A 57,671-nucleotide genomic window follows, 5' to 3' on the forward strand; every position below is an offset into this window, starting at 1 on the left:
CATATCTGCCTCCCGATCTGCCTCGGGATACAGAATCATGTGTCGTCCCCCGTGGGAATCCCCTGACGATTCCTTTTATGATGAAACCGCTCTAGTGCCCAAGCCGGTCGGCTGGGTGTCGACTGCGGTAATTTCAAGAGCGAGGATGATCTGGGCTGTTTTGACCTGTGTTCCTACAGGACCGATTTTGGACTGCGCTTCGGGTTGGCCGATGGCGATGCGGGTGCTGATGCTGGTACCCGTTACAGGCAAGCTTAAAGTCGTTCCCAGATCGATCGTTTCTCCATTCGCCTGGCCCATCACGGCAGCGATGAGCAGGTCGTAGGCATTCACCTTGAGGTCGTTTGTCCCTGTCCTGACGATGTTGCCGATCTGACGGTCCTGCAATTCCGAGGCGTCGATAACGGCATTGACCGAAAGATCCAGTGCGTTCAGCGCGCTCTCCGGCAGCGCGTTGAGCGCCTGTTGCGCGGCCACCGGATCGCCGGAAGAGTGGCTGGTATCTCCCGACGCCAGAACATCGAGAGCGGCATTCACTATGTCGCCGACAGAAGCATTGGCGCTCAGCAGGTCGCCATATGTGCCGCTGACACCGACCCGGGTTGCCAGCGCATCGAGAAAGGCGAGGGCATCGATTTTCGTGTCGACCAGACCCTGGTAGTTGGCGGCCGAGAGGTTGACGGCCGTCCCGAGCAGCGCGGTCAGGAGATTGTTCGCAATGCCGTCATTGAGAGACGCAAGCCCCGTTCCCGCCGATATCGATGCCTGGTCCACCATGGCGGCGGTCGACTCCGCATAGACTTCCGATGTACCGGGAACGCCGAAGAACTGGGCGAAGTAGGTCGGCGAGTTGATGCTTGTCATGACCTTCACGGCATTGCTCGTGCCGGCGGCCGTGTCGAAGCGGCTGGCCGGGGCGATGCTTTCGTCGGCGTCGTAGCCGCCCGACAGGACTTGAAGGCTTTGGGGATCGTCGAAGCCATTGGCGGCAAGCGCTTCCTCGGCGCGCGCCGTCGGGTCTCCGCCGGCTTTGCCGATGTCGCGCACCGCGGACATGGCGGCGGCGTCCGCGGCGGCCTGAAGCTGGCGTTTTGCATAAAGCAGGGAGCCCGCATCGACCACGATCACCGAAACACCGATGGCAGCCACGATCGCACCGACCGCGAGAATGGAGATGGCCCCACTATCGTCGTCGGCAAACCGGTGCCATAGCGAAATGAGCGACCGCTTCATGCTGAACTCCTCCTGAAGCCAGTGTCATAAACCATGATTGACATAAGATGAATGGCCCGGGCGCAAGATTAGGCCATTCCGCCCGGCCACGGGCCGTGTGTTTTGTCTTTAAAGGTGATCCTCTGTGGCCGGAGCATGGGCGGATAGTCACTCCGCTCACACAAAGCCACAGATCGCAACACGCAATTGCGCTTTCCCGTCCTACAAGGAAGTCAGGAAACAGCAGGCAGAAGAATTTCGCCGACGGGCTTAGGGAGGGCGTGATGTCGACACCGAAATTTACCAGAACAATGGCTCTGACGCTGCTTTGCGCGGGGCTGGCAGGCTGCGGTACGGACAGCATTTCAATGTCCTCGGAGGTCGGCGGCGGCGGTGCGCGAAGCGGCTATGCAACCAACCGGAGCGGAGCGGCGGTAACGCCGGCTTCCGGCGGGTCTCTTTCCGACGGCAGCGTTCCTGTGGACGGCCTCGGCGTGACGGGCGATGGCGGCGTCCTTGACGGCCTGACGGGATCGGACCCCATTGGCGGCGTGATCGAGGACACACTTCCCCAGCTCGCGGACCTTCTGGGAACGGCCCCCGACGCGACGACGGGCGGTATCGTGCCTGAAGTGGCGGGCGCGCTGGCCGGGACGGGCGATGGCGTGATCCTGCCGGGCGGCCTCGGGCTTACCGGCGAAGGCGGTGTCATCGCCGATCTTCTCGGGAGCGATGTCGGGGGCGACCTTCTGGGCGGCCAGGGGCTGATCGCGTCGAATATCGCAGGCGGCAATGACGGTCTGCTCAGCAGCGTTCTCGGCGACAATCCAGCCAAGGGGCTGCTGGCTCCGGCGACGGATAACCTGCCGCTCGGACAGCTTACGACGGCCCTTGCCGGGCAGGCATCGCTGGGTATCACGGGGCAGTCCGGTCTGGTTGCCGATCTTCTGGGGACCGATCTGACGGCGGGCGTTCTGCCTTCGGGCGGCGCCGTCGGCGGCCTTCTGAGCGGTGGCGATGCCGGCGTTCTGGGCAATGCGGTGCCTGACGGCCAGGCCCCGCTCGGTGCCGTCGGGAACACCGTTTCGGGCGTTCTGGGCGCCGTGGCCGGGAATACCTCCAGCCCCGTCGGCGATGGCCTGGGTACCGTTTTGGCGCCGGTTTCCGATGCGTTGGGCAATGTGCCTGTGGTCGGCGACGTACTTGGCGGTATTACGGGGCAGGGTAGTGCAGGCTTGCCTGTATCGGGCGATCCGGTATCCGCGCTCAACGATGTGCTTTCGCCGGTAACCGGCGGTTCCGGCGCGGCCCCTGCAACCGGCGCGCTGGCACCGGTTACGGGAGCGCTCTCTCCGGTCACTGACGCGGTATCCTCGCTTCCGGTGGTTGGCGAACCGGTGGGCGGGCTGCTGAACGGCGTATTGGGCATTGGCGGCTAAGCCCGGTCCATAAAGCCTCGTCCGGAACCGGGCGGCAACGAAAACCGGTAAAGATAAAGAGGCCCCGTATGGCGGGGCCTCTTTTTTCATGTGTCGATAGCGATGAATGCGGCGGTTCGCGTCCCGATCAGAACCTGACTTCGGCCGACACGAAGAGGCGCGGATCCTTGTTGCCCTTGGAGGTGACATTCCGGTTGATGGGCTTGTCCATTTCAACGCCGAGAGACAGCCATTTCCGGTTGGATGCGTTCAGCCCCACGCCAGTGGAAAGCAGCTTCGCATCGCCTTGCAGGTCGATCTTCTGATTGAAGACACGGGAATGATCGATGAAGGTGTAGGGCGTTAGTGCCCATCCGCCCAGCACGTCGACATCGAAGCGGTATCCGGCCTGCGCGGAGAGGCCGTAACCGCTATCGCCGCTGACCTCGGATGTGTCGTAGCCGCGGCCGAACCGGGCACCGCCAAAACTTATTTCCTCAGAACTGTAGAGCGAGTCCGGGCTGTATTGTCCGGCCGCCTTCAGCGTAAGGAGAAGTTTCTCGGTCGCAGCATAGACAAGCGTCGCATTGCCGTAGACCTTGGTGAAGTTCGGCACGGCGCCCAGGCGCGAATGCAGGGTGTTGTCGGGGCCTGCGCCGAATATCGACAGGCCTTGCGTCATGCGGAACGAGCCTCCGACCGTGACGGTCTCTCCCATGCGTCCCGTGTACTGAGCGCCGGCATAGACGGCACGAATAGCATCCTCACTGAATGCCACGCCGTTCAGGATGTTTTTCGAGGTCGTGTAATAACCGCCGCCCTCCAGTTTGAGCGTATGATTGACCGCGCGGATCAGCGGGTAACTCAACTGGAAATCGAACTGGTTGCTTTTGCTGATGAGTTCGTTGGGCTCGGGTATGTCGGGCGAAAGGGAGCGCGCATAGGACGCACCGACCGAGGCGCGCAGCCCGTCGGACCCGATAAAGGAGGAGAAGGCTGCGCGGTAATATTGCTGCTTCTCGAACTCGGGCGAGACCAGCGTCGTCACCGACAGCTGGTCGCCATAGCCGAACGCGTTGTTGACCATGCCGGTGACATAGGTGGCGAAAGGCAGGTCCTCGAGATTGGAGCGATTGTCGAGCGCGGTGGAAGCCGAAACGAGTTCGTATTCGGTGGTCAGCGTCAGCGTCGCTGAACCGGTATAGACATTCATGGCCGTCAGGCGACCGCCGATTGTCAGGCCCGGTATTTCGCTGATGAGAAGCAGATAGCGCTGCAGCGTGTCGACCGTGAGGGGCCGTTCCGCAGTGATCCGGTTACTGAAATTCTCGATGGTGCGGCGCAGTCGGTCATTGTCGGTGTCGATTGAAACATTGCCGATATAGCCTTCGACAACGCGCACGATGAGCGTTCCGCCCCGCACGACCTGAACGGGGATATAGGCGCGGCCGAGCGCATAGCCATTATCCGAATAGAGCTTGTTGACGGCATCGAGCGAGGCCCGCAGGTCGGCGGAGGTAATCTGCTTGTCGAGCAGGCCATCGAATTTCGCGGCAATCTCCTTCGCATCGATCACTTGGTTGCCCGCAATGCGAACGGCGGAAAAGCGGAAATTGAGCACTCGCGAAGAGCCGTCGGGAAGGTTGAGTTGCTCCTGCAGCTTGGGCACTTCGCGCTTCGGAAGGTCGGGCGAAGGCTCAGGCGGAGTCAGCACGGTTCCCGGAGAGGGGGCGGTCTGGACGTTCGGCCCCGCAGCCAGAACAGGATGTGAAATCAGTGCGACCGTCGATGTCGCGATGAGTAAAGTCCGGCTGCGATTTATCATGTCCCTCCGCCCCTCGGGCCGTCTCGCGACGGCGTGCAACTTGTCCTGTCGACAAGTGCACCAAGCCTAGTCGAACCCGATCTTCGTTTAAGAAGAGTAATGTGCACGATCGATTCCTTACGCGAGCGTGTGTACGTACTTAGTAGAAATACGCCACGTGCTGTCGAAAAATGTCGATGAAGTGATACGCTTTGTCCAATGACTGGAGAACTTCTCCATGTCGGCGTAAGGGTTATGCCGGGCCGACAAAAAGTCAGAGAATCGGAGTGCTTCCGGAACTGCTCCCTGTGCAGAGCAAAACGACCTTGTTTTCGGGGAGATACAGAGAATAACCATGAAGCTGGAAGGGTCTGTGTAGTTGTACTTCTATCGCCGAAAATACCCGTAATACTTGTGTGGGGAAAAATTTGTTGATGAATGCAAGTCCGAATTAACCAATGATGTTGTTAAATTGATTCACCGTGGACTGTGTTGCCTGGATCGTCCGCGGAGTTTCGGAAAAAAGTCGGCCGTTTGAGTGGTGGGAAGTTGTTGGCCGTCTGACCAGGCGGGTTCGGAATGCGAAGGGTGGAGCATCGCGTTTTCCGGATGTTGTTACGGGAGCTGCAATCGAGGTTTGCAGAAGGGGAGTTAGATGGCGCTGGATCAGCGGGTGTTACGTAATCCGGTTGTATTGCTCGGTGTCGGTGCGGCGCTTCTTGTCGCTGCGCTGGTGCTTATCTGGATCAGCTTGACCGGCCGTGAGGCGGAACAGGCGGCTCGCACGCCCCAACCCGCGCAACAATCCGAACAGATCGAGACGGTCGAAATTCAGACGGCGGCCCGCGATATTCAGCGCGGCTACGCACTGACCGCCGAAGACGTTCGGACGACCCGCGTCGAGGCGCCCGCGCCGGAAGGGGCGATAGCGGCGGATGTCGATGTTATCGGCCATGTGGCGGAAGAAGATATTGCCGCCGGACAGATTTTGATGTCGAAAGCGCTCGGGAAGGATCTCGCCGCCGCGGGGCTGGCCGCACTGGTTCCGGATGGTTATCGCGCCTATTCGGTTAATGTGACCGAGGACGATATTCTCGGCGGTTTCCTGAAGGTGGGAGATCGGGCGGATATCTACGTAACCTTGCCCGGCAATATCTTCGCGCAGCAGCAGCTCGCGGGCGAAAAGTCGGCGGACCGGAGCCGCGCGGCTCTCCTTCTTCAGAACATCCAGGTCTTGGCCGTCGGACAAAGGCTTAGTACGCCCGGGGCGACCGCCGAACTTGGCGCGCGGACCATCGCACTGGCGGCAAGCCCGGACCAGGTGGCACGGCTGGCTCTTGCACAGCGTCTGGGCGAGCTGTCTCTGGCTATCCGCAAGCCCGGCGACGACAAGGTCGCGGACGCACGGCTCGTCGATTTGAGCGATATGCAGCCGTCCGCAGGCGAAAATATGGCGGGGAACGATTCTACGAAGCGCCAGGGCGGTCACAGGGTGGAAATCCTGTCCGGCTCGGCGAAGACCACGGTCTATACAGAGAAGTGAGGCGGGAGTGCTGGCCATTATGCGGCATGGGCTGATAGCGGAAATGAAAGGTGTCGGAGCGCTGCGCGTTCTGGCGATCCTTGTCGCCTTCGCCTTGACCGGCGCGGGGAACGTCGACGCGGCGACCCCGGTGAATGTGCCGTTGGGCGGACAGAAGATCCTCAATCTTGCGCAAAGCGTCGATCGTGTCGCTCTCGGCAACCCGACGGTGGCGCAGGTTCAGGTCATCTCCTCCAAACAGTTGCGTGTGCTCGGCAAGGCGCCGGGCAAAACCGATCTGACCGTCTGGTATTCGGGGTCCGACAAGAGCGGCGCTTACAGCATTCGCGTGGGGGCCGATACCGGCGACCTGCAGGGCGCTCTGAAAAAGGACAAGGGCCTGTCGGGCGTGCGTGTTGTGCAGACCGGCGAAGGGGTCGCGTTGAAGGGGCAGGTCTACAGCCTCGACGACCGTCAGCGCGCCGCGAGCCTCGCAAAGACGTATCTGGGCAAGGCCGCCGACAATCAGATCGAAGTGGCCGATCGCCGAATGGTCGCTGTGCAGATCCGCTTCGCCGCCGTATCCGTCAATACGCTGAAAGCGCTGGGGATCAATTTCCAGGCATTGGGCAGTGATTTCCAGTTTGCGTCCACAGCTCCCAATACCGTCAACTCATATTCCGTAGGGCCGGGGGGCGTTTCGGTAACGGCCGGTCTTCCTCTGTCGGAGGCCTTCAACCTGTTTCTGTCTGGAAACAGTGGCGACCTGTTCGGGGTCATCAGTGCGCTGGACAGCGCCAACCTTGCGCAGATGCTCGCTGAGCCGACCCTTCTTGTGCGCAGCGGCGAAGAAGCCGATTTCCTCGCCGGCGGCGAGATTCCGATACCCGTTCCCCAGTCCGGGTCCGGCGGCAACAACACCGTTACCATCGAGTACAAGCGCTTCGGCGTGCAGCTCGGCGTGAATGCCACTGTTCTCGATAATGACCGCATCGTCCTCAAAGTCGCTCCGGAAGTGAGCGAGTTGGATTATTCCAATGGCGTGGACGTTCAGGGGTTCCGGATCCCGGCGCTGCGCTCGCGCTCCACGCGGACCACGATCGAGCTGGGCGACGGGCAGAGCTTCGTGCTGGCCGGGCTGATGTACAGCTCCTCCACCAATGTGGAGGACAAGGTGCCCGGGCTAGGCGATCTGCCGATTATCGGCCAGTTCTTCCGCACGACGCAGAATTCGCGCGAACGCCAGGAACTGATCATCGTTGCCACGCCGCGACTGGTTTCGCCCATGGAGGCCGGACGTGTGCCGAAACTGCCCGGCGAGGGCGTGCCGCCTTACGATCCATCGCTTGAACAGCGGTTGCTGAATACGACGACACTTGACGACCATATTGTGAAGCACGGGCTGATGAGGTGAGTGGGTGACGTACCGTGTATTGTTGATTTCGGGCGAAGGCGAACTCGGCGAACAGTTGCGGCGGGCACTGGCGTCGATTGCAACCGTCATGCGCACCGATCCGGCCACCGACGCGGTTCAGGATGTGGCGGCTCAGTTCGCGCCCGATTGCGTAATCGCCGACAGTGATTTCCGCATGGGCGCAAGCACGGCCTTTGAGCGGCTCTCTTCCGTGCGCCAGTGGTTCCCCGAACTCCCTTATCTGGTGATCGGGAATGAGGCCGGCGCCCAGCTCATTCTTACGGCCATGCGGGCCGGAGCAAGCGACTTCATCGACCGCGATGCGCCCGACGACGAGGTGCTGAGTGTCGTCCAACGTCACATCGCAGCTAATGCGCGCGCGCGCCGGGACGCCAGTGCCCGCTTCGTGGCTGTGATGTCGGGCGGCTCCGGCGACGAGGACCGGGATCTGGCTGTCAATCTGGCCTCCCTGATTGCCGAAAGGCATCCGCAGGATGGCGTCCTGCTGGTCGACCTCTCGCTTCCGGCAAGCGACGCCGGCATCGCGCTCAACATGGATTTGCCGTTCCTCATCAAGGATGCGGTAAGGGAAATGTCGCGCCTCGACCGTACGCTTCTCGACTCTGCATTGGCGCAGTGTCCCAGGACTGGGCTCTACGTGCTGCCGCTTGCCATTCACGGCGATGCCGAAGAATGGTTTCTCGATGCGCAGGATCTCGGTGCGGTGCTGGAAGTTCTGCGGTCGCTCTATCAGGTCGTCGTGATCGCTTACGGCCCCTTTTCGCGGCGGGAGGACATCTTGCGTCTCCCCGGCGAGGATGCGGAAATGATCGTCCCCTGCAATCAGCGGTTTTCTTCGGTGAAAGCGGCGGCCGAGATCATTGCGCTGGTGAAATCCACCCGGCCGTCCGGCGTCGCGCCCATGCTCGCCGTGCATGAGTATTCGGGAACGATGGTGCCGCAATTCGAAGCGATCCGTCAGGCGGCCAATGCACAGCGCGCAATCCGGCTGCGCACGAGTTGGGAGAGCATGACGGAAGCGCTGAATAGCGGCGTCCCGCTTTCCATTTCCGGCCGCTCGAGCTACGCGGAGGAACTTGAAGACTATCTTGTATCCCTGTCCCTGATTTCGGGACAGGAAGAAGCCAGAACCGCCAACCAGCCCTTGCTGGCCTGGGCCTCGAAGTTGTTGGGGTAGAGTATGAAGTACGGAATGCAGCCATATCTGAGAGGGCCTGAAGCTTCATCGAACGATATCGGTGTTTCCGACCGCTACCAGGAAATCAAGTTCCGGGTGTTCGATCTGACGCTCGAATATCTAGAGCAACAGGGCGTGGAAGGTGATGCGCTGCCCTCCGCTGTCCTTCAGGACGAGATTGCCCGCGCCATCTCGGTGGTTCTGATGTCGCGCGGTATCGCCCTCAATACGCGCGAACGCGCCCAGCTTATCGAGGATGTACAGAACGAAATCACGGGTTTCGGTCCGCTGCAGCCTTTGCTGAACGATCCGGAAGTCGACGATGTCATCGTGAACGGGCCCAATCGCATCTATGTGGAACGCAAGGGCGAGCTGGAACCGGTGCACACGCGCTTTCGCGATACCACGCATTTGATGAACGTCATCCAGCGCATCGTGAGCCCGATCGGCCGGCGCGTGGACGAGGGATCTCCCTACGTCGATGGCCGTCTGCCGGATGGCTCGCGAGTCAATGTCATCATTCCTCCTGTCGCGCTCGATGGGCCGGTAGTATCGATCCGCAAATTCAAGCGCGTTCCGCTGACCGGCGACGATCTGGTTCGCGGGGGAAGCATGACGCGCGAAATGCTCGACTTCCTCACCAGTGCCGTCCGGGAAAAGCAGAACATCCTCATTTGCGGCGGCACCGGTTCGGGCAAGACGACGTTGCTCAATGTCCTGAGTTCCTATATCGGGTTGAAGGAACGTCTGGTGACCATCGAGGATGCCGCGGAGCTTCAGCTACAGCAGGCGCATGTGGTGCGGCTCGAAACGCGTCCCTCCACGCCCGATGGCGGGTCCGAAGTCAGCTCCCGGGATCTCCTGCGCAACGCGCTGCGTATGCGCCCCGACCGCATTATCCTCGGCGAGGTGAGATCCAGCGAAGCCATCGAAATGCTGCAGGCCATGGGCACCGGGCATGACGGATCCATGGCCACGCTCCATGCCAATGCGCCGCGCGACGCGCTGGAACGGCTTGAGATGCTGATGGGCCTTTACGGTTTTTCGGCGGATCTGCAGGCCGTTCGCCGGTTCATCTCCGGCGCTATCGATATCGTTGTCCATATTGCCCGCCGTACCGACGGCGTTCGCGAAATCGCATCGGTTTGCGAGGTCGTAGGCATGGAGGGGCCGACCTATTCGCTCAGGGAGGTGTTCACAAGCGGCACCGACCGGGGCAGGAAAAGAGTGGTCTGACGCATGGCATTTGTCGGCTTCGTCCTCGCTTTGATCTGTGTCGCGGCTGCGGCGTTGCTGGCGCTTGCGGTATACCGGCAGCGCGACGATGTGGCCGTAGAGAAGAAGCTGGACGGTCTCCTCAGGCCGGAGCGGGCAGCCGCTATGGCCGCATCGCGCGAAGAGGAGCAGGACGACAAGATAGAGCGATGGTTGCCGGTGTGGCTGAGGCGGCGTCTTTTTCAGGCCGGAATAGAAATCGAACCCGTAAATACCGGCGTACTCGCTTTCTTCGGCCTGACCATTCTGCTTGGTCTCGTGAGCTGGTTTGGCCTGGCGATAACGGTGCTGATCGCTCTCACGGCCGTACTGACTGCCCTTGCCGTCATCGACTACCTGGCCCGTAAACGAATGAATGCCGTCAGCAGTGCCATGCTCGGTTATTTCGACAGGGTCCGGCAGTTGCTCATCGTTGGCAACAGTCTGTCGGTTGCGCTTAACCGCGCGACGGCATCTTCGTCACCGGTCCTGGCTGAAGTGTTTACGCCTACGATGCGGCGCATTGCCAATGGTGCCGGCGTCGGGGAAAGCATGTCGCACCTTGCAGAAGAGTTGGAAGTTTACGAGATACGCCTCTTTGCGACGGCTATCGAAACCAATCTTCGCTTCGGCGGTTCCATCACGCAGATCATTGCCAATCTGATCGAGAATATCCGGCGCCGTTCGGCGGTGGAACGGGAAGTGCGCGTAAATACCGCCCAGATACGGTCCAGCGCATGGGTGCTGGCACTGTTGCCGATGGCGGTCGCGTCATTGGTGATGATCGACAACGAAGATTATGTCGGATGGTTCCTCAACGATCCAACCGGCCGGTTGCTTCTGATTTATTGCATATCGTCGCAGATCATCGGTGGTGTCCTGATGCGCACCGTTGTGAAAACGTCCTACTGAGGAACGCGATGCTGGACGGGCTGACATGGATCATCGCAATAGCCGCCGCCCTGACGGGAGGGCTGGCGCTTGCTTTGTCGGGCATTATTCTGCTGAGACAGCGCACGGTGTCGATGCGGTTCGGCGAGATGTTCGAGACGGAAGGCTATGCCGGATCGGGGATCGACCGTCTTCTGTCATCGCTGGAACAATTGGGGCGCCGCCTCGCGGGCGGGAGTGTAAGCCCTGAAGTGCGCGACTTAGTCGTGCAGGCAGGTTTTTTCACGGGATCGGCACCTTACATCTTTCTGGCATTGCGTCTTGCCTTCGCAGTGTTTTTCACGATTTTGATGCTTTTCTGGCTTCAGGCTACACAGGGGATTGGGCCTGTCCAGATAGCCATTGGTATTGTCTTCGGCTATCTCGTTTATCGCTACGCGCTGATCGCTGTGAAACTTCTGGCAGAACGCCGAGCCGCAAAAGTACGCCGGGAAATGCCGCCGGTACTCGACATCATGCTGATGGTTCTCGATGCGGGCGTGAGCGTCGACCAGGCATTGAGGCATCTGTCGGTTGTCGTGCCCAAAACGGCGCCGGTGTCGGGATTTGTTCTGAAACGCCTGATCGCCGATGTGGAATCGGGTGTGCCATACGATGCGGCGCTGGACCGCATGGGGTACCGGCTGGGTGTCGATGAGGGGCAGGACTTCGCCAATATCATCAAGCAGGCGCTTCTATCCGGCGGCGAACTGGGATCGACCCTGCGCCGCTTCTCCGCCGACCTTTCCGATATTCGCATGGCGCAGGCCCGCGAAAGTGTCGGCAAGAAGGCCACCCATCTCACCATGGTGATGATCCTGTTCTTCATGCCGGTCCTGCTGATCGTTTTGGCCGGTCCTGCGGCAGTGCAGTTGACTGAGGGCATCGGTTCCGTCGCGCGACAGATGCACGAAAGTGGAGCAACACAATGAGACGGGTTGGGGTTGTCGCTGCGCTTTTCCTGGTTCCCGTACTCGGCGGGTGCTCTTCCATGGGCCGCGCGTATGACGCGATGATGGAGCCGGAGCATCGAGAGCCTCCGGAAATGACGGAAGCCGCCAAACCGATCGATGCCTCGTCCACGCGGAAACTCTATCTGAATGCCGTGCAGGGGCTGATCGATCAGGGACGCTACAAAGCGGCGCTGGCCTATCTCGATCAATATGCCGTCAGCGAAAAGGGCGATGCGCAATATCTTTCCCTGCGGGGAGAGGCGCTGCTAGGCACGAGGCAATACGATGCCGCAGTCGATACCTTTACCGAGCTTGCCGGTACGGGCCGCGCGGCGGAAGGTTACGCCGGGCTGGGTCGGGTCGCGGCCGCCCGGGGCAAATGGGACGAAGCTGCGGAACATTTCGGCAATGCTGTCGGCGCACGTCCGGCCAGTGCCGAATATCTGAACAATCTGGGCTATGCGCGTCTTCATCTCGGGCCTGAAGCATTAGGCCAGGCCGAATTCAATCTGAGGCAGGCATACGAATTGAGCCCGGCTTCGACTTCGATCCGGAACAATCTGGTCCTTGTCCTGATGATGCGTGGCGAAAAAGCAGAAGCCCAGCGGCTGATCGACAGCATTGCGACGCGCAAGGAACGTCTGGCCGTTCGGGATTTTGCCCGGAGCTGGGTGAAGGATCGCGGAAAGGCCGTGAACTGACATGATGTCGGTAAAGGAGGGACGCGTGATGAGGTATATGCCAATAGCGTTGGTAGGGGCTTTGCTCCTTCTGGGGACGTGTGCCGCCACCGCACAGCAAAAACCGTCCGCTGCCGAGGATGTGATGGCTGCGCAGTATGCCGCCAAATCCCGGCCGACCGCGATGCAGGCGGATGAAGCTGAACGCATACGCGAGGAATATCTGAAGAATATCGGCAAGAAGCTGGAAAAGCCGGCTTCGACGTCGGGGAGCGGCAGCGGAAAGTAACGGAAATATTTACGCTGTCTCACACATCTCCACTTAAATTGACACACACTGTGTGTCTAGGATGGCAAGATACTCAGGTTAAGTAAACGCACTGTCAACGGATAGCGCAATAAAGTTTAGCAATCGGGGAAAGGGGTGCCTGAGTAGTTCAGGTGCTTGGTGAGGAAGGCCGCAAGGCCAAAAATGGAGGAACTTGCTATGACCATGATTGGCAAGATCAAAGCGTTCGGTGAGAGGTTCGCGGAGGACGAAAGCGGTATCTCCGCGGTCGAGTATGGATTGCTCGCTGCGGGCATTGCCATGGGACTTTGGGTTCTGATCAATCCCATTGGTACAGATCTTCAGACGATCTACACGAATGTCGGTTCCGATCTTTCGACAGCCGCAGGAGGTTAAGCCGATTGCTGGATAGTTCTCATGAACGGCAATTGGCTTAGTAAAGCCGTTAGATTCGGGGGTCGTATCCGCTTCAAGCGGGTACGCCCCCGTGAGACTTTCCGGCGGAACGAGAGCGGTTCCGTCGCGATCGAGTTTGCGTTCGTTTCTGTCGTATTTTTCGCCATTCTCTTCGGCATCATCACTTTCGGTTTCATGTTCGGTACGCGCATCGCGCTTTCCTATGCGGTGGCCGAAGGAGGCCGCGCCGCCATGGCGGGACTGAACACAAGCGAGCGCCAGACGCTTGCCACAACGGCGATAAACGATGCGCTCAATGCTTATTCGCCACTGGTGGATCCGGGCAAGGCCACGATCACCTTCGATACGAGCGGAACGAACGACTCCATCATGAAAATCGCAATCGCCTACAGCGACGACCGTTTCTCTTCCATGCCCTTCGTGCCGTCGCTTGGTGATCTTCCGCCCGTCGAAACGACATTCGTCGTCGCCGACCCATCGGGTTGAGGCGGACCATGACCGCCTCCGACCGTCCCTGGACGAATGATCGCCTTCAGGAAAACGGGGCGGACTCAAGCCATTTCAAATCCTCAGACGTTGCGCTCGAACTGGCGCCCGTACGAAATGAAGGCGAGCTTCGAGTGAAACTTGCCGAGTTGGCGGGTCTGATCTCAGACGGTCTGTCGCTGGAAGGCTTGGTATTTGCGGAGATTGCACCGGCGGCCGCCGGCGGGTGGCGGCTGAATTGGCAGACGCCCTCCGACGGGTTGTCTTTGCGTGACATGCCGCGCCTTTCCGAATGGGCCATGCGCGCGGAGCGTCGCCCGAATATGGAAATACAGGGGCCGGACGGGAAGTCACAGGCCCTTGTCACACTGGCCGCGACATCGCTCCTTGCGGTCATCGTTTACCCCGCAGAGGCGGGCGAACCGGCGCACACCGCCTTATTGGCCGATATGGCAAGACTGGTCGCGGCCACGCTTGAGCGCCTCCGGGACCAGGCTGTCGAAGAAGCCGGTCGTCGCGCCGGCGAAGTTCAGCTCAATTATGTGAACAATGCTCTTGCGCTGGACGCGGATATCCTCTGGGAAGCATCTGCGAACGGCGTCCTGCATTGCCGGCGCATTCTGAACCGGAACACGGATCTGGCCGCACTGGTGGAAGGGCTGTCTCTTTCCAGGCTCATGCCCCGCGACGGCGAGGGGAATGTGAAAGACCGCCTCGCGGCTGGCGAGACCCTCCGGCAGCTCGCTGTGCGCGTTCCGGAAGGCGATGGCGGGGCGGGCCGGGCTGTGCGGTTCAGCGGAATGCGCAATGCGCAGGGCGGGTTCTTCGGCACGCTGATGGCGGAAGATGCTTCGGATGAGCGACAGTCGCTCAGCGAGGCGGCTTCCCTGATGAATGATGTAAGCCGCGCCCGCAAGCGGGAGGAGCGTCATCGTCGGGAAGCGGAGATCATGCTGGAGGGGCTTCGGCTGCTTTTGGGCAATGCGACCTCGCGCGAACGGCTGGAAAAGCTTGTCGCGCTGCTGAAGGATGCGCTGCGCGCCGAAAAGGCCGTCCTGGTGGAAAGGGCGGTGGACGATTCGATCCGCTTGTTGGTGCCCCGCGACGGGGAGTTTCCCGCGCGGGCGGAACGTCTGGTAAGGCAGTTCGACGATTGGCTAGCCGGCAAGGGTGTGCATGTTCTCGACGAGAAGATCGACGAGGCGTCGGACATGCACTCGGCTTTCGATCTGCCGGGGCGTGACGTCGCGATCATCGCTTTGCCGCTTCGGTCGGAGACGGCTTATCTGGTCTGCGCCCCGCGCGGCCATGGCGGGTTCGACAGTGCCGATCTGGATTTTGCCGCGCGGTTCAACCTTCTCCTCCAGCAGGCATTTCAGTTGCGCGAGGAGCAGTCTCAACTGGCACAGACTGCAAAGATGGCCGCGCTGGGCCAGATGTCGGCAAGTATCGCGCATGAGCTGCGCCAGCCTCTCAACACGATTTCCATGTCGGCGCAAAACCTCGAAGCCATGCTCGAATCGCCGGACGTACCGCCGGATTCCATTCTGAAAAAAGCGCAGCGCATTCTTGCGCAGGTTGAGCGGGCCAACGAAGTCGTCACCCGCCTTCGCCGTTTCGGCCGCAAGGGGACGGGATCGGAAGAAGACGTCGCGCTCGCCACGCTGGCCGAAAATGTAAGCGCGATCATGGGGCACGTATTGATGCGGAAAGGCGTGCGCATCGAAATCGATGTTCCCGAGGGACTGGCAGTCTCCGTCGATCCGCTGCAGATCGAACAGGTACTTACAAATCTCCTCCAGAATGCGACGGATGCCATGTCGGGTGTCGGCGCGGAAGCGCGAGAGGGAGAGAAGAGAATTACGATCTTGTCGCGTCGCCAGACCGGTGAGATATGTCTCGACGTCCTCGATACCGGGCCGGGTTTTCCCGACAAAATTCTCGACCGGGCCGCGGAACCCTTCTTCACGACCAAGCCGTCGAATGAAGGAACCGGTCTGGGCCTTGCCATTTGCGACGCAATTCTGCGCGAGCATGGCGGCCGCCTCGATATCGGAAATCGAGATGAAGGGGGCGGTCGCGTAACCCTTGTCTTTCCCGCGTAAGGCTAATTCGCGAAGCTGGAAATGACCCGCTCAGCTTTCGGTCGGAAAGCCTGTGAACAGATATCCTTTTCCGCGAATGGTCTTGATCACCATAGGATGGTCGGGATTGGGTTCCAGCTTGCGGCGAAGTTTCACCACGATACTGTCCAGGCTGCGGTCATAGGGCTGCCACTGGCGGTTGAAGACGCGCCTGCACAGCTCCTCGCGTGTCTGCGGCCGGCCCTCATGGGCTACGAGCTCGATCAGCAGGTCGCATTCAGCCGTGGTCAGCGGTACGAGATTGCCGTCCGGCGAGGAAAGCTTTCTGCGCATCGGATCGAAAATCCAGCGGCTGCCGGCTTCGTCCATCAATACGCTCTGTTCCTCCTGGACGTCACCGCCGCCGCCCCCGGTCTGGGACCGCCGGAGCAGCGCGCGAATACGTGCCAGAAGTTCGCGCAAATTGACAGGCTTCACCACATAATCGTCGGCCCCGAGCTCCAGCCCGACCACCTTGTCGGTCGCTTCGTCCTGGGCGGTGCACATGATGCACGGGGTCATATGGGTCTGACGAATTTCCCGGAGAAGATCGAAACCGTTCTCATTGCCGAGCCAGAGATCGAGAACGATCAGATCAAAGCGATTGTCTCGGAACATCTGCAATGCGGCGCGGGCATCGGATGCCTGGGAAACCATCATTCCGTTGGCGGACAGGTAGCTCCCAAGTTCTTCGAGAATATCAGGGTCGTCGTCGACAAGAAGCAGGGACGGCTTCGACATGGCAGTCCCTTGCGATTCGTCATCGCGTGTTGACGCATTGGTCATTTCGCAGTCCTCCCACCGGTACGGATACCTTCTGGAAGCGTCCCCCAAGGATGGCTTCCACAGGTAAGCATAGCGCCCTAAAAGTTTACGAAACACTGTGGCCGCTTGAAACCCGTTGGTGCTGATTCACGCAATGGAAAGCGTCTAATTTTTACCAGTTGGGTCATACGGAAAGGGGATCGTCCGGATTAGTAAGCCAGATTCACCTTTCGCCACAGATTTCTACACCTGAAGCCTTCAAATCATTTCAAGCTGGCCCCAATTCGAAACTGTCAGGGTGACGAGAGCAGGGTGCTAAAAATGGAACATGAACGCAGAAGTCGGGTAAGTGAGCCGCCATTGCATCCCATGGACGATGGTCTGGCAGACCTCTCAAGTGCCGTCAGTAGTCTGAGCGACCAGGAACTGCGCGAGCTCCTCGATGCATTGCTTCGGGAATGGCGCGCCCGATGCGAAGAGTCGGCGCCCCGGTATAGCTAGGCGCCAACCGGGGCGCGATGCGTCACTGCTTTTCAGAGGACTTTCCCTTGCACGGATAGGCCCAGGCGAGGCTCGTCGCCATGTCTAGGCTCGCGGGCATATCGCGAAGTTCCGGCTTCTGCTTCAGCAGGGCCAGGTAGACACGCCGGACCCGTTCGCCGTTCACGCCGCCCTCGGGCAGGCAGAAGGACGGCTTTTCGACCTGCCGGCGCACGAAACTGTAATGTGCGAGAAAGCCGTTGATATAGGCGCCGCAGACCTGGAGGCGCTGGCGCTCTTCATCGGTAATGGCGTCGACATTGGCGGGGTTGGCACAGGCCGCTGCCACGTCGCTTCCGGTCTGAAGCGAATTCAGGTCCGCCGCCGCATGGGCACCGGGGGCCAGACCCACCATGAGCCCGGCGAAAAGACCCGCCGAAATAATCAGTTTGATACGCATTCCATTCCTCCCGGTCTGTCGTTTGGGGTACGCGTCGCTGCGCAATCTCGATCCGGATGCTATCAAGCTGACTCAACCAGTCTGTCTGATTTGTGTGTGTATGTGTCGAGCTGAGTGATCTTTGTATAGAGGGCTGAATCACGCATTCGAGGGTATACGGGGTGTCGTGATGGCCTTCAGCTTGACGGACGGCCGCATGACGATGCGTGCCTGCGGCATCACCTCGCCGGTATTGACCACCTGAACCCCCATTTTCTGCGCATAGGTCCCGAGAATCAGCACGGCTTCCATCAAAGAGAAGCTGGAGCCGATACAGATGCGGGGGCCGCCGCCGAAAGGCAGGTAGGCATGGCGCGGCCGATTTTTGCCTGCCTCGCCAAGAAAGCGTTCGGGCCGAAACTCATTGGGTTCGCTCCAGTAGCTCTCATGGCGGTGCAGCAGCCAGGGCGAAATGAGCACTCTTTCCCCGGCCTTTATCGTGATACCGGGCGCGACTTCCGCCGTCTCATTGGCCTTTCGCAGGAGATTGGCAACCGGCGGATAGAGCCGCAATGTTTCGTCGAGAACGGCCCGGGTGTAGGGCAGCGCCGGGAAATCATCCGCGGTCAGAGGGCGTCCGCCCGCGACTTGATCGACCTCATCCTGAATGCGTGCCATCGCTTCGGGGTAGAGGGAGAGCAGGTACCAGACCCAGCTCAGCGTGGTTGCCGTGGTTTCGTGCCCTGCCAACAGGAAGGTGGCGATTTCGTCGCGGACATCGTCGAGCGTCATGTCCTCGCCGCTGTCGGCCTTGGCCGCGTCCATCAGTTTGCCGATCAGAGACGAGCGGATTTGATTGTCGCGCGCATGCTTGATGATCTTGCGGGCGAACCTGGTCAGGCTCTTCCGCCCCGGTGCGACCAGCGCTTCGATCACGCGATCCCGGCCATAGGGAGGAAGGAGAACGCCAGCGAGAAACATGCCCGGAAATTTGTCGAGCGTGCTGCCCACCGTATGCGAAATATTTTCGACGTCGGACTCCAGATCGCAGCCCAGTATGGCTTCCCCGATAATGTCGAGGGTCACGCGGGTCATTTCCGCGTCGATGGAAAAGGCGCTCTTGTGGGCAAGGGCCCGATGGGCCGAGCGCTCCGCCGCGCGAACGAAGAGCGGCGCGAATTCCTTGAGCGCGGCATGCTGAAAAATGGGGGCGGCAAGCCGCCTTTTACGCCGCCAGCTTTCGCCCTCATCCGTCAGCAGGCCGCGTCCCAGAAGCGGGCGCAAGACCGCGAGTTGGTTGTCTTCCTTGGGAAAGTTGTCCGGGTTCGTCACAAGAATATGCCGAACGGCGTCGGTGTCGTTGACCACGACACCTCGGCCGGAAGGAGAAACGCCGATGCGAAACGAGCTGAAGCGTTCCCTGTACCAGGCCTCCGGAAAGGAGGCGATGAGGTTGGTGAGAATGGTCGGCTGGATCAGAGCCCTGGCAAGGCCGACCTGGTGGCGGGGCGGGTTAGGCCTCGCCGGAACGAAGTTCCGAGCCGTTTTCTCGCCTTCGATTGTTTCGACCGCGGCCATTCTCACCTCCCTCTATTTTCTGGACTTTCGCGCGCGGGTCAGATCGGCTGAACCGTGCCGCCGCCGAATTCCTTCATCACGGAGCTGACAAGCTCGCGATTGTCGTGATCCCAGGGGTGGAAATCCTTGCGGTAGAAGTCGAGATAGGGACGCATCAAGCCCTTGAAGGCGCCATTCTTGCCGAACAGGAACTTCATGCCGCCATACCACAGCTTGATACGCGAGCCCTTATAGTCGCGCAGCAGAAGCCGCATGTTGCGGATCACATGATGCGTGAATTCGACCGTCGTAACGAACATGGCAAAGCGGCGCATACGCGCATTGCCGCCAACGGCTTCGAACACATCGAACGCAACCGCTTTGTGCTCTGTTTCTTCCAGAGCGTGCCAGTGCCAGAGTTCTTTCATCTTCGGATGCGCACCCTCGAGGCCCGCCGGGTTGCGGAAAGTCGCATCCGCCATGATCGCGGTGAGATGTTCAAGCGCAACGGTGCCAGCCAGCTGGCGAAGCGCCGGAAGATGCTTCTGCGCAAAGGCCTTGCGTTTGGCAACCAGCGCTTCGAGCTCTTCCAGGTCGAGCCCGTGCGCTTCGCAGAGCGCTTCATTGTATTTCTGGTGTTCGCGGCGATGAACCGATTCCTGGCCCATGAAGCCTTTGACGCGTTCCTGAAGGACGGGGTCGTCGATTCGATCGCGATAGGCTTTGACGCTGTCGATGAAGAACTGTTCGCCCAGCGGGAACAGGATCGACAGGGCGTTGAAGAACGCGGTCTTGAACGCGTCGTCACTGTGCCAATTTGTGGCGAGGACTTCCTCGATATCGAATTGACGGTTACGAGTGACGATATCGACGTTCTCGGGTGTGCGCGACAGGCTGGAACTCGTCATGAAATACTCTCCTCGAAATGCCGTCGTAATGAATGTGGCAAGGCCACCGTGTTGCGACATAGATAGGAAATGGAGAGCCAACCGGGAGGTCGTTTTCGGCCAACATGGGGGTCTAAAAAGGACAGGTCATGCGCATTGAACCCGGTTATCTCGAAATCGTCTCCGAGGTGCTGCGGGAACTGGGGCACGATCCCGACGCATTCGGTCTGGAGACACGTCAGAGATTGTCCGAACCGGAATTTCTGTCGATGACGGAGTTTCTGGTAGCCGAAGCGCAGGAACCGACACTTGCCCTGCGCATCGGCACGAAGATGCATATCGGTACGCATGGGTTGCTCGGCCATGCGATTTTGAGCAGCCGGAATCTGCGCCAGGCTGCGGAATTGCTCGCTCAGTACAATCCGATTGCCGGCGCGCGCGGCAATATCCGGCTGTCTTTCGGGGGAGGCAAGGCGATCCTGACCTTCGTTCCGCCTTTCGAGGTCAAGGGAGCGCCCTATTTCATGACCGATCTGTTCTTTGGCGGTCTGACGACGGGGTTGCGGCAAGTCGTCGGCGGTACGCTGTTTGAGTGTTCCATCGAAATCGCCGGTCGTCCGCCCATGCCGGAAATGACTTATGAGACCTATCTCGGGGTTCCCGTCTCTTTCGGTCATGACACGAACCGCTTCATAGGCCCTCTGCGGGAGGTGGATGAACCTTTGCCGGCAGCGTCGATCCCGCTTTCGAACCTTTACCGACGACAATGCGAGGCGTTGCTTCGCGATATGGCGCATGCTGAGGGCCTTGCCGCCGAAATACGCAGGGAATTGCTCTCCGCGCGCGGCCGTTTCCCCGATATGGAAGAACTGGCGGAAACGCGCCACATGAGCGAAAGGACCCTGCGAAGGCGCCTCGCGGAGGAGAAAACCAGCTACAGGGATCTGCTGGACGAGGTGAGAAGTCACCTGGCGCGGGAATATCTACGTGATACGCCGTTGACCGTTGTCGACATTGCATCGCTTCTCGGATTCGAGGATGTGGCCAATTTTCGCCGCGCTTTCCGGCGCTGGACGGGGCTTGCGCCGCAGAAATACCGAGAGATGGCGCCTCCCGCCGTGTGATTCCGGTACAGATGTGACTGTGTGAGCGGCTAAGTAAACACACGCACACGCAATCGCACATGCTTCAACACTCCAAACCATAATCACCGCCTAGTCTGTCCTCCAATTTCCGGGTTCTGAAAACTCTCTGACTTTGAGGAGGAGGACGAAATGAAGAAGGCAATGAGACTCGCCGCGGTTGCAGGGGCTGTATCCCTGCTCGCGGCCTGCGTCGATACGAGCACCCCGATCCTTGGCAGCGGCGGTGGCGGTGGCGGCGGCGGTGGTGGCGGCACCACGACGTCGCCCGTTTCGCTGGGCGTCACCGGTGAAGGCGGCACGACGGATAATCTGGGACTCGCTACCCTGACCGACCCGCTTCTGGGCACGACCGGTCTTCTGGGCGGCGGCGGTGACGGTCAGCTTGGCGGTGTTCTGCCCGCCGAACTTACGCAGCCGCTTGCCGAAGGGCTCTCCCCGGTAGTCGATACGCTGGCTTCCTCGTTGCCCCTCGACATGGTGACCGACCAGATCCCCGGCCTCGGCGTGACGCAGGACGGCGGTTTGTTGAGCGACGTGCTGGGACAGGATCCTGTCGGCCCGCTTCTCGGCAATGACGGCACGGTCGTCGCGCTCCTTGGCGGCGGCAATGACGGCGCACTGGGCGATCTGACCGGTGGCGGCCTTCCCGGCGTCCCGGGTGGCGGTGGCGACAATCCGCTCGCCCCTGTGACCGATCTCCTCGGTGGCGGTCTGCCGGGTGGCGGCGATAACCCGCTGGCTCCGGTGACGGACCTGCTTGGTGGCGGCCTTCCCGGTGGCGGTGACAACCCGCTGGCCCCTGTGACCGATCTTCTCGGCGGCGGCCTGCCGGGCGGTGGCGACAATCCGCTCGCGCCGGTAACCGACCTTCTCGGCGGTGGAGACCTGGGCGGCACGCCTGCCCTCGGTGTAACCGGGGACAATGGCTTGGTGGCCGATCTTGTCGGCTCGGATCCGATCGGATCCAGTCTGGCGCCGCTTGGTCCCGTAGCCGACCTTCTCGGCGGCGGCAATAACGGTGTCCTCGGTGACGTCATTCCGGCCGGTACGCTTCCGGGTGGCGGTGGCTCCGATCCGCTTGCGCCGGTTACCGATCTTCTCGGTGGCGGTCTGCCGGGCGGTGGCGACAGCCCGCTCGCACCGGTAACGGGTGCACTGGATGGCACGCCGCTGGCTCCGGTCACGGATGCGCTCGCCCCTGTTACAGGCACGCTCGGCCTCTAAGCCGGCAACCAAACGCGAATATGAGGGGCGGTCTTCGAGGCCGCCCCTTTTCGTTGCAGGGATGGGCGCTCGAAAAGAATGAGGCGCCCGCATGCTTCCATAATGCGGACGCCTCTCATTGGGAAAGGAAGCCGGTGCACAGTCCGTCTGATGAGGGATGCTGCATCGTGGCCGAGGAGGTCGGTCTATCGAATTCGCATGACGGCGCCGCGCGGTCTCTTGCCCAAGCGGCGGCATTCTCCCGGCGCGGGGCAGGGCGTCCATGGTTTTTACAAACAATTACAGTGCGCGGGATGCATGCCCTGGCTGCAGGAGAAGAAATTCCGTGCAAGGAGAGCACCCTGTGCGTTGCGCCAAAAGCGTCCCGAACATCCGGGCGTTCCGAACACATCGGTACATTTCTCTACACCATCCATCCGTTTGATTTGGTAGCTGAAGTCACACGGGAGGACGTCATCATGTTGAAACATCTGTCTACCATCACTCTTTTTGCCGCGCTCGGCCTGGCCGGGTGTTCGTCTACCGGATTGCCGTCGGCAACGTCGCCGTCATCCGGTTCTTCATCCGCATCTTCGCAAAGCCTGGCCGGTGGCACGCAGCTGGGCGTAACCGGTGAGGGCGGCGTGTTGAGCGCCGCGGGTGCCGATGTGGTCTCGCCGCTTCTGGGCGAGGGTGGTTTGCTGGGGGCGACGCTCGCCGGCGGCTCCGATGGCCTTGTGGGCAGTGCCGTTGCCGGAGCGGGAGGAGGCAGCTCGCCTCTGCCGTCCGATGGATTGTCGGCTCTCGATGGTGCTCTGACGCAGGTCTCCGAATCCGTTCCGCCGCTCGGCGTGTCGGGTGATGGTGGTCTGGGACAGGATTTGCTGGGCTATGATCTGGTTGGAGATCTGATCGGTACCGATGGCGGCGTCGTGCCTGCGCTTCTGGGGGGCGGTGAAAGCGCACCTCTGGGCAGTGCTCTACCGGGGGGCAATGCGCCTCTGCAACCGGTGGGCGATCTGCTGGCCGGCGTTGTGGACGGGTTGCAGACGAATACGACTGCGGGCAATCTCAGCGATACCGCGCCGCTGCTTCAACCGCTTCTTCTTACCGCGCTTGGTGCGGGCGGCGATAGCGATAGCCCGCTCTCTGCGCTGCCCCTGTCCTCGCTGCCGCTGGATCAGGTTCAGCCGGTTCTTGTCCCCGCGGTCTCGCTTGTAAATCAGCTGACAAATACGCCTCTTCCGGGGGGCCAGACAGCAGGTGATGTCGTGTTCCCCGTCGTGCTGGGCTCTGTGCTGGGCGTCGTCGGCAACACGGTGCCGCTCGACACCATCAGTGAATCCCTTGCGATCGTGCCGTGAGCGGCATGGTCCCTGAGCGCATCACCAGAGTTACAGGGTTTTTGACAATGAAGAATATATGGAAAATCAGCCTGTTGCCGATGTTGCTGGCAATGGTCGTGCCGAACGCGGCCCAGGCGCTTCAGTACAAGTTTGGGGAATTCAATGTGAATCTCTCCACGACTTTTTCGGTTAGTGCCAGCATGCGCACGAGCAAACAGAACTGTGCCTACATCTCCGTTTTCAACGGTGGCTGCTATGGCGTGGGCAACACCGATTATGATGTGAACTCCGACGACGGTAACGTGAATGTCGAGCAATGGGATTTCATTTCCGCGCCGGTCAAGGGCATCTCGGAGATGGACGTAACCTGGCGGAACTTCGGCGCCTTCGTTCGCGGTAAGGCCGCTTACGACTATGTCGGCGACAATGTTCTCGGAAACGGTGACGGCAAATACGGTCCTGTCCTTTCGCCGAACCAGCGGCGCCCGCTCAATGACCAGTTCCGGGGCGACGATGCTCGCGATCTTCAAGCCACGGACTTCAAGCTGCTCGACGCATTCGTTTACTCGAATTTCGACTTCTTCGACATGCCCGCGACGGTTCGCATTGGTCGGCAGGCGACCAACTGGGGCGAAAGCCTGCTGATCCCGGGTGGCGTGTCGTCCTATCTGCCGCTGGACGTCTCGGCGCTTGTGAAGCCTGGCGTGGAGCTGAAGGAAATTTTTCTGCCTCAGGCGACGGCGTTCACCAGCATCGGGTTGCCGGCCGGATTTACCTTTGAGGGCTGGTACGCCTTCCAGTGGAACAAGAGCAAACTTCCAGCTTGCGGCAGCTTCTTTTCGCCGAGCGATGCTTTGGCGGACGGCTGTGCCTACGCATTGAGCGGTGGCGAAGTCTACAATAACGGCGACGGAACATCCTATTCGCCGACGGCGACCATCGAGCGGATTGCCTCGCAGGAAGCCCGTCAGCAAGGCCAGTACGGTCTCGCGTTGCGCTATTACGCCGATTGGCTGAACTACGGCACGGAACTCGCCGGCTACTTCGTCAATTTCCACTCGAAGCTGCCGATCGGCACCTTCACCGCATCGACCCCGACCACCGCGACGACGGTTTTTCAGGTGGCGTGTCCGCCTGGCGCCGGCACACTGGACGGACCGGGCTGCACGGCCAACGGGCCCGTTCAGGATGACGCGGGACGTCCGGTGTCTGTGTCGCAGGCCATGTTTGCCGAGGCCGCCGGCGCAAACAAGAACCTCCTTGCGCAGTACCCGGAAGATATCAAGATGTTCGGGGCGAGCTTCAACACGACCATGAATATTCTGAACGGTACGGCGCTTTCGGGAGACATTGCCTTTTATCCCAATATGCCCTTCCAGGTGGACACATCGGAACTGCAGGGCGCGGACGCCGAGAATTTCGGCTATACGGCCGGGCCGGGCGAGCCAGACTATTACACCGGGCCCCCCGTGGCGCCGGGTGACGTGATCCAGGGGTATCGCCGGACCAAGGCGCTGCATGCCCAGCTCTATACGCTCAGTACGTTGACGCCGTCCAATCCGGTTGTGCAGTTCACCAATGCGGATCTTCTCATTCTCGTTGCGAATGCCGGCTTCCAGTGGTTGCCGGATGGGGGGGAGAACCGCTTCGCCATTCCTCGCTCCGGTGAATCCCACCCTGCGGCAGGCATGGCTAAAACATTCGGCGATGATTGCAACCGCCAGGGCACCTGCTCCATTTCGCCGCAATATGCGAGCCAGTTCTCCTGGGGCTACCGTCTGCTGGCGAGGCTGGACTACAACTCCGCCTTTGGGAGTGCCTGGACGCTTTCTCCCCAGATTGTCTGGAGCCATGACGTGCAGGGCTACTCCGCGGGGCCTATCGGCCCGGGCTTCGTGCAGGGCAAAAAGGCGATTACCGCGGGTGTCACGGCCAACTACCAGGACACCTACAAGGTCGGCATGGACTACACAGCCAATTTCGGTGCCGACTATCGCAATCCCTCCTATGACAAGGATTTTGTGAGCATGTCGGCGTCCTACACCTTCTGACGATCAGGCAAACCTTCGGGTTTTCACAATCGAAGCCCCGGCCGGAAGCGGCCGGGGCTTTTCTGTTGCCGCATGCGGCCTACCATATTAATGTAGTTCATTAATTATCGCAAAGAAGGCACCGGCAGGCGGAGGAACAAGGGATGAGCAAGCGCGTCGTTATCTGGGCCGGCGCGGCGGTCGCTATACTGATCGTCGGCTGGTTTGTGGTCTCGAAATACTGGATCTACGTGCCGGGCATGCTTGCCGAATGGCGCGACCCCATTGGGCCGGCGCAAGCTGTGGCCTGGGGCGAGGGACCGGAGACCGCAAGCATACCGGCTCGAAAGCGTGACCCGAACATCGTCGTCATTCTGGCGGACGATCTCGGCTACAACGACATCACCTTCAATGGCGGGGGCGTCGCAGATGGAGCCGTGCCGACGCCGAATATCGACTCCATTGGCCGTGACGGCGTGAATTTCACGCAAGGCTATGCGGGAAACGCCACATGTGCCCCTTCCCGTGCCGCCATCATGACCGGACGCTATGCGACCCGCTTCGGATTCGAGTTCACGCCCGCGCCGGTCGCATTCGAGCGCCTTGTCGGCACTTTCTCCAACGAGCAGCAGATTAGGAAGCCGGTGTTTCACGAGGACCGCGTGGCGGAATGGCCCGACGATCCCAACAAGCTCGGCGTCCCGGCCCGGGAGATCACGATCGCGGAACTGCTGAAGGCGGAAGGCTACCGCACGCTGCTGCTGGGCAAATGGCATCTGGGCGGAACGCCGACATCGCGGCCGCAGTCTCAGGGCTTCGACGAGTTTCTGGGGTTCCTGCCCGGCGCCTCAATGTTTCTGGATCCGGACGATCCCCGCGTCGTCAATTCGCGCCAGGATTTCGATCCCATCGATCGCTTCCTCTGGGCCAATCTGCCTTTCGCCGTCCGCAAGGATACGGGCCCCCGCTACGCGCCGAAGGAGTACATGACCGACTATCTGGCCGACGAGGCCGTGAAGGCGATCCATGCAAACCGAAACCGGCCTTTCTTCATGTATCTCTCGTTCAATGCGCCCCATACGCCGCTCCAGGCGCTGAAGTCGGACTATGACGCCCTGTCGGGAATCGAGAACCATCGCCTGCGCGTCTATGCGGCAATGATCCGTGCGCTCGACCGTGGCGTCGGCAAGGTACTCGATCAGTTGAAGAAAGAGGGGTTGGACGAGAACACGTTGGTGATTTTCACCAGCGACAATGGCGGTGCCCACTACATCGGCCTCGACGATATCAACAAGCCCTATCGTGGCTGGAAGGCGACTTTCTTTCAGGGCGGCATTCGCGTTCCCTTCTTCATGCGCTGGCCGGTGCGTCTTCCTTCCGGGGCAAGCTATGGTGAGCCCGTCGCGCATGTGGATATCTTTGGAACCGCGGCGGCCGCCGCCGGTGCGGTCTCACCGGCGGACCGTGTCATGGACGGGCGAAACCTGTTGCCATATGTCGATGGGAAACGAGTGGAAAATCCGCACAAGTCGCTTTTCTGGCGTTCCGGCGATTACAAGGTTCTGCTGTCCGGAGACTGGAAACTGCAGGTTTCGGAGAAACCGAAAAAGGAATGGCTTTTCAATCTCCGGAAAGATCCGACGGAACAGGTCAACATGGCTGACAGCAAGCCGGACAAGCTCGCCGAGATGAAGACAAAGCTTGCCGAGGTGGATGGCGATCAGGCAAAGCCGCTCTGGCCGTCGCTGCTTGAAGGGCCGATACCGATCGATCATCCTCTGGGCGAGCCGGACAAACCGACCGACGAGTATATCTACTGGTCGAACTAAGGGTGTCGGATCGCAATGACGAGGACCGCTTTGTTTGCGTGGCTGACGGGAGGAGCAGCTTTGGCGGCGCTTCTCCTGGCGGCTCTCTGGTTCGGCGGCGCCTGGAGCACGGCGGGGATGATCTCAAGCGCGACGCTCTCTTGTCCGCATGAAACCGGTGACCGAGCCCCGCATCCCGGCATGGTCTTCGTGCCGGCCGGCGAATACCGCATGGGTGGAATGGTCTACCCCGAAGAAGGACCGAGTATTTCCGTCGCCGTTCCCGGTTTCTGGATGGACCGCACCGAAGTAACCAATGACGAGTTTGCGGAATTCGTCGCCGCGACCGGATATGTCACAAGGGCGGAGCGGGGCGCGGACCCGCGCATGCATCCCGACCTGCCGCTGGACATGCGTGCGCCCGGTGCCGTTGTCTTCATCATGCCGAACGATGTGAACGGTCTGGGAAACCTGTCTCAATGGTGGCAATTCGTCCCCGGTGCGAACTGGCGCCATCCAGGCGGGCCCGATACCGATAAAGAGGGGCGGGGCGCCTTTCCTGTCATGAATCTCGCCTATGAGGATGCACTGGCCTATGCCGAATGGAAGGGGAGGGAATTGCCAACCGAAGCGCAATGGGAATGGGCCGCCCGCGCCGCCGATCCGGAAACCCATCCCGACGAGCACCCCTCCCGTCAGCCTGTGGAGGCAAATACCTGGCAGGGCATCTTTCCGGTCATCAACAAGGCCGATGACGGCTTTGTCGGGCTGGCACCCGTGGGCTGCTACAAGCCCAATGCGCTGGGCCTTTACGATATGATCGGCAATGCCTGGGAGTGGACGTCGAGCCCCTATGCCTCACGCCATGACCATACACCTGCCGACGATTTCGATGGTGGCGGAGCGCGGGGCGATACCGCGCCGGTTGCCCGCTATGTCATCAAGGGCGGTTCCTACCTCTGCGCGCCGAACTACTGCATGCGCTACCGCGCCGCGGCGCGTCAGCCGCAGGAAATCGATCTGCCGACAAGCCATCTCGGCTTTCGCACAGTGCTGAACGCGCCGGGGCCGGCCGGAAGTGCCCCTCAGAAATAGAGCGCAACATTGAGATTGAGACGGCTCGACCAGCCGCTGTCCCGATTGCCGGCGGCAAACGCATTGGTGAAGTCGGGACCGATATAGGCGTTGTTCTGCCCGAGCGCGATGTCGGTTGTGACATAGAGAGGGCCTTCGAAGTCGAACCCGGCGCCGATGACCTGTTGCTGACTGTCCGAATAGCCGCTTTCGGTTTTCAGGAAGTAGCTGTAGTCGCTATAGACGGTGATGCTGTTGAGTAGACGTCCCGGGATGTCCCAGCCATGGCTGAGGCTGGCGACATAGATCTGACCGCTTGCGGCAACACGATAAGGAAAGTCGAACGCACCCATGATGACATACCGGTCGTCCTGTGTGGGCGGGTTTTCTACATCGTAGCGATAGCGGATAGCCTCCGTCTTCAGGTTCCAGTTTCCATAGTGCAGATCGGCGTGAATAGCTTGTGCGTCCTGATGGCCGTTTCGCCCGGTTATGCCATTTGGCAATAGACCGTATTGCAGCGACAGACCGGCTTCGCCATAAATGCCATTGTCGAATGCGAACGACCGGGCAAACCGCAGATTGACCTGATGGCGTTCGCTGTTTTCGCGGACTCCATCGGAGACGATATCGTAGGAGTAGCGCGCGCTGTCATTGCTGTTGCCGCCCCAGTTCCCTTCGTCGGCAGGAAAATAGGACGCATCGAGCGTCGACCCGCCTTGTTGCCGCCGGTAGTTGATGCCCGCGTCATAGTCGTCTTCAAGGCCTGCGTAAAAGGCGAGGGAGAAAAAGAAATTGTTGGACGCGAATGGCAGCAGGCCGAAGGGCACCTTCTGGATACCCGCCTGAATTTTCTGCCGGTCGTCCAGCCGGTATCCTACCCATGCATGGTGCGGGAAATGGGTCGCCCTGTCGGTGTCGCTATAATAGTAGACACGATACTGGGCCGAACCGTCCCACCGCCCGGACTGGAAGCCGAGGTCGAGCATAACGGTGTCCAATCGCACATTTTTGGAGAGCTTCCGACGCTTCTGAGCATTCTCCCAGCTCTTGCGATAGGCATTCACCCTGATCGCACCGCCAAGGTGAAATGAGGGGCCGGGGGCGGCGTTGTCAGGCCGGGCAATCGCGGGCGCATGCGCTTCCGAGGGAATGTCCGGATCGTCGCCTTCGCCGGATGGCTGGATAGAACTGGCATGGGCGACCCCGGCTATGGCGCATGTCGCGATGCCGGCCGCGGCGCCCAGGACGGTCTTGCAAGTCAAAAGGGCTCCTCTGTCTTTCTGGGGCCCACCCACCTCACATGATCCTAGAAGCGAGAAAAGGCGGGTCAAGACCCGCCTTTTCGTGTGTCTCGGCGCGACCCGCCTATTCCGCGGGTTGGTGCGTGTTCTTGCCGCGGCGAAGCTTGCGTTTGCCCCAGTCGGCGGCCCGCCGCATGGGCGAACCGGCGGATTGACGCCACTGGTCGGGCGCCACGAGCAGGATCGGGATCAGCACAAGCGTGAGCAGCGTGGAGAAGCCCAGACCGAAAATCACGGCGGTCGAGAGCTGCACCCACCAGGCGGCCACCGGACCGCCGATTTCGATGCTTGGGAGACCGCTCGCACTGAAGAAATCGATGTTGATCTGAAGCGCCATGGGCAGCAGGCCGAACATCGTCGTGATCGTGGTCAGCATGATCGGCCTCAGTCGCTGTCCCGCCGTGCGCAATGTTGCTTCCACAGGTTCCATCCCGTCATGCAACAGGCGCTGATAGGTGTCGATCAGCACGATGGAGTTGTTCACCACGATACCGGCCAGCGCCAGAATGCCCGTGCCCGTCATGATGACGGAAAAGGCCTGACCGGTAACGAGCATGCCGAGCAGCACGCCCACCGTCGAGAGGACAACCGTCGAGAGCGTCAGGAACGAGTGGTAGAAACTGTTGAACTGCGTCAGCAGGATGATGAACATCAGGAACAGCGCGCCGATCATCGCTTTGCCGAGGAAGTCGGCGGACTCAGCCTGTTCCTCGTTGGCGCCGCGATATGTCACCGTCACCGCCGGGTCGAGGTTCAGCGTCGCCATCTTCTCCTGAATCTCTCCCACCTTCTCGTTGACGTTCACCTTTACGCCCGTTTCCGGATCGACCGCCGTATTGGCCTTGACCATGATCCGGCGAAACCCGTCGATCCGCTGGATGGTGGTCACCTGCGGTTCGGCCTCGCGTTCGACGAAATTCGAGAGCGGAACCTGCCCTTCGGGGGTCTGAACGCGGAGCTGATCGAGCTGGTCGATCACCCGGTATTGCTCGGGAAAACGCGCACGAATATCGACTTCGTCCTGCGCGTCGTCCGGCCGGTACTTGCCGACGAGAATACCGTTGGTGACGAGCTGAATGACGGAGCCGACGGAGGTTACATCGGTGCCGAAACGGCCTGCCATTTCCCGGTCTACCGACATCACCCACTCAATGCCGGGCAGGGGACGGTCGTCCTCGATATCGATCAGTCCGGAGACGTCGTTTTCGAGGAGCTGACGCACTTGTCCGGCAGCAGTTTTCAGCTTGTCGTAGTCGATCCCCGTCAGCTGAACCTGAATGTCCTTGCCGGTGGGGGGCCCGTTCTCCTGCTTGCGGACCTCGACCTTGACGCCGGCGAGATCCGCTGTCTTGTCGCGGATTTCCTGAAGAATGATCGCGCCCTTGCGACGTTCTTCATAGGGCTTGAGCTCGATCATCAGCTGGGCGATCAGGTCTTTGGGCGTTTCGCCTCCACCGCCGCCGCCCGGCCTGTTGCCGCCTGCGCCGAGACCGGGACCCGTGGTTGTGAAGACGGTATCCACGCCGTCCGTGTTGCGGACGATCTTTTCCACCTCTTCCGAAAGCCGGAGCGTATCTTTCGCGGCGAGGTTGCCGCGGGCGCTGACCATGACGATGGCCTGTTCCGGCTCGGTATCGACGAAGAACTCGACGCCGTGATTGAACACGCTGAATAGCGCGATCGTACTCACCAGCACCCCGAGCGTGACGAGGATAACCTTGCCGGGATGCGGCACCAGCCGGTCCAGCAAGCGGACGTATCTGCCGGTAAGCCCGGGCAGGCCGCGAATATCCCCGGTCTCCGCGCCGGCCAGCAGCTTCAGCGTGTCGCTGTCCGCGTCGTCGGCCTTGCCGAAGATGGAGCCGACGACCGGCAGGAAAATAAGGGCGGTCAGGAGTGATGCCGAGAGCACGACGATCAGCGTGATCGGCAGATAGGACATGAACTTGCCGCTGACGCCCGGCCAGAGCAGAAGCGGCAGGAAGGCTGCCAGCGTCGTCGCCGTGGACGAGGCGATCGGCCAGAACATGCGTTTGGCCGCCAGCCCATAGGCTTCCTTGCGGTGCATGCCTTCGGCCATCTTCCGGTCGGCATACTCGACCACCACGATGGCGCCGTCGACCAGCATGCCCACAGCGAGGAGCAGGCCGAACATCACCATCATGTTGACCGTGTAGCCCGCCGTCTGCAGGAAGAAGAAGCCGATCATGAAGGAGGTCGGAATGGCGAAGCCGACCAGCAGGCCCGATCTGAGCCCGAGTGCCGCCACCACCACGATCATGACGAGCACGATGGCAAGCATGATGGAGGCCTGCAGCGAGCCGATGGAGCGGTAGATCCAGTCCGAGGCATCGAGCGAATAGTTGATCCTGATCGCCTGGGGCCAGTCCTTCGTGAAGCCTTCGACGACCTGCCGCACCTGCTGATTGTTGTCGATGATGTTGGTGCCGATGCGCTTTGTGATCTGCAGCGCAATGGCGGGCTGTCCGTTGAACCGGGCATAACCGTCCGGGTCCTTGAAGGTGCGGCGGATATCGGCGACATCCGATAGCGTGACCACGCCTTCGCCGGACACCTTGATCGGCAGGTTCAGCACGTCTTCGCGCGTTTCGAAAAGGCCCGGCACCTTCACCGAGAAGCGGCCCTGCCCGGTATCGATATTGCCGGCGGCCACAAGCCGGTTATTGAGGCTGACCGTATTGATCAGCTCCTGCTGGGAGATGCGGTAGGATTCGAGTTTGGCCGGGTCGATTACGACTTCCAGCAGCTCGTCGCGATTGCCGACAAGGTCCGCCGAGAGAACGGTCGGAACGGCCTCGATCTCGTCCTGCAGGCTGCGCGCCGCATTGTAGAGCGTGCGTTCGGGCACATCGCCGGACAGGGTTACGACCAGGACGGGGAAAAGGGCGGTGTTGAATTCGGTAACGACAGGCTCCTCGGACTCGTCGGGAAGCTCGGCGCGCGCCTGATCGACTTTTTCGCGAACGTCCTGAAGCGCGGCTTCCTTGTCGAAGTCGACGTCGAATTCGAGCAGAATGCCGCCATACCCCTGAGCGGCGGTCGAGACCATCTCGTCCAGTCCCTCGAGCGACCGCAGCTCGGTCTCCATGGGACGGATCAGCAGCCGTTCCGCATCTTCCGGCGAAATGCCGTGATGGATAATCGAGACGAAGAAGACGGGGATCGGGATATCCGGATCCGCTTCCTTGGGGATCGTCGCATAGGCCAGCGTGCCCGCCAGGATCAGCAGGATGAGCGTCGTAACGACGGTGCGCGACCGATTGAGTGCGGCGTCGATGAAATGGTTCACGATGAAGCCCCGCTCTTGCTGTCGAGTTTCGCCCGAACCTTCTGCCCTTCGGTCACGTAATCCTGTCCCACGGTGATAAGGCGCACCGTTTCCGGCAGGCCGGCGACCCAGAGCCCCTCCGGCGTATCGTCCACCGGTTTCACCTCATGGAACTGCACGCGGTCATTGTCGTCCACCGTGCGCACGCCGATGACCCCCTGGTCGTTCAGCGAGATCACCGAACTCGGCACAAGGTGCGCCATGACCGGCTGCCCGGGGACAACGATTTCCGCCGTCACGCCGGAGCGCATCTTGTGGTCCGGGTTGGGCACTTCCATCTCGACGCGAAAAGTGCGGGTCGCTTCTTCCGCCGTCTTGGCAACGAAGATGATCTTGCCTTCTTTCACCTCGCCGGTGACGAGGCGGGCAAGGCCCGTCGTGCCCGCGCGCAGGTCGCTCACCTTGTCTTCCGCCACCTGGCCGGTCACTTTCAGCGGGTCGAGCTGGACGACGAGGCCGCAGGTCTGACCGATGGCAAGGAAATCGCCGACCTCGACGTCGCGGTCGTCGAAAATGCCGTCGAACGGCGCGACGATATCGGTATTGCCGAGTTCGACTTCCATCTGTTTGAGCTGCGCCTTGGCCGCGTCATACGCGGCCCTGGAGCCCGCAGCCTGGGTTTCGGAACGATGGCCTTTGGCGGCGAGCTTGCGCGCGGCGTCATATTCCAGCCAGCGTTGCTGCACCAGCGCCTTGGCTTCGTCGAGCCTTGCCTGACGCGCATTCACGCTGATCTTGCAGAGCGTATCGCCCTTCTTGACGCGCTGGCCCTTTTCCACGGGCAGATCGGCAACGACGCCGGCCGTTTCCGCGCGTACCTGTACGGCGCGTTTCGCCTCCGTCCGCCCGCGGATCACGATGGAGGTACGTTTCTCCGTCGCGTTCGACTTGACGATCCGGACGGCGACCAGTTCTTCCTGCTCAGCGCCGTTCTGGCCGTTCTGGCCGTTCTGCGCGGTCTGCGAGCCGCCATTGCCGGAAAAGATCAGGCCGAGACCGATCCAGACCAGAAAGACGGCGCCGATGATGAGGGCAATAAGGTATGAGCGTTTCATTTAACTAACCGATTTCTGAATGTCGTATCCGGTTCAGGCCGGAATGCCCGCACCGTCAGGCGCTGCTTCGGGGGAGGCGGCCGCCTCGATGTCTTGTCGATGTTTTTCGAGATATTCGATGGAAGCCTTCATGACGACTTGTCCGTAGCCGAGCACGAAGCGCTTGGATGCCTGGTCAGTACCGGAGGCGAGAGCTTCCTCGATGCGGGCGAGATCTTCACGGCAACGTGCAAGATGGTCATCCACCATGTCCTTTACGCGCTGGCCGGGCAGCATGGAGGCGAAAAGGGAAGCGAAGACGAATTCGGAGCGGTACTTGTCAGGCGACAGCGGGGACATCAGCGCATCGCGAAGTGCTTGCCGCCCTTGTTCGGTGAGCGAATAGACCTTTTTGTCCGGGCGGCCGTCTTGTGCTTCGGCGGTGCAGGTGAGCATGCCTTGCTCGGTCAGGCGTGTCAGGGCCGGGTAGATGGAGCCATAGCTTGCATCCATGAAATGGCTGAACAGGCCGTCCTCGAACAGCTTGTTGATCTCATAGCCGGTGGAGTCGCCCAGCATGAGCGCTCCGAGGCAAAGCGTGGATACCTGCATTGGGAGAGAAATCGCCTTGTTCCCGTGCGGAACCGATCATGAAACCGGCCGGTCGCCTATATTGTTCCGATATAAGCGACCTATTTAGGTCCGATATAGGTCGCATAAAAGGGTAACAGCGTTATTACCCGTAGAACCTGGTCGAGTGTGTTTTTTCGGTATCACCGCAGGAATGGGCCTGAAAGCTGGCCGAACGGGTACCTTCGCTCTTGTTACTAAGAATGATCCGCAATAAAAAAGGGTGGAAATAAACAGCCTCCGAGGACGACATGACCGCCGACATGAAAAGCCATCGCCGCAAACGCCGTCTCGCCGTTCTGCTGATCGGAACCGCCGCGATGGCGGCGGGTTTTCTTCTCGGTGAAATTCGTTCGGTCTCCGCGGAAGAGGCGGGGCAGGTCGATGTCTATTCCTACCGCCAGCCCTATCTGATGGAGCCGCTCTTCGAGGCCTTTACCGAGGAAACCGGTATCAAGGTCAACATGGTCTACGCCAAGGCCGGGCTTCTCGAGCGGCTGAAGGCGGAAGGCGAGGCGGGGCCTGCGGACATGTTCCTCACCGCGGACCTGCCGCGGCTCGTGGAAGTGCAGGAAGCGGGCTTTGCCGCCCCCGTCATGACGGACACGCTGTCGGCCAATATTCCGGCTCAGTATCATGAGGAAGAGGGCAGATGGTGGGGTCTTACCCAGCGCGCCCGCGTCGTCTATGCCTCCGCGGATCGTGTGCCCAAAGGCGAGTTGACCAGCTATCTGGGGCTCGCCGATGAGAAGTGGAAGGGGCGAATCTGCATCCGTCCTGGCGACCATCCCTACAATCTGGGGCTGACCGCCGCCATGATCGCACGGCATGGCGAGGAACGGACGAAAGAGTGGCTGCGGGGCGTGAAGGCCAATCTCGCGCGCAAGCCCCAGGGCAACGACCGCGCCCAGGTGAAGGCCATCTATGAAGGCCAGTGCGATCTGGCGATCGGCAACACCTATTACATGGGCAAGATGCTGGCCGATCCCGAGCAGCGCAAATGGGCCGAGGCCGCCTACATCATCTTTCCCGATCAGGATGGCGCCGGCGCGCATGTGAACATTTCCGGGGCGACGGTGCTGGAAGGCGCAGACAATCGCGAGGAAGCGGTGGCGCTGCTGGAATTCCTGTCTGGCGACAAGGCGCAGGAAATCTATGCCCAGTCCAATTACGAGTATCCGGTGAAGCCTGGCGTGCCGTGGTCCGACACGGTAAAAAGCTGGGGCGAATTCAAGGCGGATACGGTCGATCTCGCCGTGATCGCCGATCTGCATGACGAGGCGCTGAAGCTCGTCAACGAAGTGGATTTCAACGCTGGATCCTGATGTTTGGCTGACATGGTGAAACTGACGCCGGGGCGGTTTGGCGCCGGGCGGAAAACGGGCCGGTTGGATGCCGGCCCGTCTCTTTTTTCTGAGCGCGCCCGCTCCGGACTCACATTGCTTGTGGCGCTTCTGGTGGCGTTTCCGGTCGCGGCGGTGGCCTGGATCGCGCTCACCGGCGGTATCGGCGCCAATTGGCAGCACCTCTGGGAGACGGTGTTGCCCGGCTATGTCCTGAACTCGATCAAACTGGCGGTACTGGTCGGTATCGGCGTTTTCCTCGCCGGCACGGCCTGCGCATGGCTTGTCACCATGCATGACTTTCCCGGCGCCCGGTTTTTCGAATGGGCATTGCTCTTGCCGCTCGCCATGCCCGCCTATGTGGTGGCCTTCGTCTATACCGACCTTCTGGAATATGCCGGGCCCGTTCAGGGCGGGTTGCGCGACCTGTTCGGCTGGCAGACGCCTCGCGACTACTGGTTCCCGGAAATCCGGTCCCTCGGCGGCGCGGCCTTCGTGATGACGATGAGCTTCTTCCCTTACGTCTATCTGCTGGCACGCACCGCGTTTCTGGAACAATCGCTTTGCGCGCTGGAAGTGTCGCGCACGCTGGGTTGTACGAAATGGGATGCGTTTCGGCGCGTGGCGCTGCCGCTGGCATGGCCGTCCATTATGGTGGGGATAATGCTCTGCCTGATGGAAACGCTGAGCGATTTCGGTGTGGTCGATCTTTTTTCGGTTCAGACGCTCACAACCGGCCTCTTCAATGTCTGGCTGGTGATGGGCGATGCGGCGGGCGGCGCGCAGATCGCGCTGGTGCTGCTTGTCTTCATCGCAGGTCTGGTCTGGCTGGAGCGCCGGGGCCGTATCCGCCGGGCCTATTATGTTCAGACATCGCGGATGAGGGCGCCGCCGCGACGAAAACTGTCCGGATGGCTGGGAACGGGTGCGTCGTTATTATGTTTTCTGCCGTTTTTTTGCGGTTTCCTGCTCCCGGCGGCGATCCTCGTAAGACTGTCCGGCGCCAGGCTTTCCGACGCCCTGTCGCTGGATTTTGCGGCCCTGGTGGTGCGCTCGGTGACGCTGGGCGGCGTGGCGGCGCTTCTCTGCGTCGCGGTTGCGGTGGGGTTGACCTATTCGACTCGGCTCGGCGTCTCACGCCCGGCTGCGCTGGCCGCGCGCGCGGCGAGTTTCGGCTATGCGGTCCCCGGCGCGGTACTGGCAATCGGCGTTCTGGTGCCTTTCGGTTTTTTCGACCGCACGGTCAACGGTTTCATGGAAGGCGTTTTCGGCGTTTCGGTCGGGCTTATCCTGTCCGGTACGGTGGCGGCACTCCTCTTTGCCTATCTGGTGCGCTTCCTGACGCTGGCGCATGGCACCGTGGAAAGCGGTCTGAAGCGTGTGCGGCCGTCGCTCGATATGGCGGCGCGCACGCTGGGGCGGGGCGCAACGGGAACGCTGCGCGATGTTCACCTCCCGCTCATTCGCGGAAGCCTTTTGACGGCGATTCTGCTCGTCTTCGTCGACGTGATGAAAGAGCTGCCCGCAACGCTTGTGCTCAGGCCTTTCAATTTCGACACGCTGGCCACGACAGCCTATTCTCTGGCGGCTGACGAACGTTTTGCCGAGGCCGCTCTTCCTTCGCTCGCCATTGCAATGGCGGGTCTCCTGCCTGTCCTCTTCATCAGCCGGGCCATTACGAAAGCGCGGGACTTCGGAGCGAGCCCGGAAACAGAGGTGCTGATGTGAGCGCTACGCCCGCGCTAAAGGTCGAGGAGTTGAGTCACGGCTATGAGGGCCGTGCGGTAATCGACGGTGTGTCGCTGTCGGTTGCGTCCCGGGGGGTAACGTGCCTGCTTGGGCCGTCGGGCTGCGGGAAGACCACGTTGTTGCGCATCGTCTCGGGCCTCGAAACGCCATGGAGCGGCACCGTCGAGCTGGACGGACATGCGGTCGAGGGGAAGGGACTGCACCTGTCACCGGAAAAGCGCAATGTCGGGTTTGTCTTTCAGGACTATGCGCTTTTCCCGCATCTGACGGTGATGGAAAACGTGCTGTTCGGCATGCCGCGAGGGGACGCCGATGCGGAAAGGCGGGCGACCGCGCTGATCGAGAGGCTTGGCCTGTCGGAGAAGGCGCGCGACTATCCGCACGTTCTCTCCGGCGGCCAGCAGCAGCGTGTTGCGCTGGCGCGCGCCCTGGCGCCGGATCCTTCCATTCTGCTGCTGGACGAGCCGTTCTCGGGGCTCGATACGGTTTTGCGTCGCCGCGTGCATGAAGAGCTGCGCGAGGTTCTGCACGAAACCGGCGTTGCCGCCGTGGTCGTTACCCATGATCCGGAAGAGGCGATGATCCTTGGCGACCGCATTGCGCTCATGCGCGAGGGCCGGGTCGAGCAGGAGGGGACGCCCGAAGAGCTCTATCTGCGCCCGCGCACGCCATTCGCCATGAGGTTTCTGGGCGAGTCCAACGCTCTATCCGTAACCGGCGACGGCACGGCCGCCGATACGCCTTTCGGCGCGGTACCTTCGGACGGCCTCGCAGGCGAGATCGTGGCGCTGATGCGTCCTGAAGCCGTGAAAGTGACCCGTGAAAAGCCGGCCGATACGGAGGCCGCGAAGGCAAGCGTCATCTCGCGCGTCTTTGTGGGGCGCGCGACCAGGCTTCACATGAAGCTGAAAAAGGGCGACCAGATTCTGACCGCCCATATTGCGCGTTTGTCCGATATAGAGCCCGGCGCGGATGTCTGGTTGAGCGTGGCACCGGAAGACATTCTTCTGTTTCCGCAGGATCAGGACGGCGACACGGTAGCGCGCTGACCGGCGGATGAGACCGAACGGTCTTCGGTCTCGCCGCCCTTGTCCTGCCCGAGGACCGCGCGCAGGAAGAAGTAGCCGGCAAGCGCGGAAACGGTCGATCCCAGCAGCACACCGATACGGACCTCGTTGAGAAGGTCGCCGGAATTGAAGGCCAGCGTGCCGATGAAGAGGCTCATGGTGAAACCGATGCCGGCAATCGCCGACAGGCCCGCCACATGCGCCCAGGTCAGGCCATCGGGAAGTTTTACGAGGCCGGATTTGACCGCGAGAAAGCTGAAGCCGAGCACGCCGAGCGGCTTGCCGATGACGAGGCCGAGCGCGATACCCAGCGGCAATACGCCGGTAATGTCGGAAAGCGACATGCCGCTGAAGGAGACGCCCGCATTGGCGAAGGCGAAAGCGGGCAGGACCATATAGGCGATCCACGGATGCAGGTCGTGCTCGAGCTTGTGGAGCGGGGACTGATGTTCTCCGGCATCCACGCCATCGCCGGTCCGGAGGGGGATGGTGAGTGCGATAAGCACGCCAGCCAGCGTGGCATGGATGCCGGATTTCAGGACGCACACCCAGATCACTGTGCCGATAAGCACATAGGGAGAGATGCGGTGGACGCCTGAAAGGTTGAGGGAGATGAGCGCGGCGAAGCCGATGGCCGCCAGACCCAGCACGCCGAGTGAAAGGTCGCTCGTATAGAACAGAGCGATAATGAGGATGGCGCCGAGGTCGTCGATAATGGCGACCGCCAGCAGCATCACCTTGAGCGCCAGGGGAACGCGGTTGCCGAGCAGCATCAGAATGCCGAGCGCGAAGGCGATGTCGGTGGCGGCGGGAATGGCCCAGCCGTTGAGCGTTTCCGGGGATCCCCAGTTGATGCCGGTGAAGATCAGGGCCGGGACGGCCATGCCGCCGATGGCGGCGATGGCAGGTAGGGCGGCCTTGTCGAAGCTCGACAGCTCGCCCTGAATGAGCTCGCGTTTGATCTCCAGCCCAACCAGAAAGAAGAACACGGCCATCAGGCCGTCATTGATCCAGAGCAGCAGCGCTTTGGAGATTTCCAGTTCGCCGATCTGGATGGCGACGGTGGTGGAGAGAAGCGTGTCGTACCACGGGCTCAGCGGCGAATTGTTCGCCAAAAGCGCCAGAAGCGCCGCGCCCATGAGGATAAGCCCCGAGGCCGATTCCAGTTTCAGAAACTCGCCGATACGCTGGATGATGACACTCAACTCTCAAACTCTCCCGCCAGAATGCACATGGCAATGAGATAGGGCGAAGCGGTGTTGAAGAAAATCCAAACTCAGGCAATAGTTTGATAGAAATTATCTATCAGGAGCCTGCCTCGAGATGGATCCGAGCGAGCCGACACTGAAGCAACTCCGATATCTCGCCGCGCTGGACGAGGTGCCGCATTTTCGCCGGGCGGCGGAACGTCTGGGGGTGAGCCAGCCGACGCTGAGCGCCCAGATACAGGCGCTGGAAGAGGCGCTGGGTCTGCACCTGGTCGAACGAAGCCGGTCAGGCGTGGCGTTGACGCCGCTCGGTCGGGCCGTGGTGACGAAGGCCCGTCCCGTGCTGGCCGGGGCGCGGGAGATAATGGACTTCGCGCGCGAAGGGCGCACGGGACTGGCGGGGACGATCCGCCTGGGCTCTCTTTCCACGCTCGGTCCCTACCTCCTGCCGCATGTGGTGGCGCGCCTGCACAGGCAATATCCCTCTCTCAGCCTCTATGTGCGCGAATGTCAGCCGGAAGCCCAGAAACGCGAATTGTCAGAAGGACGGCATGACGTGCTGCTGACGCAAATGCCCTTTTCTGGGCAGGATTTCGTCAATGAGGAACTCTTTCACGAGCCGCTTTATCTCGCCGTGGCGCGGGACCACCCGTTGGCGACGCGTGAACGGGTCACGATGAAGGACATCGAGGACGAAACCATGCTCTCGCTCGGCATGCGTTTTCCGCTTCACGCGGAGGTGTCGCGTCTGGCCGCCAGCTATGGCGCCCGTATGCAGGCCGATTATGAGGGGACAAGTCTCGACGCATTGCGCCTGATGATCGGCATGGGGATGGGGGCGAGCTTTTTGCCCGCGCTTTATGTCTTCTCGGAAATCCGGTCGGGCAGCGATGTGGTCGCTTTGCCGGTGCACGGGCAGAGGCTGGAAAGGCGCGTGGCGCTGACCTGGCGCAAGGGCGCGGGGCGGGCCACAGCCTATCGCCGACTTGCGGCGATCATTCGCGAGACCGTGCGCCGCCGTTTCAAAGAACTGACCGTCACGGGCAATGCGGACGCCGATTTGGCAATCATCCGGGGCCGGGTCTAGATTGGGGCAAAAGGCCGCTTCGACCTTAGTGTCGGGCAAGGGGAGAAACGTCCATGGCAAAAGTCGGGCTCTTCGTTACCTGCATCGTCAACACGATGCGGCCCGAAATCGGGTTTGCGAGCCTGAAGCTGCTGGAACGGGCCGGATTCGAGGCGGAGGTGCCGCGCGACCAGACTTGCTGCGGCCAGCCCAACATGAATGGCGGCGACAAGGCGGGCGCGAAGGAATTCGCATGTCGGCTGGCAAAACTTTATGCCTCCTACGACTACGTCGTTGCACCCTCCGGTTCCTGCGCGGGCACCATCCGGACGCATTATCCTGACCTGTTCGATGAAGACGACCCGGACGGCGTGCCGGTGAAGGAACTGGCAGCCAAGACCTGGGAACTCACATCGTTTCTCACCGAGGTCGCCGGCCTCGCGGATGTCGAGGCGAGTTTCGATGGCGCGCTCGCCTATCATGACAGTTGCGCCGGGCTTCGCGAACTCAAGGTGAAGCAACAGCCTCGTGCGCTGCTGAAAACGGTAAGGGGACTGGAACTGAAGGAGCTGCCCGATGCCGAAGTCTGTTGCGGATTCGGCGGGCTCTTTTGCGTCAAATATCCCGACGTTTCTGGCGAAATGGTGCGCAAGAAGGTCGCCGATATAGAGGCCACGGACGCGAAGGCCGTCGCCATGGGCGATGCGGGCTGCATGCTCAACATCGAAGGCGCGCTCGCCCGCAAAGGCTCGGATATCAAGGTCTGGCACGTGGCCGAGGTGCTGGCGGGGCTCGCGAAATGACTTCCCCGAACGAATGGCATACCCCCGAAATGCACGTGACGAGCGAGCGCTTCTCGGAGAATGCGCGACACGCGCTGGACGACAAGGTGCTGCAGGGCGGGCTTTTCATCTTCGCCAAGGGCTTCACCGCGCTGCGCGAGATCGGCATCTCGCAAGTGCCGGAATTCGGCGATATGCGCGACCGGGCGCGCGACGTGAAAGACCATGTGCTGGCCAATCTCGGCGATTATCTCGAGCAATTCGAGGAGCGCGTGATCGCCAATGGCGGCCGGGTGCATTGGGCGCGCAATGCCACCGAGGCCAATGAAATCATCGCCCGCCTTTGCGCGGAGGCGAATGCGAAGACCGTCGTCAAATCGAAGTCGATGGTGACGGAAGAGCTGGAACTTAATCCCCACCTCGAAAAACAGGGGATAGAAGTGTTCGAGAGCGATCTCGGCGAATACATCATCCAGCTACGCAAGGAAAAGCCGTTCCACATCGTCGGCCCGGCGCTGCACCTGACCAAGGAACAGGTGTCGGACACGTTTTACGAGGCGCATAAGCGCTATGGCCGCACCGAAAAGGTGACGGAGAAGGAAGCGCTGGTGCGCGAAGCGCGGATCGTCCTGCGCGAACGCTTCAAACAGGCCGATGTGGGGATAACCGGCGCGAACTTCCTCGTCGCGGAGACGGGCAGCATCGCGCTGGTGACGAATGAGGGGAACGCGGACCTTTCCGCGACCCTGCCCAGGCACCACATCGCGGTGACGGGGATCGAGAAGATCGTGCCGACACTGGAAGATCTCGGCGTGTTTCTGCGGCTTTTGCCGCGCTCCGCGCTGGGCCTCGATACGGCGAATTATCTCTCGCTCTACACCGGCCCGAAGCGCGACAGCGACCCGGACGGGCCGGAAACATTCGACATCGTGCTGGTGGATAACGGTCGTTCCGACATGCTGGGAAACGAGTTTCAGGACATGCTTCGCTGCATCCGCTGCGGGGCTTGCCTGAACGGTTGTCCGGTGTTCACCAGTGTGGGCGGACAGGCATACGGGTCGGTCTATTCCGGGCCGATGGGGGCGGTGTGGACCCCGGCGCTGGCGGGGATAACCCATGCCGCGAACCTGCCCAATGCCTCGACTTTCTGCGGAAAATGCGAGGAAGTCTGCCCGGTGCGCATCCCGCTGCCGAATTTGATGCGGCACTGGCGGGAGCGGGAGTTCGAGCGGCATTACACGCCCGCGGGGCAGCGCTGGGGCATGGGCGCCTGGCGGTGGATTGCCGCGCGGCCGGCGGTCTACCGGCTCGTTTCGTCCATGGGCGGGCGCATTTTGCGCGCGATGGCGGCCAGGGGCTGGGTGAAAAAGCTCCCCGGTTTCGCCGGCGGCTGGACCGAAATGCGCGACCTGAAGGCGCCGGAAGGCGGCAGTTTCCTTGACCAATATGCGAAGGGAAGGCGGAGCTGATGGGCGCGCGCGACGAAATCCTCGGCAAGCTCGTCCGCCGGACGAAGGGCTCCGGGGCGACGGGGATAACCGGCCATCTGAAGCCCGCCATGGCGATGACAACGGGCGAGGAGATGGTCGCCCAGTTCCGCGACAAGGCGGCGAAGCTCTCTTGCGGTCTCTCCGAATTGTCGAGATTGAACGAGGTTCCGGGCGAGATTGAGCGTGTGCTGGGCGAGATTGGAGTGGAGCCTCTCCTGCATGTGTCCAACGAGCCGGAACTGGCCTCGCTGCCATGGGAAGATATCCCCGGTTTGAGAACCAGCCGCGAGATGAATCGCGATGCGCTGGACGGCGTGGCGGCGGTGAGCGCCTGCGCGGCGGCGAGCGCGGAGACGGGCGCGCTGGTGCTGACCTCCGATGCGGACCATGTGACGGCGATCGCCTTCCTGCCGGATTTCCATTTCGTGGTGCTGCGGAAATCGCAGATCGTGCCGGGCTTCGAGGGCATCTGGTCGGCGGCGCGGGCGAGGGGCGGCAATCGCGACCTGCCGCGCGCGGTGAACATCATCGGCGGGCCCTCGCGCACCGGGGATATCGAGGCGACCATGGTGATGGGCGCGCACGGGCCGCGCCACGTCCACATCCTGCTGGTGGACGGCTAGGCCCTCGCCAGACGCGCGCCCACGGGCTAGGCTTTTCGCAAGCCGACCTTCCATGAGGCGTTCATGGCCTATCGCCATTCATTTGCCGGTCACCGATACGAGTTCGCCGATCTGAAAACGCTGCTGGCGAAGGCGAGCCCCGCGCGCGCCGGCGACCGGCTGGCGGGCCTCGCGGCGGAAACCGACGAGGAGCGCGTCGCCGCGCGCTTCGCGCTGGCGGACCTGCCGCTCGACACCTTTCTCAATGAAGAACTTATCCCCTATGAAACGGATGAGGTGACGCGCCTCATCATGGACGGGCATGACGAAGACGCCTTCGCACCCGTTCGCGGGCTGACGGTCGGCGGCTTCCGCGACTGGCTACTTTCCGATGCGGCGGACGAGGCGGCGCTGAAGGCGCTCGCGCCCGGGCTGACGCCGGAAATGGCCGCCGCCGTCTCCAAGCTCATGCGCAACCAGGATTTGATCGCCGTGGCGAGGAAATGCCGCGTGGTGACGGCGTTCCGCTCCACCATCGGGCTTGCCGGACGGCTCGCCATCCGCATCCAGCCCAACCACCCGACGGACGATCTGAAGGGCATCGCGGCCTCCACGCTGGACGGGCTCATGTATGGCTGCGGCGACGCGGTGATCGGCATCAACCCGGCAACGGACAGTCCGGAAGCGATGGCGCGGCTCCTCCATCTCGTCGACGACCTGCGGCAGCGCTACGACATCCCCACGCAATCCTGCGTGCTGGCCCATGTGACGACGGCGATGGAGGTGATGAGGCGCGGCGCGCCGGTCGACATCGTCTTCCAGTCCGTCGCGGGCACGCAAAAGGCGAATGAAAGTTTCGGCATTAACCTCGCCATGCTGGCCGAAGCGCGCGAGATGGCGCTGGCGCTGAAGCGCGGCACGGTCGGCGACAATGTCATGTATTTCGAAACGGGGCAGGGCGCGGCGCTCTCGGCGGATGCGCATGAAGGGCTCGACCAGCAGACGGTGGAAGCGCGCGCCTATGCGGTGGCGCGCGCCTTTTCGCCGCTGCTGACGAATACGGTGGTGGGCTTCATCGGCCCGGAATATCTCTTCGACGGCAAGGAGATCGCGCGGGCGGGGCTCGAGGATCATTTCTGCGGCAAGCTTCTCGGCGTGCCCATGGGCGTGGATGTCTGTTACACGAACCACGCCGAGGCCGATCAGGACGACATGGACAATCTGCTGACGCTGCTGGGCGTGGCGGGCTGCAATTTCGTCATGGGCGTGCCGGGCGCGGACGACATCATGCTGAGTTATCAGTCCACGTCGTATCACGACGCGCTTTACGTGCGCTCCGCGCTGGGCCTGAAGCCCGCGCCGGAATTCGAGGCATGGCTCAGGGCCATGAACATCATGGATGAGCGGGGTCAGGTGAGGCCGGAGCTCGCAGGCGGCGCGGGCGCGGCGCAGCTTCTCGAATACGGGGCGGCGGAATGAGCGGGCCCGATCGCTGGTCCTTCCTGCGCGAGTTCACCGCTGCGCGCATCGCGCTGGGCCGCACCGGCAATGCGCTGCCGACGGCAAACCTGCTCGACTTCCAGATGGCCCATGCAAGGGCGCGCGATGCGGTACATGCCGCGCTCGACATGGATTTGCTGCGCGGACAGATTGCGGATGCGGGGATCGGGCTGGAAGTCGCGGAAGTGAATTCGGAAGCGCCGACGCGCCATGCCTATCTGCAGGACCCGTCAAAGGGGCGGCATCTGGCGGCGGATGCGGAACTGCCGGAGGCGGCGGGCGAGCATGACGTGGTCTTCGTCATCGGCGACGGCCTCTCCGCGACGGCGGTGCATGAAAACGCGGTGGCGACGCTCGCCGCGACGCTGAAACATCTCGAAGGCTGGAAAGTCGCGCCGCTCGTGATCGCACATCAGGCCCGCGTGGCGCTCGCCGACGAGATCGGCGCGCATTTCCACGCGGCGCTGAGTGTGATGCTGATCGGGGAGAGGCCGGGCCTTTCGGCGTCCGACAGCCTCGGCGCCTATCTCACTTACGAGCCGAAGCCGGGGCGGCAGAACGCGGAACGCAACTGCGTCTCTAACATCCGCCCCGCAGGTCTGAAACCGGAGCTTGCCGGCTACAAGATCGCCTGGCTGCTGAAGGAGGCGCGGCGGCTGAAGCTCACCGGCGTGAAGCTGAAAGACGACGCGCTAGAGGCGCTACCGGGTGGTGGGGCGCCGGTGCTGGGTTCTTGAACCTGCTTACTTGTTAGGAGTGGTAGAGCTTCGCTTAGGGGGCTTTGGCCGGATACGGCCCAGCGAGTCTACGATCCTCACTCTATGACCAAAGCGGTGAAATTCTTCAACGGTACGCTTTCCCATTCGGTCTTCCACGGTGACCGTAAAATAAGCGTTTGTTCCCGATCCGACATAGCGGGCGGTAAGTTCCTTGAAGAACCAAATGCTCGTTCCGTGCTTGCGGCACAGCTCGTTCAGAATGGCCGGCGCGGCGCAAATACGTCCATCAGCACCAAGAGAAGGTCTGGCTCCGGAAGATGTTCCCGTCAGGAAATCGACGATAATGTATCCTTCCGGCTTTCCTTCAATGCCATCATAGATTTCCCCGCCAACACCGAAAAGGAGGCTCGCATCGCTCGTCAACGATGTAGCGATATTGTGAGCAATGGATCTGAGTTTTCCGTGTCTCATTTTTGAATTGTAGCACATCAGCTGTGGAACAAGATGGGATGTTCTGACGAGGCTATCTTGATGCTTTCCCATGCCTCATGTCGTCCCGGCACTCGTTGCCGGGACCCATTCACCTTGATACTTGGCGAAACGCGAGTGGATCCCGGGAACAAGTCCCGGGATGACAATGTTGGTGGGGGTGAAGGAACCAGCCCCAAACCCCGTCATTCCGGGCTCGACCCGGAATCCATGCAGCCTGGAGCGCGCCGCAGCCTCAGTATGGATGCCGGATCAAGTCCGGCATGACGATGTTGTTTGGGAGGGGTCGCCTCAGCCCTCGCGTTTCACCCCGCGCAATGGCAACACCTCATGGAACTTGCCGCTCGCGGTGAGTTGGGGCGGGGTTTCGCTTTTCCGTACCGTGATGTCCTCGAGGCCGTTGTCGCGGAAGACGCGCTGGACCGATTGGCTGACCTCCTGAAAGACAACTTCCGCTGTCGCCTCGTCAGCGGCGTCTATCCGGATCTCGAACTCTCTCTCGCCGGTTTGGGCAAGCTGGACGCGGCGGGCGCGCTCGTGTTCCAGCTCGAAGATGAGGGGCGACAGCGTGGCGTCGCCGACGTGAACGAGCGTTGCCTCGCGTCCTTCCACCTCGAAACTGCGGAAGGGCGAGCCGCAGGGGCAGGGGTCCGTGTGGAAACGGATGCAGTCGCCGATGTCGTAGCGGATGAAGGGCTGCGCGTCGTTCGCCAGCACCGTCAGCAGTGCGGTGTCCGACAGCGTGCCGTCGGGCACGGGGCGCATCGTGTCGTCGACCGCTTCCAGGATCACCCAGTCTTCATGCACATGCTTCCGCCCGTGGCTGCACACGAAGGAGAGCACCAGGCACTCGGTGCAGCCATAGGCATCGAGAATGCCGTATTTCAGCGAGGGGAACGCCCGGCGCACGCGTTCGCGAAGTTCGTTCGTGAGGGTTTCGCCGCCTGTGTTGAGGATCACCGGCTCGATCTTCAGCCGCCCGGCTTCCTTTTCCTTGACGAGGATCGTCAGCACACTCGGGTAAGTCACGATGTTGGAAACGGGGATCGCATTGAGTTGCTCGACGAGGCGGGCGATGGGCTGCTCGGCCTCGACGAAGGTCACCCCCTGCACGAGCCTCGGATGAAGGCTTCTTACCAGCTTGTTGTACCCGGTGCCCGCAAAGTGGCCGTTGCCGCCGGTGACCGTCACCCGCATGCCGCGCTCGCGCATCTCCCGGAGGAACTTCCAGTGGTATCGCTCGAAGCGGGCGAGGGAAATGCCGAAGGAATATTCAAGGAAGCGGGAGGGCAGGACGATGATCGCCGGTTCGCCCGACGTGCCGGAGGTTCGGAAGACCGCGACACCGCCAATGGGCACGCCGATCTTGCTCATGTCCGCGAGATGCGCGCGGGCCTTTTCGAGGGGGAGGGTGCGGATCGTCAGCCAGTCGTCGAACGCGCGCATGAGATCGGGCTTGCGGGTCACCGGCAGGTCGCGCAGCTCGACCTCGCTTGAGGGCGGCACGTCCGCATAGAGCCGATGGAACAGGGGGGAGTCGGCCCGCGCCTTTTCAACCAGACGCCTGAGGTTGCGGCGTTGCTTCGCTTCGATGCGTTTCCGCCCGCCCCATGCGGTCCAGAGCCCGCCGAGGAAATATCCGAACATCCTGAGAAGACTGAAACGCATGACTGCCGACCTCCCCCAAAAGTCAGCCGCGCCCCTTCGTTGATCCGGCGCGGCTGGCTCGGCACTGGATTGCTTCGTCGTTTCACTCCTCGCAATGACGACCCCAGGTGAGAAAATCCTCAATCCTGATAGTTCGCTGCGCGCTTTTCGAGGTTGGACATGATCGCCTCGACCTGGTTCGGGCTGCCGATGAGCTTGTCCTGCTCGACGGATTCCATGGTGAGGCCTTCCTCCTCGCTCACCACCGCCGCGGCGTTGAGGATGCGCTTGGAGGCGCGGATGGCGCTGGGGCTCTTGCCCGCGATTTCGCGCGCGGTCGCCAGCGCGTCTTCGCGCGGGGTCTCGGTGACGCGGGTGGCGAAGCCGATGCGGCCCGCTTCCTCGCCGAGGAAGATGCGACCCGTATAGGTCAGCTCACGGACGATATCCTCGCGCACGAGGTGATACATGATCTGCGTGCCGGCCATGTCCGGCACGAGGCCCCATTTGATTTCCATGATGGACATCTTCGTGTCCGGCGCGACATAGCGCATGTCGGCGCCCAGCATGAGCTGGAAGCCGCCGCCGAAGGCGACGCCGTGGACGGCGGCGATGACCGGCACTTCGAGTTCGCGCCACTGCCAGACGACATATTGCGCGCGGTTGGAGATGCCATGCGTGCGGGGCGTGAGACGGTTCGGCACGCCGCCCTTGTCTTCTTTCTTGTCGTCACCGGCCATCTTGCCGAAATTGCCCATGTCGAGCCCGGCGCAGAAGGCGCGCCCGTCGCCCGAGATCACCACGGCGCGCAGGCCCTTTTCGTTGCGCAGGCGCTCGCCCGTATCGAGCAGCGCCTCGAACATGGCGTCGTCCAGCGCGTTCATCTTGTCGGTGCGCACCAGGCGGACATCAGCCACGCCGTCCTCGATAGTGACGGTAATCCGTTCGCTCATCTCTTATCCTCCCGAAATTCCGGATTTTCGATTTCGTTTTGCGGGAGAGTAACGCATTCGGCGGCGCTGTCCGACAGGAAAGAGGCCGATGACGCCGGGGAGGGCGCCGCGGCCGGCGTTGACAGGCGGCGACCTTGCGTCAAATCTGCTTGAAAACGAGATGCAAACGAAAACGGGGCGGGACGCGAGATGGCCGAGCAGGGCGACAAGACGGGGATTTGCGGGGCGGCGACATGCGATTGCCCCGACCACGACCACCATGCAGATGAGCTTTATGGCTGCCCCTGCTGCGCGCCCGTATTGCAGGACCTCGGCCTGATCTCGCTGCCGCCGCTGGCCAATGCCGCGCGGCCCGAAGCCTGGAAGAAGCTCGGTGCGCCGAAGGAGGCGCCCGCCGAGACGGTCGTCATGGCCAATGCGACGGTGGTGACGGCGGATGCGGGGTTTTCCATCGCCGAGGCGCTGGCCTTTCGCGACGGGCGCATCCTGGCGGTGGGCACGCTCGACGAGGTGAAGGAGGCGGCGGGCGAGGACGCAGAGGTCGTGGACTGCGCGGGCCGCGCCATCCTGCCGGGCTTCATCGAGCCGCATATGCATTTCTTCCCCATCGCCATCATGAACCGGCTTACCGATGTGGGCCCGTTCAAATGCGACGATGCGGATGCCGTGATCGCGCGGATGGGCGATCTGGCGGCGGAGACGGAAGACGGCACGTGGATCGTTGCGCGGCAGTTCGACCCCTCGCTCCAGCCGGGCGCGGACCGCATCACGCGGCATACGCTGGACCAGGTCGCGCCGCGCAATCCGGTCTTCATCTTCAATGCGTCGCTGCACATCGCCTATTGCAACTCGGCGGCGCTGAAGATCGCGGGCGTAACGGCGGAGACGCCGGACCCGGCGGGCGCGGCCTATGGGCGCGATACGGACGGCCATCCCAATGGCGTGCTGCAGGGGCAGGCGACCATGTTCGGCGTGCTGGCGCATAACCTGTCCGCGCTGGCGCTGGACGATGTGCCCGCCGCCTGCAAGGCGGTCTGCGAAAAGGCCAATGCGGTCGGCATCACGACATTCTGCGATCAGGCGAGCGGCGGCTTTCAGGGACCGGGCGAGATCGACGCCTTCCATGCCTTCGCGGCCTCCGGCCATATGACGGCGCGGCTGCGCTATTCGCTCATCAATTCGAGTGCGAAGCGCTGGGACGAAAGCGACATCGCCTTCGGCAAAGGCGACGGGATCGCCCGCGCGGTGGGCTGGAAGATCGTGTCGGACGGCTCCAATCAGGGCCGCACCGGTTTGCAGCGCGAGCCCTATTACGGGCGCGAGGACACCGGCATCGCCTATGTGGACAAGGACAGCTTGCGCGAGACGGTGGTGCAGCGCGCGCTGGAAGGCTGGCAGGTGGTGGTGCATGCCAATGGCGACAGGGCCATCGACCATGCGCTGGACGCCTTTCAGGCGGCCTATGACGCAGGCGCGCCGCGCGAGCGCCGCTTCCGCATCGAGCATTGCTCGATCCTGCATGACGAGCAGATCGAGCGGATCAAGGCGTTGGGTATTAGCCCGAGCTTCCTCATCGGCCATGTGCATTATTGGGGCAAGGCGTTCCGCGACGACATCTTCGGGCCGGAAAAGGCGAAGCTGCTGGGCCGGGCGGCGAGCTGCGGCAAGGCGGGCATTCCCTGGACCATGCATTCCGACGAGCCGGTGAGCGAAATGGGGCCGCTGCGTCTCATCGACAATGCGGTGAACCGGACCTTGTGGAAGGAGCCCGGCAGCGTGCTGAACCTCGAAGAACGGGTGAGCGTGGAAGAGGCCATTCTGGCGCTGACGCGGGATGCCGCCTGGCAATGTCATTCCGACCACGAAATCGGCTCGCTGGAGCCCGGCAAATACGCCGATTTCGTGGTGCTGGACCGCAATCCGCTGGCCGTGGCGCCCGGGGAGGTTGGGGGAATCCAGGTTCTGGAAACATGGATGGACGGACGGCGCGTATTTGCCGCTTTATCTTCATAAGCGGTAAATAATTGCGTGAGTAAGCTAAAATGGCGGTTGCAAACCGTGACAAAAATGCACAACGCTATCCTTGTACGATTGCTAACGTCGGGTTTGGGGAAGAAACGAAGTCATCACTTCCAATGTCAGACCACCACGACAAGATCGGCGCCGCATTGCGCGATGCGCGACAGGCCTGCGGACTCTCACTGGATGAGGTCGCGGAGCGCATCCATATTCGCCCCGTCTATCTTCAGGCGATAGAGGCGGGGCAGTTCGAGCTTCTTCCCGCCGTTCCCCAGCGCCTCGGCTTCACGCGCTGCTATGCCGACTTCCTGCAGATCGATCTCGGCGACGATATCGACAAGCTGAGCGAGGAAGTGAACGACCATGTTTCGCAGACGGATTATTCAGCGCCCGCGCTTTTGCTGCCGGAGACGCGGCGCGGCTGGGGAATGTACGGCGTGGCGGCGGTGCTGATGGCGCTGGTCGCGGGAAGCGTCTTCTATTTCAGCGGAACGCAGTCCGGTGATGTCGCGGCCACGAGCGCGCCGCAGACCAGCGTGCCGCCCGCAAAGGCGTCGCTGCCGGTGCTGGAGGACAAGGCCGAAAGCCCGGCGCCGCGCGCCGCCGAGCCCGCGCCCGCCGAGGAGCGGAACGAGACGCCCGCGGCGACCGACCTTGCCGCCGGGGACGAAGCCTCCGCGACCCCGTCCGAAACGCCGGTGGCGCAGGCCCCCGTCGCCGCCCCTGTGGTCGTGGCGGATGCCCGTGACGCGGAACCCGCGCTGCGAAACGACACCGCGCCCGCCGCCGACACGGACGAGGCGGCGCCCGCTGTCGAGATCGAGACGGCGAAGGCAAAACCCGTTGCCGCCGCTTCCCGCGAGACCGGAACCGGCGAGACGGAAAGCGCGGAGCTGACGCCGGCCTATCTGGCGTCGAGCGACGTATTCATTCGCGCCCGGCCGGATAATGGCGGGGCCGTGCTGGGCGTCGTCAATCGCTGCGAGCCCTTGCAGGTGCTGGGCGGCAACCGCTATTGGCGCGAGGTCGAGCGGAAGGACGGCACCAAGGGCTGGGTCTTCACCGACTATGTGGCGCAGCGCGGACAGGCCGGCTGCGTCTGAGCGGCTTGCCGCCGCCTTTCTCCCCCGCCTTTCCTCTCGATGAAAAGCCCGTAAGTTTCCGCCATGCCATGCGCCTTTCGGCCCGCCGGGACGAAGCGTCGCATTGTGCCGGGGCGCGGGGAGGCGTAGCGCCGTAACATCCGTGCCGGTCCGACAGGAGGAAATTGCGGAATGGGGCTTTCATCCGCCGTTGCGCGCCATGCGAAGGGGTTTGCCGCGCGCCTGCTGGGCGTGTGTATCGCGATGCTCGCGGTGTCCGGCTGCGACGACGGGCAGGCTTGGCATGCCACCGATCTGTCGGGTGCGTTTCCGCCGCTGCATTTCGCCATGACCCGCGCCGATGACGGCAAGCAGGTGACGGAAGCGGATTATCGCGGCAAGGCGGTGCTGCTCTATTTCGGCTACACCTTCTGCCCCGATGTCTGCCCGACCACGCTCAGCCATATCAGCAATATTCTGGACCGCATGGGCAAGTCGGCGGACGATGTGCGCGTGCTCTTCGTGACCGTGGATCCGAACCGCGACACGCTGCCGGACCTCAAGCGATATGCCGACGCCTTCGCGCCGCAGGTGGACGCGCTGCGCGGGACGCCCAACGAGCTTGCGGCGCTCGCCAAGCGCTATCGCGTTGCCTATACGGTGCGTCCGGCGAAGGATGACAGCGACTACGAAGTGTCGCACGGCTCCGCCGTCTATGTGTTCGACGGCGAGGGCCGGATCAGGCTGCTCTTTTCGTCGCTGTCGCGCGCGCAGCCGGATATGGACGGCATGACGACCGACCTTGAAAGACTGACGCGGGAAGATTCAGGCGGCGGCTGGCTGAGCCGCATCGCCGCCTGGTTCTAGGGTCTTATTTGCCGGTCGCGGTCGCGCCCTTGACGTCGAAGCTGCCGGTCAGCGTCGAGCCGTCCTTGAACTTCAGCGTGACCTCGGCAGTCGTGCCCGGCTTCAGCCCGGCGGCGGGCTTCATGCACATCAGGTGCTTGCCGCGGGGCGCGAAGCTGACGCTCTCGCCCGGCGCGACGGCGACTTCGGGGAGCATGACCATTTTGTCGCCCTTGCTCTCATGCAGCATGATGCTGCCGCAGGCGGGCGAGGATGCGCCGACAAGCGTGCGGGCTTCGCCGCTCTCATTGGTCAGCGTGAAATAACCGGCGGCGGGCCGGCTCGGCACGATGACCCGCATCCATGTGTCGGACAGGTTGAGGCCCGCCGCCTCGCCGGCAAACGCGGGCGCCGGTGCGAGCGCGCCCGTGCCGAGGGCCAGGGCGAGGCTACATGCCAGTCCAGCTTGCCGCATTGATGGCAGGAGATGTTTCATCCTCATTCTCGCTTTCTGCCTCTTCTTCGGCGAGGCGCATGAAATTCAGCACAAGCAATAACCCGACGGCGCTCATCATGGCACCCGGAATCCACACGATGAGCCCGCCATAGGCCTGATCCGCCATGGCGTCGATCGAGGGATAGATGCGGCCGCACCAGTGATAGAACTCGTAGAGATCGCGGCTGGAAAAGGTGATGAAGGCCCCGATCAGGATTTGCGGGAACATCACCCCCATCAGAATGCCGCTTCGCGCCAGGAACCCCAGACGGGCGGGCGGCGAGGGGCGCGGATCGAAGATCAGGCTCCAGAACAGGATCCCGTCCACCACCATGGACCAGTTCATGAGGGAGTAGAGCCGGGGGTCGACCATGACCCGGAAATGAATGTCCGGGATCAGCCAGAGATAGATGAGCCCGACGAAGAGGAAGGCGGCGAGCGCCGGCTGCTGGACGACATGCATGACGCGCCTGAGCCAGTGCGCGCGGCAAAGCCGTGCGAGCGGCCCCGGCATGCCGCGCAGGATCGTCGCGCCCGGCCAGCCGAGCACGATCAGCATCGGCCCCAGATGGTGCATGACGATGTGCTGGAAGCGATTGAGGAAAAACATGTGCTGCGCGAGATAATCGTAGCGCGTCATCAGCACGGCGTAGGTAAGGGCAAGGCCCGCCACGAAACAGGCGATGCGCCATTTCGCCGGGCGTTCCCCGGGCGAAGAGAGTTGCAGCCCCCGGACGAACCACCAGAGCGCAAGCCAGAAGGACACGAATTCGAGCGGGTAGAAATCCCACGGCGCCCAGACGGGCAGCAGCGTGGGCACATTGCGGCAGAGCCACCATAAAGCGGCGCTCGCCGCGGCCAGCAGCAGATAGACCGCGCCGTCCATGAACGGAAGGGAGGCCCGGCGCGGCAGCGCCTTCTGGAGAGCGGTGGTCACCATTCGCATCCTTGAAGCATACCCCAAGGGTGCTAGTCCCTGCCGCCCGAAATGCCAAGTGGGCGCGCCCGCGTCCGGTCGTCGCAATGGCCGCGAAAGGCATTCGGACAAAAGAAGAGGGAGCCCTTTCGGGCTCCCTTGAGATGCCACTGGCTGCGAGAGGGAGGTGAGGGGGGGACACCGGGATCGCGCAGTGGAGCAACTGAAGCGGTTTGCCTACGTGGTACCGCCGTCGTTGTGAAGATCATAATGACAGGTATACGTGCCGGGGCCTTGATCTGGATCATTTATGGTGATTTAGCCCGCCAGGGCCGGATTTCCGCCCGGTTCGCGGTCAGGGGGGAGTTGACGAAAGCGGACCCTTGCGCATAAGTTCCGGGCCTCGCGACGCGGGATTCCCGCGCTTTGCGCACCAAGTGCCGATCACGGCGCCATTTGCGGTATTTTTACTGTATCCGGGCATAAAAGCCCGGCCGGCTCAGGCTCTTGGGGGATCGTCTAATGGTAGGACAGCGGACTCTGACTCCGCCAGTCTAGGTTCGAATCCTAGTCCCCCAGCCAACTTCTCATAAGACATTGAAATCGTGGGAGTTTTCGCCCAGCAGAAGGTCATCTTCTATGGGGTCACCCACAACTCGCCCACATGCCACCCACATCAGCCGCAAGAAGGGCATGTACTACTACCGGCGGCGAATCCCTTGCTCCACTAGGGAGGTCAGCCTATCCCTGCGGACCGATGATTTTTGGGTTGCCGGTCGGCGGGCTCGCGCTCTCGGCAGCCTCTTCGATTTTGTATTGAGTTCACGCCCCCTCATGATCCCCGAGCTACAAGACATTCTCAGGCGGTACCTTCAGCGCCTCGTGGACGAAGACCTCCAGCGCCACCTCGCCACTCCACCTGGAGAACCCCTCTACGCTGGCTTTGTGCCCGCGAGCGAAGAGGATGCCGTCGATGCGGACATGGAAGTTCTTTCTCACATTCGCTCCGACCTCAGAGAGGCGCTCGCACACAGGAAATATGAGAGGTTTGGGGACGAGATCGATGCCCTGATGAAGGAGAATGATCTCCCTGCTTCTTCCCGCCCTGCGTTGGGCATGGGGGTCCTTCAAGCCCAGCTGCAGCTCGTGAAACTTCAAGAAGAGCGGCGGATGCAGCCGGTGCCCGAGATCGTCCTTGAGCCTTCACTAGTGGTCGAGAGCGTTTCTCAGAAGGCTCCAGAGCCCGAAGGACCATTGCTGCAGGAGGTGCTGCCCAAGTTCTTCAAGCAGATGCGGCAGTCAGAGGAGTGGACAGAGCACACGCTGGGTCAGAACAGGCAGACATACGAGATGTTCGTGCAACTCAACGGCAACCTGCCCGTCACGGCCTACACCAAGAAGGATCACTTCACCCCCTTCTACGACATGCTGACAGCGTTGCCGTCCCTGTGGTCGAAGGCCCGAGAATGGCGCGACATGACGCCGATGGAGATCGTCGAGCACACGGCTGAAGATGATGCAGTGCCACGGCTGGCAATGAAGACCGTAAAGCGTCACTTCAGCGCCTTGGGGCGCCTGTTCACCTATCTGATCAAGCGTGGCCTGTATGAGGGAGAGAACCCCGCTCACGGCTTTGAGTTTCCCTCCAAGGGACGCGCAAAGTCGCGGAGGCATATGTGGGAGGGCGATACGCTGACAGCTCTGTTTCGGTCGCCGGTCTGGACTGGGATGATGTCCGAAAGTCGGCGTACAGAACCTGGAGAAGTCATCGTGCGCGATGAGAAGTTCTGGTTGCCGATCTTGGCCCTGTACCATGGCAACCGCCTTGAGGAGTTCGCTCAGCTCGTGGCGGGCGATGTTCGGGAGGAAGATGGCATTCCGTTTTTCGACGTGAACGATGACGGCGACAAGCAGCTCAAGAACGAGCAGTCCAGGCGGCGCATCCCGATTCATCCTGAAGTGGTGCGCATCGGCTTCCTTGAGTACGTGAAAGCGAATGCACCCAACTCAGAAGACCGCGTGTTCCCGAACCTCAAGCCCGGCGGCCCCGACAAGCGTCTGGGGTACACATTCACGAAATGGTGGTCGCGGTATCGACGGCAGATCGGTCTCTATGAGGTGGGGTTGGACTACCACTCGTTTCGGCACGGGGTGACCACGAAGCTGTTTGACGCAGGCGCTAGCGCGGCCATCGTCGATGAGATCACGGGGCATGAAGGGCAGGGGACGAGCAGCAAAGTGTACCACAAGGGCAGCGGCCTAAATGCTCTTAGGGATGCCATTCAGAAGATCGAATGGCCGGAGGTCGACTTCTCGCACCTATACGTCAGCACCGACGGTGTGGTTGCAATTCGCTAACGATTTGCCCCTAGAGACTGCCCCGCAGCAGCTCTCGCTCGCTGCACCCACCTCATAACCAAGAAACTCGAATCTCGGAGAACTCATGAAGCACATTTGCGCCTTCTTGTCCCTTTTCGTTGCCGTCTCGGTAACTGGCTGCGTGAGCCACGAAAACTCGACATCCGGTCGCGCCAAGACCTCGATGATCGGCATGTCCAGAGAACAAGTTCTTCAGTGCGCTGGTGTCCCTCAAGGCACGATGAAAGTCGGCGACACAGAAGTCTGGAAGTATGCGGGAGAGGGTGGCGTGTCGGCTCATCTCGGATCAAACGGTAACATTGATGGCGAGACCGCCCTGTGCCAAGTCGCAGTTCTGTTCCAAGGGGACGAAGCAAAGGATGTCCGCTTTTCGAGCAATAACACAGGCTTGCTCAAGGGGCGCAGCATGTTAAATGCGATCATGGGTGAACAATACCCTGTATGCGCACGTATAATAGCTCCGTGTACCGCTCAATAAATCGTCGTGATAGCATGAGGAAGAGGAGGCGCTAGATCGTGTGAGGCGGTTCAGCTTTAATGTGACCGGCGCTTTCTCTACTGCAATGA

49 protein-coding genes and 1 tRNA gene (1 of these 50 running past the window's edge) are annotated in these 57,671 nt (G+C 61.7%); 34 read left to right on the forward strand and 16 right to left on the reverse strand.

Annotated elements, in window-relative coordinates; all coding sequences use genetic code 11:
- Positions 1-75 precede the first annotated feature (75 nt).
- The gene (locus FHS78_RS17480; RefSeq protein WP_167095664.1) at positions 76-1,233 is read right to left on the reverse strand and encodes a TadG family pilus assembly protein; all 1,158 of its coding nucleotides are present in this window, start codon (positions 1,231-1,233) and stop codon (positions 76-78) included.
- A 263-nt stretch (positions 1,234-1,496) separates the two neighbouring features.
- On the opposite strand from FHS78_RS17480, the gene FHS78_RS17485 reads away from it, so the two are divergent.
- Positions 1,497-2,651, forward strand: coding sequence for a hypothetical protein (locus FHS78_RS17485; RefSeq protein ID WP_167095665.1), 1,155 nt, complete (start codon positions 1,497-1,499; stop codon positions 2,649-2,651).
- A 127-nt stretch (positions 2,652-2,778) separates the two neighbouring features.
- On the opposite strand, the gene FHS78_RS17490 is transcribed toward FHS78_RS17485, so the two are convergent.
- Positions 2,779-4,299: a ShlB/FhaC/HecB family hemolysin secretion/activation protein gene (locus tag FHS78_RS17490; RefSeq protein WP_167095666.1), complete on the reverse strand. Its 1,521-nt coding sequence runs from the start codon at positions 4,297-4,299 to the stop codon at positions 2,779-2,781.
- A gap of 790 nt (positions 4,300-5,089) precedes the next feature.
- Between FHS78_RS17490 and cpaB the strand changes: the two genes are divergently transcribed.
- The 11 genes from cpaB to FHS78_RS17545 all read left to right on the forward strand — a co-directional run bounded on the left by cpaB (position 5,090) and on the right by FHS78_RS17545 (position 15,682).
- Positions 5,090-5,977, forward strand: a complete 888-nt coding sequence (gene cpaB, locus FHS78_RS17495; protein ID WP_167095667.1) for a Flp pilus assembly protein CpaB — start codon at positions 5,090-5,092, stop codon at positions 5,975-5,977.
- Between the two features lie 43 nt (positions 5,978-6,020).
- Positions 6,021-7,370, forward strand: coding sequence for a type II and III secretion system protein family protein (locus FHS78_RS17500; protein WP_167095668.1), 1,350 nt, complete (start codon positions 6,021-6,023; stop codon positions 7,368-7,370).
- Positions 7,371-7,374: 4 nt separating this feature from the next.
- Positions 7,375-8,568: a CpaE/TadZ family protein gene (locus tag FHS78_RS17505; RefSeq protein ID WP_167095669.1), complete on the forward strand. Its 1,194-nt coding sequence runs from the start codon at positions 7,375-7,377 to the stop codon at positions 8,566-8,568.
- A gap of 3 nt (positions 8,569-8,571) precedes the next feature.
- Positions 8,572-9,804 carry a TadA family conjugal transfer-associated ATPase gene (locus tag FHS78_RS17510; RefSeq protein WP_167095670.1) on the forward strand — a complete coding sequence of 411 codons (1,233 nt, stop codon included), beginning with the start codon at positions 8,572-8,574 and terminating at the stop codon, positions 9,802-9,804.
- A gap of 3 nt (positions 9,805-9,807) precedes the next feature.
- Entirely contained in the window at positions 9,808-10,734 is a 927-nt protein-coding gene (locus FHS78_RS17515) for a type II secretion system F family protein (RefSeq protein WP_167095671.1), read from the forward strand.
- A gap of 8 nt (positions 10,735-10,742) precedes the next feature.
- Positions 10,743-11,684 carry a type II secretion system F family protein gene (locus FHS78_RS17520; protein ID WP_167095672.1) on the forward strand — a complete coding sequence of 314 codons (942 nt, stop codon included), beginning with the start codon at positions 10,743-10,745 and terminating at the stop codon, positions 11,682-11,684.
- The gene (locus FHS78_RS17525; protein WP_167095673.1) at positions 11,681-12,406 is read left to right on the forward strand and encodes a tetratricopeptide repeat protein; all 726 of its coding nucleotides are present in this window, start codon (positions 11,681-11,683) and stop codon (positions 12,404-12,406) included. The genes FHS78_RS17520 and FHS78_RS17525 overlap by 4 nt, the downstream gene beginning before the upstream one ends.
- Position 12,407: 1 nt before the next feature.
- Positions 12,408-12,674 (forward strand): hypothetical protein, encoded by a 267-nt coding sequence (locus tag FHS78_RS17530; protein WP_167095674.1) that lies wholly within the window; start codon positions 12,408-12,410, stop codon positions 12,672-12,674.
- A 198-nt stretch (positions 12,675-12,872) separates the two neighbouring features.
- Complete coding sequence (locus FHS78_RS17535; RefSeq protein WP_246220576.1) at positions 12,873-13,070, forward strand: Flp family type IVb pilin; 198 nt, start codon at positions 12,873-12,875, stop codon at positions 13,068-13,070.
- 21 nt (positions 13,071-13,091) lie between these two features.
- The gene (locus FHS78_RS17540) at positions 13,092-13,577 is read left to right on the forward strand and encodes a TadE/TadG family type IV pilus assembly protein (RefSeq protein WP_167095675.1); all 486 of its coding nucleotides are present in this window, start codon (positions 13,092-13,094) and stop codon (positions 13,575-13,577) included.
- An 8-nt stretch (positions 13,578-13,585) separates the two neighbouring features.
- Positions 13,586-15,682, forward strand: coding sequence for a sensor histidine kinase (locus FHS78_RS17545; protein ID WP_167095676.1), 2,097 nt, complete (start codon positions 13,586-13,588; stop codon positions 15,680-15,682).
- A gap of 30 nt (positions 15,683-15,712) precedes the next feature.
- Here the strand turns inward: FHS78_RS17545 and FHS78_RS17550 are convergent, their stop codons facing one another.
- The 4 genes from FHS78_RS17550 to FHS78_RS17565 form a co-directional block, all read right to left on the reverse strand.
- Positions 15,713-16,441, reverse strand: coding sequence for a response regulator transcription factor (locus FHS78_RS17550; RefSeq protein ID WP_167095677.1), 729 nt, complete (start codon positions 16,439-16,441; stop codon positions 15,713-15,715).
- Between the two features lie 547 nt (positions 16,442-16,988).
- Positions 16,989-17,405 carry a Rap1a/Tai family immunity protein gene (locus tag FHS78_RS17555; protein WP_167095678.1) on the reverse strand — a complete coding sequence of 139 codons (417 nt, stop codon included), beginning with the start codon at positions 17,403-17,405 and terminating at the stop codon, positions 16,989-16,991.
- Positions 17,406-17,543: 138 nt separating this feature from the next.
- Positions 17,544-18,962, reverse strand: coding sequence for a cytochrome P450 (locus FHS78_RS17560; RefSeq protein WP_167095679.1), 1,419 nt, complete (start codon positions 18,960-18,962; stop codon positions 17,544-17,546).
- 38 nt (positions 18,963-19,000) lie between these two features.
- Positions 19,001-19,849, reverse strand: coding sequence for a metal-dependent hydrolase (locus FHS78_RS17565; protein WP_167095680.1), 849 nt, complete (start codon positions 19,847-19,849; stop codon positions 19,001-19,003).
- 128 nt (positions 19,850-19,977) lie between these two features.
- Between FHS78_RS17565 and FHS78_RS17570 the strand changes: the two genes are divergently transcribed.
- From FHS78_RS17570 to FHS78_RS17595, 6 genes are all read left to right on the forward strand, one after another.
- Positions 19,978-20,952 carry a helix-turn-helix transcriptional regulator gene (locus FHS78_RS17570; RefSeq protein WP_167095681.1) on the forward strand — a complete coding sequence of 325 codons (975 nt, stop codon included), beginning with the start codon at positions 19,978-19,980 and terminating at the stop codon, positions 20,950-20,952.
- 150 nt (positions 20,953-21,102) lie between these two features.
- Positions 21,103-22,197 (forward strand): hypothetical protein, encoded by a 1,095-nt coding sequence (locus FHS78_RS17575; RefSeq protein WP_167095682.1) that lies wholly within the window; start codon positions 21,103-21,105, stop codon positions 22,195-22,197.
- A 167-nt stretch (positions 22,198-22,364) separates the two neighbouring features.
- A complete protein-coding gene (locus tag FHS78_RS17580; protein WP_167095683.1) occupies positions 22,365-23,540 on the forward strand; it encodes a hypothetical protein in 1,176 nt (391 codons plus the stop codon).
- A 47-nt stretch (positions 23,541-23,587) separates the two neighbouring features.
- A complete protein-coding gene (locus FHS78_RS17585) occupies positions 23,588-25,573 on the forward strand; it encodes a DUF1302 domain-containing protein (RefSeq protein ID WP_167095684.1) in 1,986 nt (661 codons plus the stop codon).
- Between the two features lie 143 nt (positions 25,574-25,716).
- On the forward strand, positions 25,717-27,381 hold the full coding sequence (locus FHS78_RS17590) for a sulfatase-like hydrolase/transferase (RefSeq protein WP_205305367.1): 1,665 nt from the start codon (positions 25,717-25,719) through the stop codon (positions 27,379-27,381).
- A gap of 60 nt (positions 27,382-27,441) precedes the next feature.
- Positions 27,442-28,455: a formylglycine-generating enzyme family protein gene (locus FHS78_RS17595; RefSeq protein ID WP_246220577.1), complete on the forward strand. Its 1,014-nt coding sequence runs from the start codon at positions 27,442-27,444 to the stop codon at positions 28,453-28,455.
- Here FHS78_RS17595 and FHS78_RS17600 read toward each other — a convergent pair.
- The 4 genes from FHS78_RS17600 to FHS78_RS17615 form a co-directional block, all read right to left on the reverse strand.
- Complete coding sequence (locus FHS78_RS17600; RefSeq protein ID WP_167095685.1) at positions 28,446-29,699, reverse strand: porin; 1,254 nt, start codon at positions 29,697-29,699, stop codon at positions 28,446-28,448. The two genes, FHS78_RS17595 and FHS78_RS17600, sit on opposite strands and share 10 nt — an antisense overlap.
- A 103-nt stretch (positions 29,700-29,802) precedes the next feature.
- Entirely contained in the window at positions 29,803-33,048 is a 3,246-nt protein-coding gene (locus tag FHS78_RS17605; protein ID WP_167095686.1) for an efflux RND transporter permease subunit, read from the reverse strand.
- Positions 33,045-34,142 (reverse strand): efflux RND transporter periplasmic adaptor subunit, encoded by a 1,098-nt coding sequence (locus FHS78_RS17610; RefSeq protein ID WP_167095687.1) that lies wholly within the window; start codon positions 34,140-34,142, stop codon positions 33,045-33,047. Before FHS78_RS17610 ends, FHS78_RS17605 begins: the two co-directional genes overlap by 4 nt.
- 33 nt (positions 34,143-34,175) lie before the next feature.
- On the reverse strand, positions 34,176-34,700 hold the full coding sequence (locus FHS78_RS17615; protein ID WP_167095688.1) for a PadR family transcriptional regulator: 525 nt from the start codon (positions 34,698-34,700) through the stop codon (positions 34,176-34,178).
- A 302-nt stretch (positions 34,701-35,002) separates the two neighbouring features.
- On the opposite strand from FHS78_RS17615, the gene FHS78_RS17620 reads away from it, so the two are divergent.
- From FHS78_RS17620 to FHS78_RS17630, 3 genes are all read left to right on the forward strand, one after another.
- Positions 35,003-36,076, forward strand: coding sequence for a Fe(3+) ABC transporter substrate-binding protein (locus FHS78_RS17620; protein WP_246220578.1), 1,074 nt, complete (start codon positions 35,003-35,005; stop codon positions 36,074-36,076).
- Between the two features lie 120 nt (positions 36,077-36,196).
- On the forward strand, positions 36,197-37,822 hold the full coding sequence (locus tag FHS78_RS17625) for an ABC transporter permease (RefSeq protein WP_343042009.1): 1,626 nt from the start codon (positions 36,197-36,199) through the stop codon (positions 37,820-37,822).
- Complete coding sequence (locus tag FHS78_RS17630; RefSeq protein WP_167095689.1) at positions 37,819-38,892, forward strand: ATP-binding cassette domain-containing protein; 1,074 nt, start codon at positions 37,819-37,821, stop codon at positions 38,890-38,892. The genes FHS78_RS17625 and FHS78_RS17630 overlap by 4 nt, the downstream gene beginning before the upstream one ends.
- On the opposite strand, the gene nhaA is transcribed toward FHS78_RS17630, so the two are convergent.
- Positions 38,865-40,115, reverse strand: coding sequence for a Na+/H+ antiporter NhaA (nhaA, locus tag FHS78_RS17635; RefSeq protein WP_205305369.1), 1,251 nt, complete (start codon positions 40,113-40,115; stop codon positions 38,865-38,867). The two genes, FHS78_RS17630 and nhaA, sit on opposite strands and share 28 nt — an antisense overlap.
- A gap of 118 nt (positions 40,116-40,233) precedes the next feature.
- Here nhaA and FHS78_RS17640 point away from each other — a divergent pair, with 118 nt between their 5' ends.
- From FHS78_RS17640 to eutC, 6 genes are all read left to right on the forward strand, one after another.
- A complete protein-coding gene (locus FHS78_RS17640) occupies positions 40,234-41,205 on the forward strand; it encodes a hydrogen peroxide-inducible genes activator (protein WP_167095690.1) in 972 nt (323 codons plus the stop codon).
- A gap of 53 nt (positions 41,206-41,258) precedes the next feature.
- Positions 41,259-41,987 carry a (Fe-S)-binding protein gene (locus tag FHS78_RS17645; protein ID WP_167095691.1) on the forward strand — a complete coding sequence of 243 codons (729 nt, stop codon included), beginning with the start codon at positions 41,259-41,261 and terminating at the stop codon, positions 41,985-41,987.
- Positions 41,988-42,016: 29 nt separating this feature from the next.
- Positions 42,017-43,435 carry a LutB/LldF family L-lactate oxidation iron-sulfur protein gene (locus FHS78_RS17650; RefSeq protein WP_167095714.1) on the forward strand — a complete coding sequence of 473 codons (1,419 nt, stop codon included), beginning with the start codon at positions 42,017-42,019 and terminating at the stop codon, positions 43,433-43,435.
- Positions 43,435-44,079, forward strand: coding sequence for a LutC/YkgG family protein (locus FHS78_RS17655; RefSeq protein ID WP_167095692.1), 645 nt, complete (start codon positions 43,435-43,437; stop codon positions 44,077-44,079). The genes FHS78_RS17650 and FHS78_RS17655 overlap by 1 nt, the downstream gene beginning before the upstream one ends.
- Before the next feature lie 63 nt (positions 44,080-44,142).
- Positions 44,143-45,537, forward strand: coding sequence for an ethanolamine ammonia-lyase subunit EutB (locus FHS78_RS17660; protein WP_167095693.1), 1,395 nt, complete (start codon positions 44,143-44,145; stop codon positions 45,535-45,537).
- A complete protein-coding gene (gene eutC / locus FHS78_RS17665; RefSeq protein ID WP_167095694.1) occupies positions 45,534-46,295 on the forward strand; it encodes an ethanolamine ammonia-lyase subunit EutC in 762 nt (253 codons plus the stop codon). The genes FHS78_RS17660 and eutC overlap by 4 nt, the downstream gene beginning before the upstream one ends.
- A 6-nt stretch (positions 46,296-46,301) precedes the next feature.
- Here the strand turns inward: eutC and FHS78_RS17670 are convergent, their stop codons facing one another.
- The 3 genes from FHS78_RS17670 to FHS78_RS17680 form a co-directional block, all read right to left on the reverse strand.
- A complete protein-coding gene (locus FHS78_RS17670) occupies positions 46,302-46,820 on the reverse strand; it encodes a hypothetical protein (RefSeq protein ID WP_167095695.1) in 519 nt (172 codons plus the stop codon).
- Between the two features lie 237 nt (positions 46,821-47,057).
- Positions 47,058-48,434 (reverse strand): phenylacetate--CoA ligase family protein, encoded by a 1,377-nt coding sequence (locus FHS78_RS17675; RefSeq protein ID WP_167095696.1) that lies wholly within the window; start codon positions 48,432-48,434, stop codon positions 47,058-47,060.
- A 119-nt stretch (positions 48,435-48,553) separates the two neighbouring features.
- Positions 48,554-49,366: a crotonase/enoyl-CoA hydratase family protein gene (locus tag FHS78_RS17680; RefSeq protein WP_167095697.1), complete on the reverse strand. Its 813-nt coding sequence runs from the start codon at positions 49,364-49,366 to the stop codon at positions 48,554-48,556.
- A gap of 189 nt (positions 49,367-49,555) precedes the next feature.
- Here FHS78_RS17680 and FHS78_RS17685 point away from each other — a divergent pair, with 189 nt between their 5' ends.
- From FHS78_RS17685 to FHS78_RS17695, 3 genes are all read left to right on the forward strand, one after another.
- Positions 49,556-51,379: an amidohydrolase gene (locus FHS78_RS17685; RefSeq protein WP_167095698.1), complete on the forward strand. Its 1,824-nt coding sequence runs from the start codon at positions 49,556-49,558 to the stop codon at positions 51,377-51,379.
- 122 nt (positions 51,380-51,501) lie between these two features.
- The gene (locus FHS78_RS17690) at positions 51,502-52,488 is read left to right on the forward strand and encodes a helix-turn-helix domain-containing protein (RefSeq protein ID WP_167095699.1); all 987 of its coding nucleotides are present in this window, start codon (positions 51,502-51,504) and stop codon (positions 52,486-52,488) included.
- Positions 52,489-52,659: 171 nt separating this feature from the next.
- On the forward strand, positions 52,660-53,334 hold the full coding sequence (locus tag FHS78_RS17695; RefSeq protein WP_167095700.1) for an SCO family protein: 675 nt from the start codon (positions 52,660-52,662) through the stop codon (positions 53,332-53,334).
- A 4-nt stretch (positions 53,335-53,338) separates the two neighbouring features.
- Here the strand turns inward: FHS78_RS17695 and FHS78_RS17700 are convergent, their stop codons facing one another.
- A complete protein-coding gene (locus tag FHS78_RS17700; protein ID WP_167095701.1) occupies positions 53,339-53,788 on the reverse strand; it encodes a copper chaperone PCu(A)C in 450 nt (149 codons plus the stop codon).
- Positions 53,763-54,749, reverse strand: a complete 987-nt coding sequence (locus tag FHS78_RS17705; protein ID WP_167095702.1) for a cytochrome c oxidase assembly protein — start codon at positions 54,747-54,749, stop codon at positions 53,763-53,765. Before FHS78_RS17705 ends, FHS78_RS17700 begins: the two co-directional genes overlap by 26 nt.
- Positions 54,750-55,233: 484 nt before the next feature.
- Between FHS78_RS17705 and FHS78_RS17710 the strand changes: the two genes are divergently transcribed.
- The 4 genes from FHS78_RS17710 to FHS78_RS17725 all read left to right on the forward strand — a co-directional run.
- Positions 55,234-55,307 (forward strand) — tRNA-Gln (locus FHS78_RS17710).
- A 57-nt stretch (positions 55,308-55,364) separates the two neighbouring features.
- The gene (locus FHS78_RS17715; protein ID WP_484555878.1) at positions 55,365-57,083 is read left to right on the forward strand and encodes a tyrosine-type recombinase/integrase; all 1,719 of its coding nucleotides are present in this window, start codon (positions 55,365-55,367) and stop codon (positions 57,081-57,083) included.
- 85 nt (positions 57,084-57,168) lie between these two features.
- Positions 57,169-57,582 carry a hypothetical protein gene (locus tag FHS78_RS17720; protein WP_167095704.1) on the forward strand — a complete coding sequence of 138 codons (414 nt, stop codon included), beginning with the start codon at positions 57,169-57,171 and terminating at the stop codon, positions 57,580-57,582.
- A 40-nt stretch (positions 57,583-57,622) separates the two neighbouring features.
- Positions 57,623-57,671: the start of a hypothetical protein gene (locus tag FHS78_RS17725; RefSeq protein WP_167095705.1), read on the forward strand. It continues 287 nt past the right edge of the window; only the first 49 of its 336 coding nucleotides appear in the window; the start codon lies at positions 57,623-57,625; its stop codon lies off the right edge, out of view.

It is taken from the genome of Parvibaculum indicum (genome assembly GCF_011762095.1).
Taxonomy (GTDB): Bacteria; Pseudomonadota; Alphaproteobacteria; order Parvibaculales; family Parvibaculaceae; genus Parvibaculum; species Parvibaculum indicum.

Excerpts from the sequence above, each read along its gene's own strand:
- FHS78_RS17675 (WP_167095696.1), bottom strand. The coding sequence starts at position 48,434 with ATGCGTTTCAGTCTTCTCAGGATGTTCGGATATTTCCTCGGCGGGCTC.
- FHS78_RS17715 (WP_484555878.1), top strand. The coding sequence starts at position 55,365 with ATGGGGTCACCCACAACTCGCCCACATGCCACCCACATCAGCCGCAAG.
- FHS78_RS17690 (WP_167095699.1), top strand. The coding sequence starts at position 51,502 with ATGTCAGACCACCACGACAAGATCGGCGCCGCATTGCGCGATGCGCGA.
- FHS78_RS17525 (WP_167095673.1), top strand. The coding sequence starts at position 11,681 with ATGAGACGGGTTGGGGTTGTCGCTGCGCTTTTCCTGGTTCCCGTACTC.
- FHS78_RS17510 (WP_167095670.1), top strand. The coding sequence starts at position 8,572 with ATGAAGTACGGAATGCAGCCATATCTGAGAGGGCCTGAAGCTTCATCG.
- FHS78_RS17700 (WP_167095701.1), bottom strand. The coding sequence starts at position 53,788 with ATGCGGCAAGCTGGACTGGCATGTAGCCTCGCCCTGGCCCTCGGCACG.
- eutC (WP_167095694.1), top strand. The coding sequence starts at position 45,534 with ATGAGCGGGCCCGATCGCTGGTCCTTCCTGCGCGAGTTCACCGCTGCG.
- FHS78_RS17615 (WP_167095688.1), bottom strand. The coding sequence starts at position 34,700 with ATGCTGGGCGACTCCACCGGCTATGAGATCAACAAGCTGTTCGAGGAC.
- FHS78_RS17560 (WP_167095679.1), bottom strand. The coding sequence starts at position 18,962 with ATGGCCGCGGTCGAAACAATCGAAGGCGAGAAAACGGCTCGGAACTTC.
- FHS78_RS17530 (WP_167095674.1), top strand. The coding sequence starts at position 12,408 with ATGATGTCGGTAAAGGAGGGACGCGTGATGAGGTATATGCCAATAGCG.
- FHS78_RS17590 (WP_205305367.1), top strand. The coding sequence starts at position 25,717 with ATGAGCAAGCGCGTCGTTATCTGGGCCGGCGCGGCGGTCGCTATACTG.
- FHS78_RS17680 (WP_167095697.1), bottom strand. The coding sequence starts at position 49,366 with ATGAGCGAACGGATTACCGTCACTATCGAGGACGGCGTGGCTGATGTC.
- FHS78_RS17705 (WP_167095702.1), bottom strand. The coding sequence starts at position 54,749 with ATGGTGACCACCGCTCTCCAGAAGGCGCTGCCGCGCCGGGCCTCCCTT.
- FHS78_RS17645 (WP_167095691.1), top strand. The coding sequence starts at position 41,259 with ATGGCAAAAGTCGGGCTCTTCGTTACCTGCATCGTCAACACGATGCGG.
- FHS78_RS17555 (WP_167095678.1), bottom strand. The coding sequence starts at position 17,405 with ATGCGTATCAAACTGATTATTTCGGCGGGTCTTTTCGCCGGGCTCATG.
- FHS78_RS17610 (WP_167095687.1), bottom strand. The coding sequence starts at position 34,142 with ATGAAACGCTCATACCTTATTGCCCTCATCATCGGCGCCGTCTTTCTG.
- FHS78_RS17535 (WP_246220576.1), top strand. The coding sequence starts at position 12,873 with ATGACCATGATTGGCAAGATCAAAGCGTTCGGTGAGAGGTTCGCGGAG.
- FHS78_RS17485 (WP_167095665.1), top strand. The coding sequence starts at position 1,497 with ATGTCGACACCGAAATTTACCAGAACAATGGCTCTGACGCTGCTTTGC.
- FHS78_RS17655 (WP_167095692.1), top strand. The coding sequence starts at position 43,435 with ATGGGCGCGCGCGACGAAATCCTCGGCAAGCTCGTCCGCCGGACGAAG.
- FHS78_RS17685 (WP_167095698.1), top strand. The coding sequence starts at position 49,556 with ATGGCCGAGCAGGGCGACAAGACGGGGATTTGCGGGGCGGCGACATGC.
- FHS78_RS17650 (WP_167095714.1), top strand. The coding sequence starts at position 42,017 with ATGCACGTGACGAGCGAGCGCTTCTCGGAGAATGCGCGACACGCGCTG.
- FHS78_RS17585 (WP_167095684.1), top strand. The coding sequence starts at position 23,588 with ATGAAGAATATATGGAAAATCAGCCTGTTGCCGATGTTGCTGGCAATG.
- FHS78_RS17575 (WP_167095682.1), top strand. The coding sequence starts at position 21,103 with ATGAAGAAGGCAATGAGACTCGCCGCGGTTGCAGGGGCTGTATCCCTG.
- FHS78_RS17540 (WP_167095675.1), top strand. The coding sequence starts at position 13,092 with ATGAACGGCAATTGGCTTAGTAAAGCCGTTAGATTCGGGGGTCGTATC.
- FHS78_RS17500 (WP_167095668.1), top strand. The coding sequence starts at position 6,021 with ATGAAAGGTGTCGGAGCGCTGCGCGTTCTGGCGATCCTTGTCGCCTTC.
- FHS78_RS17720 (WP_167095704.1), top strand. The coding sequence starts at position 57,169 with ATGAAGCACATTTGCGCCTTCTTGTCCCTTTTCGTTGCCGTCTCGGTA.
- FHS78_RS17545 (WP_167095676.1), top strand. The coding sequence starts at position 13,586 with ATGACCGCCTCCGACCGTCCCTGGACGAATGATCGCCTTCAGGAAAAC.
- FHS78_RS17520 (WP_167095672.1), top strand. The coding sequence starts at position 10,743 with ATGCTGGACGGGCTGACATGGATCATCGCAATAGCCGCCGCCCTGACG.
- FHS78_RS17660 (WP_167095693.1), top strand. The coding sequence starts at position 44,143 with ATGGCCTATCGCCATTCATTTGCCGGTCACCGATACGAGTTCGCCGAT.
- FHS78_RS17695 (WP_167095700.1), top strand. The coding sequence starts at position 52,660 with ATGGGGCTTTCATCCGCCGTTGCGCGCCATGCGAAGGGGTTTGCCGCG.
- FHS78_RS17565 (WP_167095680.1), bottom strand. The coding sequence starts at position 19,849 with ATGACGAGTTCCAGCCTGTCGCGCACACCCGAGAACGTCGATATCGTC.
- FHS78_RS17480 (WP_167095664.1), bottom strand. The coding sequence starts at position 1,233 with ATGAAGCGGTCGCTCATTTCGCTATGGCACCGGTTTGCCGACGACGAT.
- FHS78_RS17670 (WP_167095695.1), bottom strand. The coding sequence starts at position 46,820 with ATGGGAAAGCATCAAGATAGCCTCGTCAGAACATCCCATCTTGTTCCA.
- FHS78_RS17640 (WP_167095690.1), top strand. The coding sequence starts at position 40,234 with ATGGATCCGAGCGAGCCGACACTGAAGCAACTCCGATATCTCGCCGCG.
- cpaB (WP_167095667.1), top strand. The coding sequence starts at position 5,090 with ATGGCGCTGGATCAGCGGGTGTTACGTAATCCGGTTGTATTGCTCGGT.
- FHS78_RS17550 (WP_167095677.1), bottom strand. The coding sequence starts at position 16,441 with ATGTCGAAGCCGTCCCTGCTTCTTGTCGACGACGACCCTGATATTCTC.
- FHS78_RS17620 (WP_246220578.1), top strand. The coding sequence starts at position 35,003 with ATGACCGCCGACATGAAAAGCCATCGCCGCAAACGCCGTCTCGCCGTT.
- FHS78_RS17570 (WP_167095681.1), top strand. The coding sequence starts at position 19,978 with ATGCGCATTGAACCCGGTTATCTCGAAATCGTCTCCGAGGTGCTGCGG.
- FHS78_RS17515 (WP_167095671.1), top strand. The coding sequence starts at position 9,808 with ATGGCATTTGTCGGCTTCGTCCTCGCTTTGATCTGTGTCGCGGCTGCG.